The 57,283-nt window shown below is 73.3% G+C and carries 47 protein-coding genes and 2 tRNA genes (2 of these 49 cut by a window edge); 32 read left to right on the top strand and 17 right to left on the bottom strand.

What is annotated here, in order from left to right; all coding sequences use genetic code 11:
- The 3 genes from BS80_RS16620 to BS80_RS16610 form a co-directional block, all read left to right on the top strand.
- Positions 1-376, top strand: the 3' portion of a protein-coding gene (locus BS80_RS16620; RefSeq protein ID WP_035798223.1) for a hypothetical protein. 161 nt of this gene lie to the left of the window's left edge; 376 of the gene's 537 nt are visible here — the last part of the coding sequence; the start codon falls outside the window, past its left edge; it ends in the stop codon at positions 374-376.
- 124 nt (positions 377-500) lie between these two features.
- Positions 501-1,442: a DMT family transporter gene (locus BS80_RS16615; RefSeq protein ID WP_408607383.1), complete on the top strand. Its 942-nt coding sequence runs from the start codon at positions 501-503 to the stop codon at positions 1,440-1,442.
- Between the two features lie 63 nt (positions 1,443-1,505).
- Entirely contained in the window at positions 1,506-2,150 is a 645-nt protein-coding gene (locus BS80_RS16610; RefSeq protein WP_083974796.1) for a suppressor of fused domain protein, read from the top strand.
- A 37-nt stretch (positions 2,151-2,187) separates the two neighbouring features.
- Here BS80_RS16610 and BS80_RS16605 read toward each other — a convergent pair whose 3' ends face one another.
- The 6 genes from BS80_RS16605 to BS80_RS16585 all read right to left on the bottom strand — a co-directional run bounded on the left by BS80_RS16605 (position 2,188) and on the right by BS80_RS16585 (position 8,530).
- Positions 2,188-2,802: a MarC family protein gene (locus BS80_RS16605; protein ID WP_035798221.1), complete on the bottom strand. Its 615-nt coding sequence runs from the start codon at positions 2,800-2,802 to the stop codon at positions 2,188-2,190.
- 16 nt (positions 2,803-2,818) lie between these two features.
- On the bottom strand, positions 2,819-3,703 hold the full coding sequence (locus BS80_RS16600; RefSeq protein WP_035798218.1) for a PHP domain-containing protein: 885 nt from the start codon (positions 3,701-3,703) through the stop codon (positions 2,819-2,821).
- Positions 3,704-3,754: 51 nt separating this feature from the next.
- The gene (locus BS80_RS16595) at positions 3,755-4,393 is read right to left on the bottom strand and encodes a DUF6758 family protein (RefSeq protein WP_035798216.1); all 639 of its coding nucleotides are present in this window, start codon (positions 4,391-4,393) and stop codon (positions 3,755-3,757) included.
- Between the two features lie 249 nt (positions 4,394-4,642).
- Complete coding sequence (locus tag BS80_RS41880; RefSeq protein ID WP_198045545.1) at positions 4,643-4,789, bottom strand: hypothetical protein; 147 nt, start codon at positions 4,787-4,789, stop codon at positions 4,643-4,645.
- Positions 4,790-5,134: 345 nt separating this feature from the next.
- Positions 5,135-6,013, bottom strand: a complete 879-nt coding sequence (locus tag BS80_RS16590; protein ID WP_035798214.1) for an alpha/beta fold hydrolase — start codon at positions 6,011-6,013, stop codon at positions 5,135-5,137.
- Positions 6,014-6,163: 150 nt separating this feature from the next.
- The gene (locus BS80_RS16585; RefSeq protein ID WP_035798213.1) at positions 6,164-8,530 is read right to left on the bottom strand and encodes a DEAD/DEAH box helicase; all 2,367 of its coding nucleotides are present in this window, start codon (positions 8,528-8,530) and stop codon (positions 6,164-6,166) included.
- Between the two features lie 634 nt (positions 8,531-9,164).
- On the opposite strand from BS80_RS16585, the gene BS80_RS16580 reads away from it, so the two are divergent.
- Positions 9,165-9,905, top strand: coding sequence for a ferritin-like fold-containing protein (locus tag BS80_RS16580; protein WP_035798211.1), 741 nt, complete (start codon positions 9,165-9,167; stop codon positions 9,903-9,905).
- 19 nt (positions 9,906-9,924) lie between these two features.
- Here the strand turns inward: BS80_RS16580 and BS80_RS16575 are convergent, their stop codons facing one another.
- The 3 genes from BS80_RS16575 to BS80_RS16565 form a co-directional block, all read right to left on the bottom strand.
- The gene (locus tag BS80_RS16575; RefSeq protein WP_035798209.1) at positions 9,925-10,215 is read right to left on the bottom strand and encodes a hypothetical protein; all 291 of its coding nucleotides are present in this window, start codon (positions 10,213-10,215) and stop codon (positions 9,925-9,927) included.
- Positions 10,216-10,358: 143 nt separating this feature from the next.
- Complete coding sequence (locus BS80_RS16570; RefSeq protein ID WP_035798207.1) at positions 10,359-10,586, bottom strand: DUF3107 domain-containing protein; 228 nt, start codon at positions 10,584-10,586, stop codon at positions 10,359-10,361.
- Between the two features lie 122 nt (positions 10,587-10,708).
- Positions 10,709-11,389 carry a TetR/AcrR family transcriptional regulator gene (locus BS80_RS16565; RefSeq protein ID WP_051966695.1) on the bottom strand — a complete coding sequence of 227 codons (681 nt, stop codon included), beginning with the start codon at positions 11,387-11,389 and terminating at the stop codon, positions 10,709-10,711.
- 224 nt (positions 11,390-11,613) lie between these two features.
- Here BS80_RS16565 and BS80_RS16560 point away from each other — a divergent pair, with 224 nt between their 5' ends.
- The 5 genes from BS80_RS16560 to moeZ all read left to right on the top strand — a co-directional run bounded on the left by BS80_RS16560 (position 11,614) and on the right by moeZ (position 17,986).
- A complete protein-coding gene (locus BS80_RS16560) occupies positions 11,614-12,594 on the top strand; it encodes an alpha/beta fold hydrolase (protein WP_051966694.1) in 981 nt (326 codons plus the stop codon).
- A gap of 445 nt (positions 12,595-13,039) precedes the next feature.
- Complete coding sequence (locus BS80_RS16555; protein WP_051966693.1) at positions 13,040-14,743, top strand: DUF3492 domain-containing protein; 1,704 nt, start codon at positions 13,040-13,042, stop codon at positions 14,741-14,743.
- Positions 14,743-15,636, top strand: coding sequence for a hypothetical protein (locus BS80_RS16550; RefSeq protein ID WP_035798205.1), 894 nt, complete (start codon positions 14,743-14,745; stop codon positions 15,634-15,636). The genes BS80_RS16555 and BS80_RS16550 overlap by 1 nt, the downstream gene beginning before the upstream one ends.
- A 67-nt stretch (positions 15,637-15,703) precedes the next feature.
- A complete protein-coding gene (locus BS80_RS16545) occupies positions 15,704-16,657 on the top strand; it encodes an NAD-dependent epimerase/dehydratase family protein (protein ID WP_035798203.1) in 954 nt (317 codons plus the stop codon).
- A gap of 150 nt (positions 16,658-16,807) precedes the next feature.
- Positions 16,808-17,986, top strand: a complete 1,179-nt coding sequence (moeZ, locus tag BS80_RS16540; protein ID WP_035798201.1) for an adenylyltransferase/sulfurtransferase MoeZ — start codon at positions 16,808-16,810, stop codon at positions 17,984-17,986.
- 75 nt (positions 17,987-18,061) lie between these two features.
- Here the strand turns inward: moeZ and BS80_RS16535 are convergent, their stop codons facing one another.
- Positions 18,062-20,695, bottom strand: a complete 2,634-nt coding sequence (locus BS80_RS16535) for a lysylphosphatidylglycerol synthase domain-containing protein (protein WP_083975267.1) — start codon at positions 20,693-20,695, stop codon at positions 18,062-18,064.
- Positions 20,696-20,839: 144 nt separating this feature from the next.
- On the opposite strand from BS80_RS16535, the gene BS80_RS16530 reads away from it, so the two are divergent.
- The 4 genes from BS80_RS16530 (at position 20,840) to BS80_RS16515 (ending at position 29,351) form a co-directional block, all read left to right on the top strand.
- Positions 20,840-21,223, top strand: a complete 384-nt coding sequence (locus BS80_RS16530) for an MGMT family protein (RefSeq protein ID WP_035798199.1) — start codon at positions 20,840-20,842, stop codon at positions 21,221-21,223.
- A gap of 154 nt (positions 21,224-21,377) precedes the next feature.
- Positions 21,378-24,722 (top strand): ATP-dependent helicase, encoded by a 3,345-nt coding sequence (locus tag BS80_RS16525; RefSeq protein ID WP_157536316.1) that lies wholly within the window; start codon positions 21,378-21,380, stop codon positions 24,720-24,722.
- Between the two features lie 34 nt (positions 24,723-24,756).
- Positions 24,757-27,966 carry an ATP-dependent DNA helicase gene (locus tag BS80_RS16520; protein ID WP_035798197.1) on the top strand — a complete coding sequence of 1,070 codons (3,210 nt, stop codon included), beginning with the start codon at positions 24,757-24,759 and terminating at the stop codon, positions 27,964-27,966.
- 191 nt (positions 27,967-28,157) lie between these two features.
- Entirely contained in the window at positions 28,158-29,351 is a 1,194-nt protein-coding gene (locus tag BS80_RS16515; protein ID WP_157536315.1) for a PP2C family protein-serine/threonine phosphatase, read from the top strand.
- 6 nt (positions 29,352-29,357) lie between these two features.
- On the opposite strand, the gene BS80_RS16510 is transcribed toward BS80_RS16515, so the two are convergent.
- Positions 29,358-30,359, bottom strand: a complete 1,002-nt coding sequence (locus BS80_RS16510) for an endonuclease/exonuclease/phosphatase family protein (RefSeq protein ID WP_051966690.1) — start codon at positions 30,357-30,359, stop codon at positions 29,358-29,360.
- Positions 30,360-30,440: 81 nt separating this feature from the next.
- Here BS80_RS16510 and BS80_RS16505 point away from each other — a divergent pair, with 81 nt between their 5' ends.
- From BS80_RS16505 to BS80_RS16480, 6 genes are all read left to right on the top strand, one after another.
- Complete coding sequence (locus BS80_RS16505) at positions 30,441-31,058, top strand: PadR family transcriptional regulator (RefSeq protein ID WP_035798195.1); 618 nt, start codon at positions 30,441-30,443, stop codon at positions 31,056-31,058.
- Positions 31,024-31,890: an ABC transporter ATP-binding protein gene (locus BS80_RS16500; protein ID WP_083974794.1), complete on the top strand. Its 867-nt coding sequence runs from the start codon at positions 31,024-31,026 to the stop codon at positions 31,888-31,890. Before BS80_RS16505 ends, BS80_RS16500 begins: the two co-directional genes overlap by 35 nt.
- Positions 31,887-34,703, top strand: coding sequence for an FtsX-like permease family protein (locus BS80_RS16495; RefSeq protein ID WP_035798193.1), 2,817 nt, complete (start codon positions 31,887-31,889; stop codon positions 34,701-34,703). Before BS80_RS16500 ends, BS80_RS16495 begins: the two co-directional genes overlap by 4 nt.
- A gap of 93 nt (positions 34,704-34,796) precedes the next feature.
- Positions 34,797-36,233 carry a dipeptidase gene (locus BS80_RS16490; RefSeq protein ID WP_051966688.1) on the top strand — a complete coding sequence of 479 codons (1,437 nt, stop codon included), beginning with the start codon at positions 34,797-34,799 and terminating at the stop codon, positions 36,231-36,233.
- Positions 36,234-36,292: 59 nt separating this feature from the next.
- Entirely contained in the window at positions 36,293-37,225 is a 933-nt protein-coding gene (gene nudC / locus BS80_RS16485; protein WP_035801489.1) for an NAD(+) diphosphatase, read from the top strand.
- A gap of 379 nt (positions 37,226-37,604) precedes the next feature.
- Complete coding sequence (locus BS80_RS16480; protein WP_035798186.1) at positions 37,605-38,411, top strand: GntR family transcriptional regulator; 807 nt, start codon at positions 37,605-37,607, stop codon at positions 38,409-38,411.
- Positions 38,412-38,463: 52 nt separating this feature from the next.
- Here the strand turns inward: BS80_RS16480 and BS80_RS16475 are convergent, their stop codons facing one another.
- Complete coding sequence (locus tag BS80_RS16475; protein WP_035798184.1) at positions 38,464-38,721, bottom strand: mycoredoxin; 258 nt, start codon at positions 38,719-38,721, stop codon at positions 38,464-38,466.
- 226 nt (positions 38,722-38,947) lie between these two features.
- Between BS80_RS16475 and BS80_RS16470 the strand changes: the two genes are divergently transcribed.
- The 4 genes from BS80_RS16470 to BS80_RS16455 all read left to right on the top strand — a co-directional run bounded on the left by BS80_RS16470 (position 38,948) and on the right by BS80_RS16455 (position 42,973).
- Positions 38,948-41,338: an ATP-dependent DNA helicase UvrD2 gene (locus BS80_RS16470; RefSeq protein WP_408607382.1), complete on the top strand. Its 2,391-nt coding sequence runs from the start codon at positions 38,948-38,950 to the stop codon at positions 41,336-41,338.
- Positions 41,339-41,579: 241 nt separating this feature from the next.
- Complete coding sequence (locus tag BS80_RS16465; protein WP_035798181.1) at positions 41,580-42,041, top strand: hypothetical protein; 462 nt, start codon at positions 41,580-41,582, stop codon at positions 42,039-42,041.
- Between the two features lie 171 nt (positions 42,042-42,212).
- The gene (locus BS80_RS16460; protein WP_269676107.1) at positions 42,213-42,584 is read left to right on the top strand and encodes a WhiB family transcriptional regulator; all 372 of its coding nucleotides are present in this window, start codon (positions 42,213-42,215) and stop codon (positions 42,582-42,584) included.
- Positions 42,585-42,730: 146 nt separating this feature from the next.
- Positions 42,731-42,973: a hypothetical protein gene (locus tag BS80_RS16455; protein ID WP_332262174.1), complete on the top strand. Its 243-nt coding sequence runs from the start codon at positions 42,731-42,733 to the stop codon at positions 42,971-42,973.
- Positions 42,974-43,112: 139 nt separating this feature from the next.
- Here the strand turns inward: BS80_RS16455 and BS80_RS16450 are convergent, their stop codons facing one another.
- On the bottom strand, positions 43,113-44,456 hold the full coding sequence (locus BS80_RS16450) for an ABC1 kinase family protein (RefSeq protein ID WP_035798177.1): 1,344 nt from the start codon (positions 44,454-44,456) through the stop codon (positions 43,113-43,115).
- 254 nt (positions 44,457-44,710) lie between these two features.
- On the bottom strand, positions 44,711-45,817 hold the full coding sequence (locus tag BS80_RS16445; protein WP_035798174.1) for a ThiF family adenylyltransferase: 1,107 nt from the start codon (positions 45,815-45,817) through the stop codon (positions 44,711-44,713).
- Positions 45,818-46,036: 219 nt separating this feature from the next.
- On the opposite strand from BS80_RS16445, the gene BS80_RS39410 reads away from it, so the two are divergent.
- Positions 46,037-46,750: a M48 metallopeptidase family protein gene (locus BS80_RS39410; protein WP_083974792.1), complete on the top strand. Its 714-nt coding sequence runs from the start codon at positions 46,037-46,039 to the stop codon at positions 46,748-46,750.
- 7 nt (positions 46,751-46,757) lie between these two features.
- On the opposite strand, the gene BS80_RS16435 is transcribed toward BS80_RS39410, so the two are convergent.
- Together BS80_RS16435 and BS80_RS16430 are read right to left on the bottom strand one after the other, a co-directional pair.
- Positions 46,758-47,318 carry an NUDIX hydrolase gene (locus BS80_RS16435; RefSeq protein WP_035798172.1) on the bottom strand — a complete coding sequence of 187 codons (561 nt, stop codon included), beginning with the start codon at positions 47,316-47,318 and terminating at the stop codon, positions 46,758-46,760.
- The gene (locus tag BS80_RS16430) at positions 47,315-48,802 is read right to left on the bottom strand and encodes a zinc-dependent metalloprotease (RefSeq protein ID WP_035801483.1); all 1,488 of its coding nucleotides are present in this window, start codon (positions 48,800-48,802) and stop codon (positions 47,315-47,317) included. Before BS80_RS16430 ends, BS80_RS16435 begins: the two co-directional genes overlap by 4 nt.
- Before the next feature lie 192 nt (positions 48,803-48,994).
- On the opposite strand from BS80_RS16430, the gene BS80_RS16425 reads away from it, so the two are divergent.
- From BS80_RS16425 to BS80_RS16415, 4 genes are all read left to right on the top strand, one after another.
- Positions 48,995-50,143, top strand: coding sequence for an NAD-dependent epimerase/dehydratase family protein (locus tag BS80_RS16425; RefSeq protein ID WP_035798170.1), 1,149 nt, complete (start codon positions 48,995-48,997; stop codon positions 50,141-50,143).
- 78 nt (positions 50,144-50,221) lie between these two features.
- Entirely contained in the window at positions 50,222-50,662 is a 441-nt protein-coding gene (locus tag BS80_RS16420; protein WP_232246503.1) for a molybdenum cofactor biosynthesis protein MoaE, read from the top strand.
- 202 nt (positions 50,663-50,864) lie between these two features.
- A complete protein-coding gene (locus tag BS80_RS41875) occupies positions 50,865-51,041 on the top strand; it encodes a hypothetical protein (RefSeq protein ID WP_198045543.1) in 177 nt (58 codons plus the stop codon).
- A 55-nt stretch (positions 51,042-51,096) separates the two neighbouring features.
- A complete protein-coding gene (locus tag BS80_RS16415) occupies positions 51,097-52,182 on the top strand; it encodes a YlbL family protein (protein ID WP_035798165.1) in 1,086 nt (361 codons plus the stop codon).
- A 55-nt stretch (positions 52,183-52,237) separates the two neighbouring features.
- On the opposite strand, the gene BS80_RS16410 is transcribed toward BS80_RS16415, so the two are convergent.
- A complete protein-coding gene (locus tag BS80_RS16410; RefSeq protein ID WP_051966686.1) occupies positions 52,238-52,801 on the bottom strand; it encodes a PPA1309 family protein in 564 nt (187 codons plus the stop codon).
- Positions 52,802-52,989: 188 nt separating this feature from the next.
- Between BS80_RS16410 and BS80_RS16405 the strand changes: the two genes are divergently transcribed.
- The 4 genes from BS80_RS16405 to BS80_RS16390 all read left to right on the top strand — a co-directional run.
- Positions 52,990-55,956 carry a UPF0182 family membrane protein gene (locus BS80_RS16405; RefSeq protein WP_083974790.1) on the top strand — a complete coding sequence of 989 codons (2,967 nt, stop codon included), beginning with the start codon at positions 52,990-52,992 and terminating at the stop codon, positions 55,954-55,956.
- 95 nt (positions 55,957-56,051) lie between these two features.
- A tRNA-Met gene (locus tag BS80_RS16400) sits at positions 56,052-56,125 on the top strand.
- 180 nt (positions 56,126-56,305) lie between these two features.
- Positions 56,306-56,379, top strand: a tRNA-Met gene (locus tag BS80_RS16395).
- 165 nt (positions 56,380-56,544) lie between these two features.
- Positions 56,545-57,283, top strand: the 5' end (the start) of a protein-coding gene (locus BS80_RS16390) for an AfsR/SARP family transcriptional regulator (protein WP_051966684.1). Its footprint extends 1,211 nt past the window's final position; only the first 739 of its 1,950 coding nucleotides appear in the window; the start codon lies at positions 56,545-56,547; the stop codon falls past the right edge of the window.

Raw genomic sequence — 57,283 nt, 5'->3', positions numbered from 1 at the left:
GCAGCCGCTGCACGGGCTGGCCGCGGGGGCGCTCGCGGCGGTGACCGTCCGCAGCAAGGACAAGTGGGGCCGGCTGGTGGGCTGGCAGGCCCGGGTGTCCGTGCTGGAGCCCCGCTCGGCCGCCTGGGAGGGCGCCGTCGAGGAGCTGAAGGGCAAGCGGCTGAACGCCCCCGACACCGACACCATCGCGGACCGCTGGGCCGCCGAGTGCCGGGTGCTGCGGCTGGAGCCCGTCGGGGCGCCGACCGAGCAGCCGGGGTCGATGTCGGACGCCTCGCACGCCGCCGAGCCGATGCCGAGCCCGGCCACCACACGTCAGCCGATCCCGGCGGGGTTGCCGAAGTTGGTCCTCGGCAGGCTCCGCCGCAAGAGCTGACGCGCCGGGGTTGCGTCAGACGGGCTGAGCGGGCGGCTGTCCCGCCATGCGGGCGACAGTGCCCATTGGGTGCCATGGGCCTTACCGTGGTACTCCCCTGTCCTGCCCAGCCCCGAGGAGCGCCGTGCCCGACACCGTCGTGCCCGCCGGCACCGGCGCCGCTTCCGCGGCCGCCACCGTCGCCTTCCCCGAGGCCGCCCCGCAGCTGCCGAAGGCGGATCTGCTGCTCCTCGCGGTCTCCATCGGCGGCATCTCGCTCTCCGCTCCGCTGATCACCGCCACGGCGGCGCCGGCGCTGGCCATCGCCCTGTGGCGCAACGTCATGTCGGTCGGCGTGCTGGGTCCCTACGCCCTGCTGCGGCATCGCGCCGAACTGCGCACGATCGGCCGCCGGGCGCTGCTGCTGGCGATCGGCGCGGGCACGCTGCTGGCCCTGCACTTCGCGCTCTGGATGCCGAGCCTGCGGATGACCTCGGTGGCCTCGGCGACCGCGCTGGTCACCACCACACCGCTGTGGACCATCCTGCTGATGCGCCTCTTCGGCCGGCGGGCGCCGCGGGCGGTCTGGATCGGCACCTGCGTGGCCTTCGCCGGCGTGCTGGTGCTCACCGGCGTCGACCTCACGCTCGCGCCGAGGGCGCTGGCCGGCGACGCGCTGGCACTGGGCGCCGGGCTGGCCGCCGCCGGCTACCTGCTGCTCGGTGCCGAGGTCCGCAGGACCGTCAGCACCACCGCGTACACGGTGGTCTGCTACACCACCACCTCCGTCGTGCTGCTGGTGATCTGCCTGGCCACCGGGACCTCGCTGTCCGGTTGGTCCGCCGGAGTATGGGGGCAGATCGCCCTGCTCATGGTGGCCGCCCAGCTGCTCGGCCACTCGTTGAGCAACCGGGTGGTGCGCACCCTGGGCCCGTCCGTCACCTCGACCGCGATCCTGCTGGAGACACCGGGCGCCGCGCTGATCGCCGCCGTCTGGCTGCGCCAGCTGCCGTCGGTCTGGGCGTACCCGGCGCTCGGGCTGATCCTGCTGGGCCTGGTCCTGGTGGCCCGCGGCGGCCGTCGCTGACCGCCCGCCCGGTGGGGCGTCCCGGCCGCTCGCGGCCGCCGGGCCGCCCGGTACGCTCGCGGCATGGCGCACGACTTCCCGCTGTTCGGTGACCCCTCGCAGCCGCACGGTCCCCAGGGCCCGACCTCCCTCGACGTGCTGAGCGCGGTCGAGGCCCGGCTGATCAGCACCTTCGGCGAGCCCAGCGGCCGGGCCGGGGTCACCTTCCTCGGCGCCGAGCGGATCGAGGTGCTGCGGTTCGGACCGGACGCCCAGGGGCTGGTCCGGTACGCGACGCTCGGCATGTCCGCCGCGCCGATGGCCGACCCGACGTCAGCCGTGGTCGACCCGGTGCGCGGCCCGCGCGTCGAGCTGCTGCTCACCGTCCGCGGCGGGCGAGACGACGTGCTCCGCACGCTGGCGACCTTCGCGGCGACCCCGCAGGTCGAGGGCCTGGTGGTGGCGCCGGGGACCTCGCTGGACCTGGGCGCCCCGCTGTGGGAGGGCGCGCCGTTCACCTCGGTGCTGGCCGCCGAGCCCGGCGGGCTGGTCGAGGATCTGGAACTGGAGGAACCGGCCGATCCGGTGCGTTTCCTGCCGCTGCTCCCGATGACCCCGAACGAGGCGGCGCACAAGCGCGTCCAGGGGGCGGGCGCGCTGGAGGAGCGCTGGCTGAAGCACGGAACGGACCTGCGCGACCCGCAGCGCCGCGGCGTCCCGCTGGACTGAACCCGCGCTGCCGGCGCCCGCGCTGCCCGTAGTCGCGCTACTTGTAGTCGTGCACGAAGCCGTACACCCCGCTGGCCACCAGCTGGACGGCGATCGCCGAGAGCAGCAGCCCGGAGAGCCGGGTGATCAGCACCACGCCGCCCTCCTTGATGATCCGGATGATCACCAGCGAGAACCGCATGGTCAGCCACATCACCACGTGCATCACCACGATCGCCGTCCAGACCGCGAACTCCTGCGCCCCGGTGTCGGCCTTCTGCACCGCCAGGATGACCGCGACGATCGCACCCGGCCCGGCCAGCAGCGGTGTGCCGAGCGGCACCAGGGCGACGTTGACGTCCTTGGTCTGGGTGGGTTCCTCGATCTTGCCGGTGAGCAGGTCGAGCGCGATCAGCAGCAGCAGGATGCCACCCGAGACCTGTAGGGCCGGGATGGAGACGTGCAGGTAGTCCAGGATCTGCTGGCCGAAGAGGCCGAAGGTGGTGATCACGCCGAGCGCCACCGCCGCGGCCTGCCAGGCCATCCGGCGCTGCACCTTGTGTGCCCGGCCGGAGGTCAGCGCGAGGAAGATCGGGATGGTGCCCGGCGGATCCATGATCACGAAGAGCGTGACGAAGAGCGACCCGAACGTCGTCGCGTCGAAGAAGCCCATGCGTCGAATTGTCCGGTTAGGACACCTTTGACGCACTCCGGAGCGCACTGATGGGCCGCATGCCGGTCGCCTGCGCCAGCAACTGCTCGTAGACGGCCGGGTCGGTGGTGTGGTCGCCCAGACCGACCGTCTTGCGGGAGCCGTGGTAGTCGCTGGCGCCGGTGGTGAACAGGCCCAACTCCGCTGCCAGGCCGCGCAGATGAGCCTTGGCCTGGTCGTCGTGGTCCATGTGGTCCACCTCCAGGCCGCCGAGGCCGGCCGCCGCCAGGTCGGCGATCACCTGGTCGGAGACGGTACGGCCGCGCTTGACCGCCCCCGGGTGCGCGAAGACCGGCACGCCGCCGGCCGCCCGGACCAGCCGGACCGCCTCGGCCGGGTCGGTCTCGTGCTTGGGCACGTCCGCCCGGCCGCCGTTGGCCAGCCAGTCGGCCGTGAACGCGTCCGAGACGGTGGCCACCACGCCGGCCTCGACCAGCGCGCTGGCGATGTGCGGACGACCCACCGAGCCGCCTCCCGCGATCCGTTCCACCTGCTCCCAGCTGATCGGCGCGCCGAGCTCCCGGCAGCGCTCCACCACGGCCCGGCCGCGCCGGAAGCGGTCGGTGCGCACCAGCTCGCGCTCGGCGGCGAAGGCCGGCTCGGCCGGATCGAAGAGGTAGGCCAGCAGGTGCATGCTGATGCCCTCGACCCGGCAGGACAGTTCGGCGCCGGGCAGCAGGGTGAGCGAGCTGCCCTCGGGCAGATCGCGGACGGCGGCCGCTGCTTCGGCGTGGCCCGCGACGGTGTCGTGGTCGGTCAGCGCGACGACGTCGAGCCCGGCCGCGACCGCCGCCGCCACCAGCTCGGCCGGGCTGTCGGTGCCGTCGGATGCGTTGCTGTGGGCGTGCAGGTCGATGCGCACGGTGCTGGACTCCTGGCTCCTGGACGGGCGTCGGGCAGGAGCCCAGGATAGTCAGCCCAGCAGACGCGGGGAGAGGGCCCCGCAGGGCAGCAGCTCCAGCTCGGCGCCGGCGTCCCGCAGGTCGGTGAGGACCAGCTCGTCGTACATCAGCAGCGCGGACTGCTCGGGCCAGGCGATCGCCCAGAGCCAGAGGCCCAGTGCCTCGCCGACGAAGACCGCACGGTCGTCCGGGGCGCTGGCGACGTGCCACATCGCGGTCGGGCGGCCGGCGGCCAGCAGCTTGGTGTCGGCGGGCTTGTGCAGTGAGATCGCATCGCCGGGGTCGGGGCCGGGAAGGCCCGCGTACCGCGCGCCCAGGCCCACGCCGAGCTCCTCGGCGACCAGGATCAGCTCCCCGAAGCCGCCCAGCGGCGCCGGGCCCGAGCAGGCCACCGCGGTGGCACGGGCACCCGAGACGTCGTCGCCCACGTGCGCGATCCCGGTGTAGAGCCAGCTGACCGGCAGCGGCCAGGGGAGCCAGACCGGCACCTGGGAGCGGGCGACCGCGACGGCCAGCGCCTCGACGCTCGGCGGCAGCACCGGCTGCATCGGATGGACGGCCCCGTGCCGATCGCACTGCCAGGTGTCGGAGAAGAGACCGGGGGCACGCACCCGACCGGCGCACCTCGGACAACTTGGCTCGCCCCTCATAGCCGACAACGCTCCTCCCTCCGGAGCGCCGCGTCAAGGACGATCACCCGTTCGGAGTGCGTCGGGTGCCGCCGGCAGGGCCGGGCGGCGGCGGTGGCCCCGGCTAGGGGATGTCCCGCCCGGGTCGACGGCAAACGTCGGCGGGGGCGCGCCGGACATGCCGACGCCCCGTCGCCGAAGGGTCGGCGACGGGGCGTCAGGTGCCGCCGCGGTGGTCGCGGCGGCCGCAGTGCGCGGCCCGGCGGGCCGTCAGGCGGTGGGACACGGGCGGATGTAGAGGCGCTCGCCGGTGCGGGCGGCGGCCTCCACGAGTGCGCGGACGGTCTCCGCGTCGGCGATCAGCCGGCCGTTCGCGGAGTCCTGGTGGTGGTCCAGTCGGTGGATCTCGAAACGCATGGGCGTCTCCCTTCCTGGCCTCAGACGCTGCTGAGGCTGTGGGGTGCTGCTCGTCTGTACCGGTCCCGGTACGGCTGTCTGTGTCACGGTTCCCCCCTGCGGCCGAGGCGCGGGGCCACGGGCCCTCGATCACCAGCGTGGCGCCGGGCTGATTCCCTGCGGTTGCCCGCCCGTGAAGTCCTGGTTTCCTTGGCGCTCTCGGGGTTGAACCGCGCTCGTGGGGTCGTTCATTCCCGGTCTGAATCAAATATTACCCGAGCTAACGATTTTTTGCCCGGATGTCGCCCGGGCGTCCTCGGGAGTTCTGCCGCGAGAGCGGAGCGGGGAGCGGGTGGGGGGAGCCGGTCAGCCGGCCGCGACCGACGACCAGAACGCGACCAGGGCGGCGGCCGTCGCGGCGGGCTCCTCGGCGTTGGGGGAGTGGCCGGCGCCGTCCACCCTGAGGTAGCGGGCGCCCAGCCGCTCGGCGGTGGCGGCCTGCTCCTCGACCGGCCAGGCGTAGTCCCGCACCCCGGAGACGGCGAGCATCGGCAGCGCCGTCGCGGCCAGCTGGTCGGTCCGGTCGGGCTCACCGAGCAGCCGCTCACCCATCGCGATCAGCGCCGCGGGGACATTGGCCAGCCAGCGCCGGTGCAGGAACTCGGCGACCTCCGGGGCGAGCGCCTCGGCCGGGGCGTCGTCCTCCTCGGCCATGGCCTGCATGACCTCCCAGATCGACTGCATGTCCATCGAGCCGAGGGCGTCCATCAGCAGCTTCGTCTTGGCGGCCTCGGCGGGATCGATCGGGCCGGGACCGGTGGAGAGCAGGGTGAGCGAGACCCACGGCAGCGCGGGTCGGGCGGCGAGAACCGCCTCGCGGGCCACGAAACCCCCGAAGGAGTGCCCCAGCAGATGCACCGGGGTGCCGTCGCCGCCCAGCGTCCGGGTGAGCTCCAGGACGTCCCGGCCGAGCTCCGGGAGCGCGTACGGGGCGGGGTCTGCCGGGCCGCCGCTCTCGTACTGGCCGCGCTGGTCAACGGCGACCACCCGGTAGCCGGCGGCGGCCAGCGGCTCCAGCAGGGCGATGAAGTCCTCCTTGCTGCCGGTGAAGCCGGGCACCAGCAGCGCGACGCCGAGCGCCGGACCGGCCGGCTCGGCGACCAGCGCGGCGAACTCGCCGCGCGCGGTGGTCAGCCGCTCGGCGCGGGCACAGCCGGGGAGGGTGAGAAAGCGGGGCGTGCTCATCGGGGGGAACTCCTCCGGGTGCTGGGACGGGACCGCCTCCGAGCCTAGAGGTCCGGTGGGCGGCGGACCGCTGTAGGTGGGGGCGACATGCCCGAGGGCCGGCCCGACGCTGCTGCGTCGGGCCGGCCCTCGGGGCGGTGCGTCGGGCTGTCAGCCGATCGCCGGGGCTTCCTCGACCGTGGTGGCCGGGCGACGGGCGCGGGTGCGGCGGCGCGGGGCCTCGACACCCTCGGCCTCGGTGGCGGGCGCCTCGGCGGGCGTCTCGACCGGGGCCTTGGCGGCGGTCTTCTTGGCGGCGGTCTTGCGGACCCGCGGTGCCTTGGCGGGAGCCGCCTCGGCGACCTCGGCGGCCGGTGCGTCGGCCGGTGCCTCGGTGGTGGTGACCGCGGCGGCGGCCTTCTTGGTGGTCCGCTTGGCGGCGGTCTTGCGGGGCTTGGTGGCGGCCGGGGCAGCCTCGACGGCCTCGACGACGGCCGGCGCGGCGACCTCGGCGGCCGGTGCGTCGGCCGGTGCCTCGGTGGTGGCGACTGCGGCGGCGGCCTTCTTGGTGGTCCGCTTGGCGGCGGTCTTGCGGGGCTTGGTGGCGGCCGGGGCAGCCTCGACGGCCTCGACGACGACCGGCGCGACCACGACCGGCTCAACCACGACCGGTGCGATGACCTCGACGGCCGGCGCCTCGACGGCCGGTGCCTTGGCGACCCGCGCCTTGGCCGCCGGAGCCTTGGTCACCGGAGCCTTGGCCACCGGGGTCTTGGCAGCGGGCGCCTTGGCGGCCGGGACGTAGGCGGCCGTGATGTCCGGGATCTTGCGGGGCTCACGCTGCACGGGCTTGCGCTGCGTGGTCACCGGGCCGTTCGAGGTCGGCTTGGTGGCCTGGGCGGGCACCACGACCACCGGCGGCAGCTCGGCGACGACCGGAGCGGCGGCAGCCGCCTCGACCACCGCCGGAGCGGTGTTCTCGACCGGGCTCGCCACGACTGCGGCGCCCTCGCCACCCGCACCGCCGCTGCGCGGCCGACGACGGCGACGGCGCGGTGCGCTCTCGCCCTCGCCACCCGCCGGAGCGTCGGTCACGGCGCTGACGGGCGCGCCCGTCTGGACCGCCACCGCAGCGTCCGCCCCGTTCGCGCCGCCGCGGGTACGGCGACGGGAGCGCGGCTCGCGCGGTGCGCGCTCCTCGACGACCGTCTCGACCGCCTCGGCGGCCGGAGCGCCGCGTCGGCCGGCGGGGCGCTCGGCCCCGGCCCGCCCGCCGCGCGCACGGTCACTGCCGCGCTCGCCGCCCCGCTCGGCGCCGCGTGCGCCGGAGCGCGAGCCACGTCCGCCGGTCTCGCCGAGGTCCTCGACCGCCTCCGCGCCGAGGCCGGCCCGGGTGCGCTCGGAGCGCGGCAGCACGCCGGTCGTCCCGGGCGCGATGTTCAGCAGCTCGTAGAGGTGCGGGGAGGTCGAGTAGGTCTCCTCCGGCTCGCCGAAACCGAGCTCCAGCGCCTTGTTGATCAGGGCCCAGCGCGGGATGTCGTCCCAGTCCACCAGCGTCACGGCGGTGCCGGACGCGCCGGCCCGGCCGGTGCGGCCGATCCGGTGGAGGTAGGTCTTCTCGTCCTCGGGGCACTGGTAGTTCATGACGTGCGTGACGCCCTCGACGTCGATGCCACGGGCTGCCACGTCGGTGCAGACCAGCACGTCGACCTTGCCGGCCCGGAAGGCCCGCAGGGCCTGCTCGCGGGCGCCCTGACCGAGGTCGCCGTGCACCGCGCCGGCCGCGAAGCCGCGCTGGGTGAGCTGGTCGGAGACGTCGGCGGCGGTGCGCTTGGTGCGGCAGAAGATCATCGCCAGGCCGCGGCCCTCGGACTGCAGGATCCGCGAGACCATCTCCACCTTGTCGAGCGAGTGCGCCCGGAAGATGTGCTGCTTGACCGAGGCCACGGTGTGGCCGGTGTCGTCCGGCGCGGCGGCCCGGATGTGGGTCGGCTGGCTCATGTAACGGCGGGCGAGGCTGATCACCTGGCCCGGCATGGTGGCCGAGAAGAGCAGGGTCTGCCGCTTGGCGGGCAGCATGGTGAGGATCTTCTCGACGTCGGGCAGGAAGCCCAGGTCGAGCATCTCGTCGGCCTCGTCGAGCACCAGGGCCTTGACCCGGGACAGGTCGAGCTTCTTCTGCCCGGCCAGGTCGAGCAGGCGGCCGGGGGTGCCGACGACGATGTCGACGCCCTTCTTCAGCGCCTCGACCTGCGGCTCGTAGGCACGGCCGCCGTAGATGGCCAGGACCCGCACGTTGCGGACCTTGCCCGCGGTCTGCAGGTCGTTGGTGACCTGGGTGCAGAGCTCGCGGGTGGGGACGACGATCAGGGCCTGCGGGCTCTCGGAGAGCTGCGCCTCGGTGGCCCGGCCGGCGTCGATGTCGGCGCGCACGACGACGCGCTCGATCAGCGGGAGGCCGAAGCCGAGGGTCTTGCCGGTGCCGGTCTTCGCCTGGCCGATGACGTCGTGCCCGGTCATCGCGACCGGGAGGGTCATCTCCTGGATCGGGAACGGGTGGATGATGCCGACCGCTTCCAGTGCCTCGGCGGTCTCCGGGAGGATGCCGAGTTCGCGGAAGGTGGTCTTCGTCGGTTCAGTCGTGGTGGACAGGGTGCTGCCTCTTCCATATGGGCGGGCCGAGAGCGAGAGGACGGCGGGCAGCCTCGCGGCCGCGCCCGGACCGGATCGGTCCTGTCGACAGCTGCGTGGTCGTGCACGACCGCGCCGGTCCCTGCGGCGTCCGGGAGGGCCGGCCCGGCTGGGCGGCGTCGTCCCGTGGCGTGGGGGAGATGTCCCGTGAGGGGTTCGGCGCGGGACCGGCGCCATGGGGCGCGGTCCGCGGCGGCCCTCGCTCGGCCACTGATGCGGTGCCTGGCTTGAGGTCCAAGCCAAGGTCGGAGCCGATCGGCTCTCCGACCGGGCATCCGCGTACTGAGCGCCCGTGTTTCGTGCCGGAATCGTCCGGACGAACCGAACCCGCGCGGTCTGCGAACCGTGCGGGCACTACGGGCCTCTGTACCACTGTACAGTCAGCCGACCACTCGAACACGTGACGCGTCTGACTCCGTCCCCGGCCCCCGCCGCGGCTCGGTCCGCTGGGCGGCGGCGACGCGGTCTAGAGTGACGCTTCATGGAGACTCATGGCGACGCCGGCGAGGTCGGCGAGGTCGATGCGATCGGCTCGATCGGCGACTGGACGACCTGCTCGGCCGACCCGGACTACCGGGCCGCGGTGCTGGACCTGCTCGGAGCCCTCGCGTACGGCGAGCTCAGCGCGTTCGAGCGGCTGGCCGACGACGCCAAGTTCGCCCCGGGCCTGGCCGACAAGGCCGCGCTGGCCCGGATGGCCTCCGCCGAGTTCCAGCACTACCAGCTGCTGCACGACCGGCTGGCCGAGATCGGCGCCGACCCGACCGAGTCGATGACCCCGTTCGTCGAGCCGCTGGAGTTCTTCCACCGGATGACCGCGCCGTCCGACTGGCTGGAGGGCCTGGTCAAGGCGTACGTCGGCGACTCGATCGCCACGGACTTCTACCGCGAGGTGGCGGTCCGGCTCGACGACGACACCCGGGACCTGGTGCTGCGGGTGATGAGCGACACCGGCCACGCGCAGTTCGCGGTGGACAAAGTCCGTCAGGCGATCGAGGAGAACCCCCGGGTGGGCGGCCGGCTCGCGCTCTGGGGACGACGGCTGATGGGCGAGGCGCTCAGCCAGGCCCAGCGGGTGGTCGCCGAGCGGGACGCGCTGTCCAACCTGCTGGTCGGCGGCGCCGAGGTGCGCGGCTTCGACCTGGTCGAGGTCGGCAAGATGTTCAACCGGATCACCGAGGCGCACACCCGCCGGATGGCCGCGCTCGGCCTGGCCTCCTGAGGCCTGTTCGCGCGCCGGGTCAGGCGGAGCGGTGGCGGCGGTGGCTGCCGTGCCGGGCCGCCTGGTCCGGCCGGGCCAGCACCGAGACCAGCAGGCCGGTGCACAGGACGGTCAGCACGACGCAGACCACCGGCGTCACGGTGTTCAGCGCGTACCGCGTGATCAGGCCGCTGAGCTGGGCCGACACCAGTGCTGTACCGACGGTGAGGCCGCGCGCCATCGGGTAGTACTCGGGCAGCACGGCGAGCACGCCGAAACCGACGAGCAGACCGATCAGGACGAAGACGATCGCTGCGACGGGCAAGGGCACGGCCGGCCTCCCTGGGTGGGTCCACGCGTGATCCGCTGTGGCAGCTCCATACCCGCAGGGTCCCGGCTCTACGCCTGGACAGGGCGATGCCCACCGCTCCCGGGGGAACGGTGGGCATCGCTCGGGCCTGCCGGCGCCATCCGTCAGATGGTGCCGAAGCCGACCTTGCGCTGGCTCGGCTCGCCGATCTCCACATACGCCAGGCGCTCGGCCGGGACGATGACGCGGCGGCCGTGCTCGTCGGTCAGCGCGAAGAGCTTCGAGGTGCCCTCCAGTGCCTTGGCGACCGCGCTCTCGACCTCATCGGCAGTCTGCGGGCTCTCGAGAACGATCTCTCGAGGCGCGTTCTGCACGCCGATCTTGACCTCCACGGCTTCCGTCCCTCCGGGTTGCAGCTCTCCGTGTGCGGTACCGGCCCCATCTGGGAACAGATGTTCGCGGCTACCGCACCGTACGGCTTCACCATAGAGCAACGACCCGTGTGCGCGGCGGATCAGTCGGTGGGCGAGGCCTGGTCCTGGTCGTTCTCCTGCCCCTGGGTCTCCTGACCCGGGTGCATCGGGAAGCCCTTGAGGCCGCGCCAGGCAAGGCTGGCGACCAGTCGGACGGCCTCGTCGCGCGGGATGTCGCTGGCCTGCGAGAGCCAGTACCGGGCGGTGATCTGGGCCAGTCCGCAGACGCCCGCCGCGAGCAGCTTGGCCTCCGCCTCCGGCAGATCGGTGTCCTCCGCGATCACCTTGCTGACCAGGGTGGCGCTCAGGTCGGCGGCCCGCTCCACACGTTCCCGCACGGCGGGCTCGTTGGTCAGGTCGGACTCGAACACCAGCCGGAACGCGCCGGACTCACCGGTGACGTACCGGAAGTACGCCTCCATGGTGGCGGCCACGCGCTGCTTGTTGTCCACCGTGGCGTCCAGCGCGGCCCGGGTGGCCTCGACCAGGGCGTCGCAGTGCTTGTCCAGCAGTGCGAGGTACAGCTCCAGCTTCCCGGGGAAGTGCTGGTACAGCACCGGCTTGCTGACGCCGGCGCGCTCGGCGATGTCGTCCATCGCCGCAGCGTGGTAACCCTGGGCGACGAATACCTCTTGCGCGGCGCCGAGCAGCTGCTCACGGCGGGCGCTTCGCGGCAGACGGGCGCCGCGTGGGCGGTCCTGCGCCTCCTGGATGGCCGTCACGGCGCTCCTCACTTCACGGTCGGCTGCACGGGGGCCCCGACCTGGTCAGGTCGGCGTCCCGCGGGCGGGACCGTGCATGGCTGGCAAGGGGTCTGATTCTACTTTCGGGTAACCCTGTCTGCGCCCGGCTGAGCCGAGAAAAACCGCAGCTCTCGGGTTGTCGGGTGCCCACAATACGGCGCGCGGCCCGTCCGGACGCCAGAGTCTCATTACCATCTTCTCCCATGAGCACTGAGCAGCAGGAGACGGCCGGGTCGGGGGAGTGGGCCGAGGCGGCCGGGGGTCCCGGTGCGCGGCCGGCCGGACGCTGGGACACCCGTACGGTCCAGGTCCCCGGGGCCGTCCTCGCGGTCACCGGACCGACCGCGGACCACTCCGCAGGGTTGTCCGAGGCGCTCTTCGTGCACGGGCTCGGCGGCTCCTCGGACAACTGGGCCGACCTGATGGAGGAGCTGGCCGGCGAGGTCCGCGGCGAGGCGCTCGACCTGCCCGGATTCGGCTGGTCCGCGCCGCCTGCGGACGGCAACCTGTCGGTGACCGGGCACGTCAGGGCCGTGATCGGCTACCTGGAGTCGAGCGGTCGCGGGCCGGTGCACCTGTTCGGCAACTCGCTCGGCGGCGCGGTCGCCGTCCGGCTCGCGGCGCTGCGCCCCGATCTGGTGCGCAGCCTGACGCTGATCTCCCCGGCGCTGCCCGAGCTGCCGCCGCAGCGCACCGCGCTGCCCACCGGCCTGCTGGCCGTGCCCGGCGCGACCCGGCTGATCCAGCGCATCCCGTCCGGCGGGCGCAGCGTCGAACAGGCCACCGACGGGCTGCTCGACCTGGTCTACGGCAACGCCCGGGAGATCCCGGACGATCGCCGCGAGCAGGCCGTCGCCGAGTACCGGCGGCGGATGGCGCTGCCGTACGCGCTGCAGGTGCTGGTCGGGTCGGCGCGCGGGATCGTCACGGCGTACACCGAGCGTGGCGACCAGGCGCTCTGGCGGCAGGCCGAGCGGGTGGAGGTGCCGGTGCTGCTGGTCTACGGGCTGCGCGACAAGCTGGTCTCGTACCGCTCGGCGGCGCGGGCCTGCGCGGCCTTCCGGGACGCCCGGCTGCTGGTGCTGCCGGAGTCCGGGCACGTGGCGATGATGGAGCACCCGCAGCTGGTGGCGCGTTCGGTGCGGGAGTTCCTGCGCGAGGTGGACGGGCCGGCCCGGGGCTGAGCGACGGGTCCGGGGGCGGACGCAACGGCGGGGGATTCCCGAGGTTACGGGGGTTCACTCGTTCAGGTGGCAGGCAGGCAAGTGAGCGATGGCGGCGCCGGATCGGCCCTACCTTCGTGGTGTCGGACCGAACAGGTGTAGGGCGTGACCGCCGCGTGCCGGGGTGGGCGCCCAGGGGTGTGTGAGATGTGCGCGTTGGGCGGGGTCGTCCCGTCGAGGCCGGGTGATCACCCGGTGGTGCGGCCGGAGCGTGGACCGACAGGTCCGGGGGGCCGGTCGCACGGCGGGGCGCGGGGGCGCTCCGTGATCTCCGTGCGGACCACTCCGCCGTCCTGACCGTGGCGCGTTCCGTGCCGGTCCTGGTCGGCGCGGTCCGGCTTTTGCGCTCTGCTCCGATCCGGGACCGGTATCGGATGTTCCGTTCACTCTGCTTCTGGAGGTCGTCGTGCGCATCGCTCTGCTCACCGAGGGCACTCAATCGTACGCGCAGCGTGCCGGCGGCTGGCCCGGCCGGCTGGCCGCGGGGCTGCCGGAGCACGAGTTCCAGCGCTACGCGCTGCTGTCGGGCCAGGGCCCGGCGCCGGCGCGGGAGGAGCCGGGGTCGCACACGCTCGCGCTGCGCGGCCCGCGGCCGGCCGGTCGCGGGCCCGGCGCGGTGCGCCGGCGGCAGTACGTCGTGGCGTACGAGCAGCTGGTCCGGGCGCTGGTCGTGCCGCGTGAGCGGGCCGACTTCGCGGTCGGGCTGTACCGGCTGGCCGAGCTCGCCCGGGAGGACGGCGCGTTGCCCGCCTTCCTGGCCTCCGGGGCCGCCCAGCGGGTGTTGGAGAAGGCCTGGCGCTCGCCCGGCGCGGACACCGCGGCCGGCCAACCCCTGGTCCGGGACGTCCTGGTGGCCGGCGACCTGCTGGAGCAGTGCCTGCGCCCGCTGTCGGCGCCGTGGTACGCCGGCGGGCTCGGCGAGGTCGATCTCTGCCATGTGCTGAGCGGCGGCCCGGCCGCGTTGCCCGCGCTGCTGGCCAAACGGCTGTACGGGGTGCCGTTCGTGCTCACCGAGCGCGGCCTGCACCTGCGCGAGCAGTACCTCGGCTACCGGCACGCGCCCTACCGCTGGCCGGTGCGCGCCCTGCTGCTCGCGTTCTTCCGGCTGCTGACCGAGGAGACCTACCGGCAGGCCGCCGTGCTCACCCCGGGCAGCGCCTACGACCAGGAGTGGCAGCGGCGCTGCGGCGCCGCCCCGGAGCGGATCCGGGTGGTCTACGAGGGCACCGAGGCGGTGGACAGACCGGCGGCCGGGCCCGAACCCGAACACCCCACCCTGGTCTGGGCCGGGACCTTGGAGCCCGGCAGCGATCCGGAGCTGATGCTGCACGCGTTCGCGCGCGTGCGGGCCGAGCTGCCGCAGGCGCGGCTGCGGATGTACGGGGTCGAGGGGCCGCCGCGCTACCTGGAGCACTGCCTGGCGGTCGCCGGGCGACTGGGGCTGAGCACGGCGGTGCGCTCCGGAGAGGGAGCTCCCGGCGAGGCGGAGCCCGCGGTGGTGTTCGCGGGCCGTCCGGCCGCACCGGCCGATGCCTGGGAGCGGGCGACGGTGGTGGTCTTCTCGGCCCGGGCGCACCGAGTGCCCCGGCTGCCGGTCGACGCGATGCTGAGCGGCCGCGCGCTGGTGGCCACCGACGTCGGGGTGCTGCGCGAGGTGGTCGGGCCGGCCGGACTGGTGCTCCCGCCAGGTGATCCGCAGGGCCTGGCCGTGGCCTGCCTGGCCCTGCTCGGGGACGAGGAGCGGCGCTCCCGGCTCGGCCTGGCCGGCCGGCTGCGGGTGCAGGAACGATTCGCGGTGGAGCCCGCGGTGACGGCGTTCCGGGAGATCTACCTGGAGGTGGTCTCGCGCTGGCCGGCCTTCCCCTGCGACGACCGCCGGGCCGGCGCCGTGCCGCAGCCGTTCGCCAGGCCCGCCGAGTTCTGGGTCGCGGGCCGGTCGGCCGCGACACCCTCGGACGGCCCGGCGGAGAGCGGCGCGGAGGCGGGCGAGGCCGTCGGGTCGTCCGCCGGGCCCGGCGGCACAGCGCCGCAGCCGCGCCCGGACGAGGAGCTCGCCGTGGCCGCGGACACCGATCGCGCGCCGGCCCAGGTCATGGCGCAGGCCCTCTGATGGCGGGGGATCCGGTGCGCGAGCTGATGGCGGCCCACCAGGCGCTCTGTGAACAGGCCGGCCACCCGCTGGAGATCGCGGCGGCACTGGAGGAGGCCGGGATCGGCGCCGCCACCGCCGGACAGTACCGGCACGGCGACGTCTTCTCGCTCGCCGAGGAGATGTTCGCCCGCGTCCCGCGCAGGGCGGGCGGCGGCCCCTCGCGCGCCGACTCGGCGCTCCCGGCGGACCCGGCAGCCCCGCCGAGGTCGTCGGTCGCGCGGCTGAAACCCGCGCTGGCGCTGCTCGGCGTGCTGTTGCTGCCGCTCGCCGACGCCGCGCCGGCGGCCGGGCCGGGCGGGGCCGCGGTGGCCCTGGTGCTGGCGGCGGGCGCCGCCACCGGGGCGGCCCGCTACTCGGCGCGCTGGGTGCGGCACACCGGCCGGGCCCAACTGCGGACGGCCGCCACGATCGCCGACTTCCGGGCCAGGATGCGGCCGGTCCTGCCGGTCGCGCTCGGCCTCTACGTCGTGGTGCTGGCGGTGGCCAGCTTCGCCGCCCTCGCCGTGCTCACCGCGGTGGCCCCGAGACCGGGGCCGGCGTTGGCGGGCGGTCTGCTGCACGCCGCCTTCCGGCAGGCCGGGGTCGCGCGGTGGTGCGCGCAGGCCGCGCTGGGGCTGCTGCTCGGTCCGGCCGCGGTGCTGCGCTGCTGCGGCCAGGGCGGTGCGGCGCTGGCCGGGCTGCTGTCGGCCGACGCGCTGTCGGCCGCCGCGCTGCTGCTGCGCACCTGCGGTCTGCTGCCCGGCTGGGCGTCGGCACCGGGCACGGCGACGGCCTGCGCGGCCGGGGCCGCGGCCGCTGTGTTGCTGCCGTGCGCCTGGATCGTGGTCGGCCGGCCCGGCGGCTACCGATGAGGCCCGCCGACCCGTCCCACCCCCGTGTTCCCCATCTCGTTCCCCGTCTCGTGGAAGGACACCCCCGATGAGGGTGCTGCTGCTGGGTGCCGACGGCTATATCGGCCGTCGGGTCGCCGACCGTCTGCTGCTGGACCAGGACCTCCAGGTCACGGTGCTGGGCCGACGCGACTCGGCCGACATCCGGTTCGACCTGTCGGCCGGCAGCCCCGGTGCGCTGGCCCGCTTCCTGGACGCGGTGGCGCCGCAGGTCGTGATCAACTGCGCCGGGGCCACCTACGGCACCTCACGGGCGCTGATCCGGGCCAACGCGCTGGCGGTGGCGACGGTCTGCGAGGCGATCCGGCGCAGCCGCCAGCCCGCCCGGCTGGTGCACGTCGGGTCGGCGGCGGAGTACGGACCGGTCCAGCCCGGCGCGCCGATCGCGGAGACCGCCGAGCCCCGGCCGGTCGGGCCGTACGGCGTCTCCAAGCTGACCGGGACGGAGCTGGTGACCTCCTCCGGGCTGGACGCCGCCGTGCTGCGGGTCTTCGACGTGGTCGGTCCCGGCGCGCCGGCGGCCTCGCTCTTCGGCCGGCTGGCCGAGGGGCTGCGCCGGGCCCTGGAGCAGCAGGAGAACCAGGTCCGGATGCCGGACCTCTCGGCCTTCCGCGACTTCGTGGACGTCCGGGACGTCGCGCTGGCCGTCCGGGCGGCGGCGGTCTCGGCGGCCACCGGCGTGATCAACATCGGCAGCGGCCACGCCGTCCGGTCCCGGGACGCGGCCTACCTGCTCGTCCGGGCCTCGGGCTTCGAGGGGACGTTGGCGGAGGAGTCCAGGGCGGTGCTGCTGCCGGCCCAGCCGGTCGGCGACTTCGGCGGCCTGGAGCGGCCCGCCGCCGAGCCCCGTCCGGTCGCCGAACCGGTGCCCTGGCGGCAGGCCGACGTCCGCACGGCCCGCGAGCGGCTCGGCTGGCGAGCCTGCACGCCGCTGGAGGAGTCGCTCGGCGACGTCTGGCTGGAGACCGCCTGCCGGGTGTGAGCGTCCGCCGGCGGCGCCGCACCGGCCGTCCAGGTCCCACGATCCGGCGCGACGCGTCTCGCCTGTCGGACTTGCTGTCTCGGAATAGCGGGAGCGCGTGACACTGTTGGCGTAGTAGTCACTACCGAACTGACGACCATCGGAGTCCCCGTGTCGCTGCCACCCCTGGTCGAGCCGGCTGCCGAGCTCACCGTCGACGAGGTCCGCCGGTACTCCCGCCACCTGATCATCCCGGATGTCGGGATGGCCGGGCAGAAGCGGCTGAAGAACGCCAAGGTGCTCTGTGTCGGCGCCGGTGGCCTCGGGTCCCCGGCGCTGATGTACCTGGCTGCGGCCGGTGTGGGCACGCTGGGCATCGTGGAGTTCGACACCGTCGACGAGTCCAACCTCCAGCGCCAGATCATCCACGGCCAGTCCGACATCGGCCGCTCCAAGGGCGAGTCCGCGCGCGACTCGGTCCAGGAGATCAACCCCTACGTCAACGTGATCCTCCACGACGAGCGTCTCGACAACGACAACGTCATGGAGATCTTCGCCGGCTACGACCTGATCGTGGACGGCACCGACAACTTCGCCACCCGGTACCTGGTGAACGACGCCGCGGTGCTGCTCGGCAAGCCCTACGTGTGGGGCTCGATCTACCGCTTCGACGGCCAGGCCAGCGTCTTCTGGGCCGAGCACGGTCCCTGCTACCGCTGCCTCTACCCGGAGGCCCCGCCGCCCGGCATGGTCCCCTCCTGCGCCGAGGGCGGCGTGCTCGGGGTGCTCTGCGCCTCGATCGGCTCGATCCAGGTCACCGAGGCGATCAAGCTGCTGGCCGGCATCGGCGAGCCGCTGGTGGGCCGTCTGATGATCTACGACGCCCTGGAGATGAACTACCGCCAGGTCAAGGTCCGCAAGGACCCCGACTGCGCGCTCTGCGGCGAGAACCCGACGGTCACCGGCCTGATCGACTACGAGGCGTTCTGCGGCGCGATCTCGGAGGAGGCCCAGGAGGCCGCCATGGGGTCGACCATCACGCCCCGGGCGCTCAAGGAGATGCTCGACAACGACGAGAAGATCTTCCTGATCGACGTCCGCGAGCCCGGCGAGTACGAGATCGTCAACATCCCCGGCGCCACGCTCATCCCGAAGAACGAGTTCCTGATGGGTGACGCGCTGGAGCGGATGCCGCAGGACCGCAAGATCGTCCTGCACTGCAAGACCGGCGTCCGCTCGGCCGAGGTGCTGGCCGTGCTGAAGGCCGCGGGCTTCTCCGACGCCGTCCACGTGGGCAGCGGCGTGGTCGGTTGGGTCAACCAGATCGAGCCGCACAAGCCGGTCTACTGACCGGTCCTGACACTGCGACGGCCGCGGGCCGGGCCCCCTTGGAGGGGCCCGGCCCGCGGCCGTCGGTGCGTCGGGCTACATCGCGCCCTTGCGCTGCAGGAAGGTGTAGGCGATCCAGCCGGGCAGTACCGGCAGCCAGAAGGTCAGCGCCCGGTAGAGGAAGACCGCCGACGTCGCGGTGGCCGCCGGCAGCCCGCCCGCGCCGAGGGCGACGATCAGGGCGATCTCGACCGGCCCGATCCCGCCCGGGGTCGGCACGGCCGAACCGGCCGCGTTCGCCGTCAGGAAGATCACCGCGACGGTCGCGTAGCTCATCGACCCGCCGAAGGCCCGGACCGAGGCGTCCAGGCAGGCGGTGAAGGCCAGCGTCAGCAGCAGGATGCCGCCGAAGCCGGTGACCAGCTTGCTGGGCGTCTGCATCAGGTCGAGCATCCGGGGCACGACGCCGAAGAAGAGCGAGCGGACCCGGGTGATCACGAACCGGCGCAGCGGGGCGACCGCGGCGATCACCAGCGCCAGCACGGCGGCCGTCAGGACGCCGATGATCACCGCACGCTGGCTGCCGAGGTCGCCGTTGGCCTGGCTGCCGGTGATCAGGCCGAAGCCGAAGAGCAGCAGCAGGTGTCCGCCCAGGCCGGCCAGCTGCGACGCGCCCACACTGGCCACCGCCTGGCCGGGCCGGATGCCGGACTTCTGCAGGTAGCGGGTGTTCAGCGCGATGCCGCCGATCGCGGCGGGCGCCACCAGCTTCACGAAGGAGCCGGCCAGCTGGGCGGCGACCGTCCGGCCGAACGGCAGCTTCTCGGGCACGAACCCGGTCAGGCTCATCGCCGCCGCGCCGTAGCTCGCCGCGGCGGCGGCCAGCGCGACCGAGGCCCAGGCCCAGTTCATCTGGGAGAGCTTGAGCTGGCCGGGCTGGATGGTGGTCACCGCGAGGTAGGCGGCGAAGGCCAGCGCGATCACCATGATCAGGCTCTTGGGCTTCAGCCGTTCCAGCTTGGCCGGCGCCAAAGGCGCCTCCGGCACGATCTCCAGGATCTGCGCGCGGATCCGGCTGAGCAGGTCCTCGCCGGCCGCGGCGATGTCCTCCTCGGCCTCCTCCTGGGTGCGCTCCCCGGCCGCCACCTGCTCCAGCGCCAGCGCCTGGGCGGCGGCCTTGCGCTCCTTGGTCAGCTTGGCCAGGTCCGCCCGGGTCTGCCGGCTCATGCCGACCGGCTGCAGCAGCGGCAGCGCCGCGGCCACCCGGTCCGGGCCCAGCACCCGGTTGGCGGTGGCCACCGCCCGTTCCGGGCCGATCCGCAGCGCGAAGGTGGTCAGCAGCTGGGCGGCGTCGATCCGCAGGGTCAGATCGCCGGCCGCGATGTCGCCGCCGGAGAGGTTCACCAGCGCGCCGGTCTTCTCGTCCACCGCCAGCAGCGACTCGCCGGTCAGCCGGCGGTGCGCGATCCGGCGCTGGTGCAGGACGGCCACCGACTGCCAGAAGGAGGCCATCACCTCGTCGGTGATCTCCTCGGTCGGCAGCTCGTCGAGGGTACGGCCCTCGACCTTCTCGTAGACCAGGACGGCCGCGTCCGGGCCCAGCTCGGAGGTGGCCACCAGCTGCGGGGCGTGCGCGCCGGCCGCCGCCGCCGCGTACGCGATCAGGGCCTCCTGCTCCAGCGCCTGGCGCAGCGACTGCGGGCTGCGCCGGACCGCCACCGAGCGCAGCAGCAGTCGGCGCCAGACCCGGTAGAAGAAGCCGGAGGCCTGCTGCTCGCGGTCGATGATGTGGACGTCGAGGGTCGGGCCGCCGTTCTGGTTGACGTAGTACCGCCGGGTGCCGCCGGGGGCGTCGGGGGCGCGGTGGGCGCCGCTGGGCGCGAAGCCGACCTTGCGCAGGCCGAGCATCAGGTGCTGGCCGGTCGGGCGGATGTTGGGCGAGCCGATCGCGTAGAGCGTCCCGTACGCCACCGACCAGCCGATCAGCACGGTGAGCAGGAGCGAGAGCGGGGTGGTGTAGCCGCTGATCAGCTCGGTGGCGCCGCTGAGCACGACCACTATCCACAGGGCCACCCGCCAGCGGGGTCTGCTGACCATGCCGACCGCCGTCATATAGGCGATCACCGGCGCGAGATAGCCGTGCACGGGGTCGGTCAGCGAGCCGTTGCCGCTGTCCGGGAGCCGGGTCAGCGCGCTTCTGATGGCGTTCGAGGCGCCCTCCGCCACCCACCAGTCGATGGCCAGCGAGACGCCGTAGGCCAGCACCGAGGCGAGGACGCCGTCGGCGACCCGCAGCCCGTCGCGCTTGATCAGCCGCTCGACCGCGAAGGCCACCGGCACGGCCAGCACGGCGATGCTGGAGACCAGGCTTCCGACGGTGCTGAGCCAGGACGGGATGTGCCGGATGTTGACGTCGATGTCGGAGGCGATGCCGCTGGTGGTCGATTTGGCGATCCCCGCGAGGACGAACAGCGCGATGATGCCGAGCAGGCCGGCCAGCAGGCGGATCAGGTCCGACGGGCGGTGCGCGCGCGCCGCGAGCAGCGGCTCGTCGACGGCGAGGTCGTCGCCCTCGGGTTCGGGCTCCCAGCGCGGGGGGCTCGGTTCGGGCACGGTCGGCCGGGGCGCGGCCGGCCGGGCCTCCTTCACCAGGGAGACCTTCGGTTCGCCGGCGACGGGTAGTGCGGCGGTGGGCTCCTCTGAGCCCTCGTCCACGTCCACGTCAGCCATCCCGGTCATCTGGTCTTGTCCTCGTATCACCACTCACCGCCTCGAAGATGGTGGCATGCCGTATCGCCCGCCGCTGGACAGGGGCCGTACTGGGCGCGGCGAATCCGTCCGCACGGGATCCGGCGCTCGTCCGGATGCGGAAGAATGCCGGGGGTGACATCGATCAGCGAGGACCGTGACCCGGGCGGTGACCTGCCCCCCTTCGCCGAGCTGGTGCTCGACCTGATCGAGCGGATCCCGCCGGGCCGGGTGATGACCTACGGCGACGTGGCCGAGTACCTGGAACAGGGCGGCCCCCGCCAGGTCGGGCGGGTGCTGGCACTGTACGGCGGCGCGGTGGCCTGGTGGCGCGTGGTGCGCGCGGACGGGGCGCTGCTGCCGGGTCACGAGCAGCGGGCGCTGGCCGCCTACCGGGCCGAGGGTACGCCGCTGCGGGAGGGCCGGGGACCGGCCCGGGGCTCGCGGGCGGCCGAGAGCCTGCCGCGGCTCGATATGAAGCAGGCCCGCTGGGACGGGCGCCAAAAGTAGTTGCTCGGACACAGTCCGAATCCTGCGCAGCTCGGGGCGCACTCATTCGTGTGACCGGTCGCATCTGTTCCGGCGCACGCCCTCGCGTCTCGTAGGCTCGGTGGTTCCTCCCCAGCCTTCGGCCGGGAGGTGCCCCTCCTCCCCCAGGACCACCGTGACCTCTCCCTACCGTTTGGTGCGCAGCCCGCTCACGCCGCCCGCCCCGCCCGTGCTGGACCCCTACCAGCAGGCGGTGGCCGAGCACGTGGGCGGGCCGCTGCTGGTGCTGGCCGGGCCCGGCACGGGCAAGACCACCACGCTGGTGGAGTCGGTCGCGCGGCGGATCGAGCGGGGCACCGACCCGGAGCGGATCCTGGTGCTGACCTTCAGCCGCAAGGCCGCGATGGAGCTGCGCGACCGGATGGCCGTGCGACTGGGCAGCGCTCCGCAGACCACGACCTTCCACTCCTTCTGCTACGCCCTGCTGCGCGCGCACCAGGATCCGGAGCAGTACGCGGAGCCGCTGCGGCTGCTCTCCGGTCCCGAACAGGACGTGATGGTCCGTGAGCTGCTGGCGGGTGACGCCGAGGACGCCGCGAGCGGGGGCAAGGGGGTCCCCCCGGCCGAAGGCCGGGGGAGGATCAGCTGGCCGCTGGACCTGCGGGCCTGCCTGACCACCCGCGGCTTCGCCGACGAGGTCCGCGCGGTGCTCGCGCGCAGCCGTGAGCTCGGACTGGGGGAGGCGGAGCTGGCCCGTTTCGCGGCCGGCGTGCAGCGGCCGGACTGGGCCGCCGCGGCACACTTCCTGGCCGACTACCTGGACGTGCTGGACCTGCGCGGCGTCCTCGACTACGCCGAGCTGGTGCACCGGGCGGTGCTGCTGGCAGAGCGTCCCGAAGTGGATCTGCGCGGCCGCTACGACGTGGTGTTCGTGGACGAGTACCAGGACACCGACCCGGCCCAGGTCCGGCTGCTGCACCAGCTGGCCGGGGGCGGCCGCGACCTGGTGGCGGTCGGTGACCCGGACCAGTCGATCTACGCCTTCCGCGGCGCCGACATCAACGGGATCCTGGACTTCCCCGACCAGTTCCGGCAGGCGGACGGCCGGCCGGCCGAGGTGAAGGTGCTGCGGGTGTCGCGCCGCTCGGCGCCGGTCCTGCTGGCCGCCTCCCGCGAGCTGGCCCGCCGGATGCCGATGAGCCGCCTGCCCTCGGACAAGCTGGCGCAGCACCGCGCGCTGCTGACGGCCCGCGAGGGCGGCGGCCGGGTCGAGGTCTACAGCTACCCCACGCCCGGCACCGAGCTGGAGAGCATCGCCGACCTGCTGCGCCGGGCGCACCTGGAGGACGGCGTCCCGTGGGGCGAGATGGCGGTGCTGGTCCGGGCGGGCGCCCGGGCGATACCCGGCGTGCGGCGCGCGCTGAGCGCGGCCGGCGTGCCGCTGGAGATCGACGGCGACGACCTGCCGCTGCGCGAGGAGCCGGCCGTGGTCCCGCTGCTGCTCGCGCTGCGGGTCTGCGCCCAGGGCGCCGCGTACGAGAAGTCGGCCTCCTCGACGTCCGAGACCGAGGAGGCCCCGGCAGGTGGCCGCCCGTACGCCGCCGACCCCCTGACCGCCGATGTCGCGCACACCCTGCTGACCGGCCCGCTCGGCGGGTTGGACGGCTCCGACCTGCGGCGGCTGGGTCGCGCGCTGCGCGAGGAGGAACGGGCCGCGGGGGCCGAGGTGGTCCGCTCGGCCGACGAGCTGGTGCGCGAGGCGCTCGCCGAACCCGGACGCCTGGTGGCGATGGACCCGGGCTACGCCCGCCGGGCCCGCGACCTGGGCTTCCTGCTCCGCAAGGTCCGCGAGCACCTGATCGGCGGCGGCACCGCCGAGGAGGCGCTCTGGCTGCTCTGGGACGGCAGTCCGCGCTGGCGCGAACGCCTGGAACGCTCCGCCCTGCGCTCCGGCACCGCCGGGCGCAACGCCGACCGCGACCTGGACGCGCTGTGCGCGCTCTTCGAGACCGCCGCCCGCGCCGAGGAGCAGATCACCGGCCACCGCGGCGCCCTCGACCTCCTCGCCGAGCTGGAGGCGCAGGACATCGCCGCCGACACGCTCACCGTCCGCACCGCCCGTCCCGAGGCCGTCCGGCTGATGACCGCCCACCGCTCCAAGGGCCTGGAATGGCGGCTGGTGGTGGTGGCCGGCGTCCAGGAGGGGCTCTGGCCGGACCTGCGCCGCCGCGGCTCGCTGCTGGAGGCCGACCGGATCGGACGCGACGGCCTGGCCGAACCGCTCAGCCCCGGCGCCCTGCTGGCCGAGGAGCGCCGGCTCTTCTACGTCGCCGTCACCCGGGCCAAGGAGCGCCTGATCGTCACCGCGGTCAAGGCCCCGGCCGAGGACGGTGACGAGCCCTCCCGGTTCCTGCGCGAGCTCTACCGGGAGGAACTGGACCCCCGCACCGGCAAGGTGCTGCGCCGCACCCCGCAGGTCGTCGTCGAGGACGTCACCCATCGCCCGCGCCGCCCGCTGGCGATCCCCGCGCTGATCGCCGAGCTGCGCGCGGTCACCGTCGACCCGGCCCGCTCGCCCGAGCTGCGCCGCACCGCCGCCGAGCGCCTCGCGCAGCTCGCCGCCGCCACCGACGAGGACGGCGTGCCGCTGGTCCCCGCCGCCCACCCGGCCCGCTGGTGGGGGATGGCCGACCCGACCGGCAACCCCGTCCCGCTGCGCGAGCCCGACCAGCCCGTCCAGCTCTCCGGCAGCGGCCTGGAGCAGCTCGACTCGTGCGCGCTGGAGTGGTTCCTGGCCAAGGAGGTCAAGGCCCAGACGGCGACCTCGGGCGCCCAGGGCTTCGGCAACGTCGTGCACGCGCTGGCCGACGAGGTCGGCTCCGGCCGCACCCCGGCCGACCTGGCGGTCCTGATGGAGCGGCTGGACACCGTCTGGGACGCGCTGGCCTTCGACGCGCCGTGGAAGGCGGACCAGGAGAAGGCGCAGGCCCGCGCCGCGCTGGAGCGCTTCCTGCACTGGCACGTGCTGGAGCGCGGCCGCGGCACGCTGGCGACCGAGCACCCGTTCGACCTGATCCTGCCGGTCGGCGAGGTCTCGGTGCGGATCCGCGGTGTGATGGACCGGGTCGAGCAGGACGCCGCGGGCCGGGCCTACGTGGTCGACTTCAAGACCGGCAAGCAGCCCCCCACCGACAAGTCGCTGCCCGAGCACCGGCAGCTGGCCGTCTACCAGCTCGCGGTCCGCGAGGGTGCGGTGGACGACCTGACGGGCCGCCGTCCGGAACTCGGCGGCGCCGAACTGGTGCAGCTGCGGATCGACGACAAGCGCGACCCGGCCGCCCCCAAGGTGCAGCAGCAGGGGCCGCCGGACGGTGAGCCGTGGATCGAGAACCTGCTAGCCGACGCGGCCGGCCGGGTCCTCGCCGAGCGCTTCGTGCCGACCACCGGGAGCGGGTGCGACCGCTGCTCGTTCCGCCGCAGCTGCTCCGCCCAGCGCGACGGGCGCCAGCTGGTCGATTAGGGGGTCTGACACACCCGCCGGTTACCTTTTCCTCATGCTCAGCCACCCCGACCAGCTCAAGGAGCTGCTCGGCATCCCCTTCAACCGGGAGCAGATGCAAGCCATCGGCGCCCCGCTGGAGCCTGCCGTGATCGTCGCCGGGGCCGGCTCGGGCAAGACCACGGTGATGGCGGCCCGGGTGGTCTGGCTGGTCGGATCGGGCGCCGTGCGGCCGTCGGAGGTGCTCGGCCTGACCTTCACCAACAAGGCCGCCGCCGAGCTCGCCGAGCGGGTCCGCACCGCGCTGGCCAGGGCCGGGGTGCGGGACGACGCCGAGGAGGCGGTCGGGGAGCCGGAGATCTCCACCTACCACGCCTTCGCGGGCCGGCTGCTCAAGGAGCACGGCCTGCGGATCGGCATCGAACCGGACGTCCGGCTGCTCGCCGACGCCACCCGGTTCCAGCTGGCCGCCCGGGTGCTGCGCACCGCCCGCGGGCCGTTCCCGCACCTCAGGGACACCTTCAGCACCCTGGTCGCGGAGATCACCGCACTGGACGCCGAGCTGGCCGAGCATCTGGTGGACCCGGAGAAGCTGCGTGACTTCGACACCGGGCTGCTGGACGAACTGGCGACCGCGAAGCTGAGCAACGCCGACCTGCGCGCCGTCCCGGAGGCCGCGGCCGGCCGCCAGGAGCTGCTGCGCCTGGTCGAGGACTACCGCCGCCGCAAGGCCGCCGCCGGGCTGATGGACTTCGCCGACCAGATCGCCGCCGGCGCCCGGCTGGCCGAGCAGCGCCCGGTGGTCGGCGAGCTGCTGCGCGACCAGTTCAAGGTGGTGCTGCTGGACGAGTACCAGGACACCTCGGTCGCCCAGCGGCTGATGCTGGCCGGCCTGTTCGGCCGCCACGGCCACGCCGTCACCGCGGTCGGCGACCCCTGCCAGGCGATCTACGGTTGGCGCGGCGCCTCGGTGGCCAATCTGGACGACTTCCCCCGGCACTTCCCGCAGGCCGACGGCGCCCCCGCGGCGCGTTACGCGCTCAGCGAGAACCGTCGCAGCGGCGGCCACCTGCTCACCTTCGCCAACGGCCTGGCGGCGCCGCTGCGCGCCATGCACGAGGGCGTCGAGGCGCTGCGCCCGGCGCCCGGCGCCGAGCTGGACGGCTTCGCGCGGGTCGCGCTGCTGCCCACCCACGCCGAGGAGGTCGGCTGGCTGGCCGACTCGATCGCCCACCTGGTGCGCACCGGCACCGCGCCGGGCCGGATCGCCGTGCTCTGCCGCGGCAGCGCGATCTTCCCGGACGTCCACGCGGCGCTGGTGGCGCGGCGGGTCCCGGTCGAGGTGGTGGGCCTGGGCGGCCTGCTGCAGCTGCCGGAGGTGGCCGACCTGGTCGCGGTCTGCGAGGTGCTGCAGGATCCGACGGCCAACGCGGCCCTGGTCCGGCTGCTGATCGGCCCGCGCTGGCGGATCGGCCCGCGCGACCTGGCGCTGCTCGGGCGGCGGGCCGCCGAGCTGGTGCGCACCGCCCGTCCGGCCGAGGGCGGCGACCCGCTGCAGGCCGCCGTCGCCCACGTCGACCCGACTGAGGTGATCTCGCTCTCCGACGCGCTGGAGACCTTCCTGGACGCGGCCCAGCATGGGGGCACCTCCCAGCCGGAGGCTGGGGGAGAGCTGCCGTTCTCGCCGGAGTCCCGGGTGCGCTTCGCCCACCTGGCACGGGAGATCCGCGAGCTGCGCCGGATGCTCTCCGAGCCGCTGATGGACGTCCTGCACCGGGTGCTCACGGTGACCAATCTGGAGGTCGAGCTCTCGGCTTCGCCGCTGGCGCTGGCCGCCCGCCGCCGGGAGACCCTGCACGCCTTCCTGGACGTCGCGGCGGGCTTCGCCGACCTGGACGGGGACCCGGGTCTGGTGGCCTTCCTGGCTTTCCTGAGGGCCGCCCAGGACTACGACCGCGGCCTGGACAGCAGCCTGCCCGGCGGCGAGGACACCGTGAAGGTGCTCACCGTGCACAAGTCCAAGGGCCTGGAGTGGGACGTGGTCGCCGTCCCCGGCCTGGTCTCCGGCGCCTTCCCGAGCAACCGCTCGCGCGAGCGGTGGACCAGCCGCCGGCACGTCCTGCCGCACGCGCTGCGCGGCGACGGCGCCACGCTGCCCGCTGTCCCGGCCTGGACGGCCAAGGGCATGACGGCCTTCCGGGACGGCCTGAAGGACCAGACGGCGACCGAGGAGCTGCGGCTCGGGTATGTGGCGTTCACCCGCCCGCGCTCCCTGCTGTTGGCCTCCGGCCACTGGTGGGGGCCGAGCCAGAAGACCCCGCGCGGGCCCTCCGACTTCCTGGACGGGCTGCGCGTGCATGCCGGGCGGCCGGGCTGCGGCGAGGTGGAGCACTGGGCCGAGCCGCCGTTGGAGGGCACCGAGAACCCGGCGCTGGACCAGTCGGTGGAGACCGCCTGGCCGCTGCCGTTGGATCCGGCCGCCCAGCTGGCCCGGCGCCGGGTGGCCGAGGTGGTCGGGCGTCGGCTGGCCGGCCGGCCCGCGCCGGAGCCCGAGCGCCTGGCGCCTGAGGAGCAGCGCCAGGTGGCCTCCTGGGACCGCGACCTGAGCGCGCTGCTCGGCGAGTTGGAGCGCTCCCGGCGGACCGTGCGCGATGTGCCGCTGCCGGCCTCGCTCTCCGCCTCCCAGCTGATGCGGCTGGCCGCCGACCCGGACGGCTTCGCGCACGAGCTGGCCCGTCCGCTGCCCCGCCCGCCGCAGCCCGCGGCCCGCCGCGGCACCCGCTTCCACGCCTGGATCCAGGCGCAGTTCGCGCCACTGCCGCTGCTGGAGGCGGACGCGCTGCCCGGCGTGGACGAGGACGGCATCGAGGACGAGCACGACCTGGAACAGCTCAAGGAGGCATTCCTGCGCGGGCCGTATGCGACCCGGACGCCCTACCGGGTCGAGGCACCGGTGCAGCTGCTGCTGGCGGGACGCGTGGTGCGCGGCCGGATCGATGCGGTGTATCGCGAGCGTGACGACGACGGTGGGTCACCGGGGTTGCCCCGTTACGAGCTGGTGGACTGGAAGACCGGCCACGAGGAGAGCGCCGACCCGCTGCAACTCGCCATCTACCGGGTCGGCTGGGCCGAGCAGCAGCGGCTCCCGCTGGAGCAGGTCACCGCCGCCTTCTGTTACATCCGCAGCGGACGGATCGAAAGACCGGTGCGACTTCCTGACCGGAAAGAGTTGGAAACGCTTCTGATCGGGAACAGTGACTATTAGGTCACAGAGAGCATCCAACTCGTCACGGAGTCGCGCGAAACCAGTGCGGTGTGCGCGTTTCGCGCCTATTGTGGGGTCGTTAACCGGTCACTCGTGTCTTCCGGCCGACGGACAGGCCCCCGATCATCACCCTCAGTCATCGTCGCTGGTGTCCCCACGGCACCGGGCGCCTTCTGCTGGAGAAACCGAAGTTGAGCGCGACCGGATGGTTCAGAGAGCGGTTCGCGGGCCCCACCCCCGGCCCGGCGACCGTGCGCGCGACGGGGACCTGGCCCAGGACCGCGTTGGCCCTGCCGTTCATCGGCATGGCGCTGGTGATCTTCCTGGACTACTTCAGCAACACCGAGGTCACGGTCGAACCCGCGCTCACCGCCGTGCCGGCGCTGGCCGCGATCGTCAGCCGCCGGGTCTGGTACCCGTTGCTGACCGGGGTGCTGGCCGAGGCCGCCGCCTTCGTGATGGCCACCTACAACAACGTGCTCGGCGAGTCCGTGCACAGCGCGACGGTCTTCGCGATCGCCCTGGTCACCGCGATCAGCTGGGTCAGCGTGATGCTCCGGGTCCGCCAGGAGCAGGCGCTGGCCGACGCCCAGTTGGTGGCCGAGATCGCCCGCCGGGTGCTGCTGCGCTCGGTCCCCGACCGGGTGGGCAGCGTGCGGGCGGCGGTGCACTACGCGGCGGCCGCGGCGCACGCCCGGATCGGAGGTGACCTGTACGAGGTGGTCAACACCCGGCACGGGGTGCGCGCGGTGGTCGGCGACGTCCGCGGCAAGGGGCTCAGCGCGGTGGAGACCGCCGCCGCCGTGCTGGGCGCGTTCCGCGAGGCGGCGCACCAGGAACCGGCGCTGGACAAGGTGGCCGGCTGGCTGGCCGTCAGCCTGGACCGCGCGCTGCACGAGAACGAGCACCCGGGCGTGGAGGAGGAGTTCGTCACCCTGGTGCTGATCGGGGTCTGCCCGGACGGCACCGCGGAGATCGTCAACTGCGGCCACCCGGCGCCGTTGCTGCTGCGCGGTGACGGGCCGGCGGTGGCCCTGGAGCTGGACGAGACGGTGCCGCCGTTGGGCGTGCTGGACCCCAGGGACGTCCACCCGCCGGTCCAGCGCGTGCCGTTCGAGCCGGGCGACCGGGTGCTGCTCTTCACCGACGGCGTGATCGAGGCCCGGGACCGGGCCGGTCTCTTCTACCCGCTCGCCGAGCGGCTGCCCGGCTGCGCGACGGGCGCCCCCACGGACGTGCTGCGCCAACTGCACGCGGACGTGGTGCGGCACGTCGGCAAGCAGCTCGGCGACGACGCGGCGATGCTGCTGCTGCAGTACCAGCCGCTTCCCGGCAGCTCCCACCTGCCGCACCAGAACGCCCAGTTGGTGGCCCGCCCGAACTAGGGCGGGTTAGAGCGCGACCTCCACGACCAGCGGGCGGTGGTCCGAGACGCCCACCCGCGGCGCGGAAACCGAGCCGACGGCGGTGCGCGGGACGCCGACCGCGAGCACGTGGTCGAACTGCACGGCCGGGCGGTGCGAGGGGTAGGTGGGCGTGCGGGCGAGGTCGTGCCAGCCCTGCAGGCGCGGGCGCGGCTCGCGGGCCCGGCGGCGGCGCGGTTCGCCCGCCGCCCCCAGCGTGCGGCGGGCGGCGCGCAGTTCGCGCAGCTGCTGGCGCGAACGGGCGCCGCGGTCCAGCGCGGTGGCCCCGCCCAGGACCGTCCGCGGCACGGCCCCGACCAGGTTGAAGTCGCCGAGCACCAGGTAGGGGCGCGGCAGATCGGCGATCCACCGCCGGATACCGGCCAGTTGGGCCATGTTCCAGCCCGGCACGAAGGACAGGTGGGTGGCGACCACCGTGAACGGGCCGCTCGGGCCCTCCAGAACGGCGGCGAGAGCCGCCCTCGGCTCGTCCGGGACCGGCGTCAGGCCGCGTCGGCCGGCCACCCGCAGCGGCAGCCCGAACGGCGCGGGCGCGAACCGCCGGGCTTGCCAGTGCCGGACGGGCAGCCGGGTGAGCAGGGCCGTCCCGTAGGAGGGCAGGTCGACGGCGGTGCCGACCTCGTCCGGACCGTAGACCCGCAGGCCCGGCACCTCCGGGTCGCGCAGCCAGCCGGCCACCGGCGCCGGGCGGCCGTGCAGTGCGGCGGCGAACCGCCAGTCGGCGGCGCCCATCGCCTTGGCGGCCACCGCCGTCTGGTCGGTCAGTCCGGAGCGCTCCTGGTGGCGGTCGACCTCCTGGATGGCCAGCACGTCGGCGTCCAGCGAGGCGATCGCCTCGTGGAGGGGGTCCCCCCACCCGGAGGCCGGGGGCTGATCGCCGGGCCCGGCGGGGTAGGGCAGCGGACTGCCGTCGGCGGCCAGCGGCTGGCCGTGCAGCAGGTTGAAGGTGGCGATGCGCAGATTGCTCACACCGCACGACGGTACGCCCTGGCGATGACGCCGAAGGCCGTGGCTTGAGCCTTGACCGCATACCGGGTATACATACGTAGTATGTCCATCCGTCATGGCCTGCTCGCCCTGCTCGACCAGGGCCCGCGCTACGGCTACCAGCTCCGCGTCGAGTTCGAGGCCCGCACCGGTGCCACCTGGCCGCTCAATGTCGGCCAGGTCTACACCACGCTGGGCCGCCTGGAACGTGATGGCCTCGTCGTCCCGGACAGCGAGGACGAGGAGGGCCACCTCTTCTACGCCGTCACTGACAAAGGACGCGCGGAACTGCGTTCCTGGTTCGACACCCCGGTGCCGCGCACCAGTCCGCCCCGCGACGAGCTGGCGATCAAGCTCGCGATGGCGGTCACCGTCCCCGGGGTCGACGTGCACGCCGTCGTCCAGGCCCAGCGCCGGCACAGCATCAAGGCACTGCAGGACTACACCCGGCTGAAGGCCCGCGCGCTGGCGGGGGAGTCCACCTCCAGCGAGGGTGACGACCGCTCCGACCTGGCCTGGCTGCTCGTCCTCGACCAGCTGATCTTCCAGACCGAGGCCGAGGTCCGCTGGCTCGACCACTGCGAGACCCGGCTCGCCCAGTACAGCGAGCGGCAGGCCGATCTGCCCGCCCCGAGCGCCGCTTCCGATGCCCCGAAGGCACGGCGCCGGACCCGGGCCTGACGGCCCGCCCACCACTTCGAACCACGGAACAGCTGGGGGAACCTTGACCGACACCTTTCCTTCCACGACCCTCGCCGCCTCGCGCACCGAACCCGTCCTGCACCTCGCCGAGGTGAGCCGGGTGCACGGCCAGGGCGCCGCCCAGGTGCACGCGCTGCGTACGGTCGACCTGCGGGTCTACCCGGGGGAGTTCGTCGCGGTGATGGGACCCTCCGGCTCCGGCAAGTCCACCCTGCTCACCCTGGCCGGCGGCCTGGACAGCCCCACCGACGGCAAGGTGCTGGTGGAGGGGCAGTCGCTCGGCGACCTCTCGCGCAAGCGGCTGGCCCAGGTCCGTCGCCGCTCCATCGGGTACGTCTTCCAGGACTACAACCTGATCCCGGCGTTGACCGCCGCCGAGAACATCATGCTGCCGCGCGAGCTGGACGGGATCTCCAGCCGGGCCGCCCGCCAGGAGGCGTTGGCGGCGCTGGAGGAGGTCAACATCGGGGAGCTGGCCGACCGCTTCCCCGACGACATGTCCGGCGGTCAGCAGCAGCGGGTGGCGATCGCCCGCGCGCTGATCGGCGACCGCCGGCTGGTCCTCGCCGACGAGCCCACCGGCGCGCTGGACTCCACCACCGGCGAAGCCGTCCTGGCCGTGCTGCGGACCCGCTGCGACGCGGGCGCCGCCGCGGTCATGGTCACCCACGAGGCCCGGCACGCCGCCTGGGCGGACCGGGTGGTCTTCCTGCGCGACGGCCGACTGGTCGACGAGACGGGCCGCCAGGACGCCAGCACGCTGCTGCTCACCGCGGCCACCAACAGCCTGAACGGGCCGGTGACCGAGTGAAGCTCTCAGCCTGGCGGGTCGCCCTGCGGATCGCCCGCCGCGACGCCCTGCGCGCCAAGGGCCGCAGCGCCCTGGTGCTGGCCATGATCGCGCTGCCCGTGCTGGGGGTGACCGGCGCCGACGTGGTCTACCACAGCAGCACCCTGACCCCCGCCGAGACGGCCACCCGCACGCTCGGCCGGGCCGACGCGCTGATCGCGGCGCTCTCGCCCGGGCTGACCGTGCTCCAGGCGCCCAACCCCAACGACGGCACGAGCGCCGACCCCTCGCAGCAGACCGGTCCCAAGAACGCCGAACAGCAGCGCAGTGCCACGACCGATCCGCTCACGCTGGCCAAGGAACTGCTCCCGGCCGGTTCGGTGCTGACCCCGGTGCCGTACACGCCGAGCGTGCTGGCCAGTTCGGTGGACGGGTTGCTCCCGGCCGACAGCGACGAGGCGGACCTCACCGATCCGGTCTGGAAGGGCCGGATCGACCTGGTGAAGGGCCGGCCGCCCGCCGCGGCCGGCGAGATCGCCGTCACCCAGGCCTTCCTGGACTCCTCGGGTCTCAAGGTGGGCTCCACCACCACCCTGCGCGGCGTCAGTGACACGCCCTTCACCATCACCGGCGTCGCCGAGTACCCGAACGACCTGAAGCGGGTCAGGGTGGTCGGCCGGCCCGGCGCGCTCTCCGCGCCGACCCAGACCGGCACCGGACGGGCCGTCCGGGCCAGCCAGTGGCTGGTCAGGCTGCCGGGCGGGGCCGCGCTGGACTGGGCCAAGGTCCAGGACCTCAACAAGTACTCCTTCACGGTCGCCTCGCGGGCCGTCCTGCTGGACCCGCCGCCGCGCTCCGCGGTGCCGTACTACGTCCAGGAGGACCGGCGCGGCTTCGGCGGCGGTCCGATCGACCAGAGCACGATGGTGATCCTCGGCACCGTGATCGGCATGGCGCTGCTGGAGATCGTGCTGCTCGCGGGTCCGGCGTTCGCCGTCGGGGCCAGGCGCTCACGTCGTCAGCTGGGGCTGATCGGCGCGGGCGGCGGCGACCGCGCGCACATCCGCTCGGTGGTGCTGAGCGGCGGTGTGGTGCTGGGAGTGGCCGGGGCCGCGATCGGTGCGTTGGTGGGGGTGCTGCTCGTCGTGCTCACCAGGCCGTGGACCGAGGAGTTGGCGGGCCAGCGCTTCGGACACCTCGCGGTCGAGCCGCTCGACCTGCTGGGCATCGTCGCGATCGGCCTGGTCACCGGGCTGCTGGCGGCGGTGGTGCCGGCGCTGCAGGCCTCTCGGCAGGACGTCGTCGCGGCGCTGACCGGGCGCGGCGGGATCAAGCCGCCGTCCCGGAAGCTGGCGGTGCTCGGGGTGCTGATGGTCTGCGGCGGTGCGGCGCTGGCGCTGCTCGGCGCGGCCAGTGGCTCCGGCGACCGGACGGTCGCGGTGCTGGGCGGGTCGATGGTCGCCGAACTCGGCATGGTCGCCTGCACGCCGATGATCGTCGGCCTGTTCGGCAGGCTCGGCCGTTGGCTGCCGCTCGGACCGCGCCTGGCACTGCGCGACTCGATCCGCCACCGGGGGCGCACGGCGCCGGCGGTCGCGGCCGTGATGGCGGCGGTGGCCGGGTCGGTCGCGGTCGGCATCTACGGAGCCAGCAGCGACGAGCAGAGCCGTCAGGAGTACGTCGCCTCGGCGCCGCGCGGCGCCGTCACGCTGTCGGCCGGGTACGGCGCCAGTGCCGGCGGCGACCTGCTGGCGGCCCAGCGCGGCGCGGTGGAGCGGTCGATCGCCGACCTCGGTCCGCGGGCCGACGTGAGCAGCGTCGACTACGGCGGTACCTGTCACACCAGCGGATCCAACTGCGGCCAGCTGGAGTTGGAGGTGCCGCCCGAGAAGCGCTGCCCGGACGCCGGCGACAGCCCGTACATCCCCTACAGCGCACGCAACAGCACCGACCCGCGCTGCGACGCGCGGCAGGCCGACTTCGGCACCACCTTCGGCTCGGTCATCTCGGGTGACAGCACGGTGCTGCACAACCTGTTCACCCTGCACGACCCGGCCGTCGAGCAGGCGGTGGCGCAGGGCAAGGTGGTGGTCTTCAGCGACCGGTACGTCAAGGACGGCAAGGTCACCTTCAAGCTGACCGACCCCTACCCGCGGCAGGCCGACGGGGTGCGGAGCTCCGGGCCGTCGGTCGAGCCGCCCAGCCACGAGGTCACCGCCGACGCCGTCGTGGCGTCGGTGACCGACCCCGCGGCGCAGGCGTACGTCCCGCAGGCCACCGCGGTCCGGCTCGGCCTGACCGTCTCCGACGGCGGCTCGGTCTGGCTGCCGGCCGCGACGCCCTCCTCGGGCGAGGAGCAGAAGGCCACCGCCGCGGTCGCCAAGAACGGCGCCGACAACTGGAACTTCCACATCGAGCGGGGGTTCCGCTCCACGCACACGCTGATCGTGCTCGGGCTGACCTTGTTCGCGGGGCTGGTGGCCCTCGGGGCGGCGGGCATCGCCACCGGCCTGGCCTCGGCCGACTCGCAGCAGGATCTGACCACCCTGGCGGCGATCGGCGCGGCGCCGCGGATCCGCCGCACGCTCTCCGGACTGCAGTGCGGGGTGATCGCGGCGATGGGCGCGGTGCTCGGCACGGTCTGCGGGGTCGTCCCGGCGGTTGCCCTGCGCAAGGTCGTGGCGGACACCGGGTTCCACCAGTCGGCGCACGCCGTGATCGCGTTCCCCTGGCTGACCATGGGGCTCACGCTGGTGGCGCTGCCGCTGCTGGCCGCCGGGCTGGCCATGCTGCTGACCCGTTCGCGGATCACGCTGCTGCGCCGGGCCGGCTGACGGTACGCGAGTGACGCAGGTTACAGCGCCTCCGTGGCCCGGGAACGGGACCACGGAGGCGCGCGGGTATCGGGGAGAACTAAAGTCGTCCGTATGACGAAAACCCCGGACAGCGTCGTCCGCTCCTTCATCGACCAGCACCAGGCCGACTTCCTGCGGGACCTGTCGGACTGGCTGAGCATCCCGTCGGTCTCGGCCGACCCAGGGCGTTCGGGGGACGTCCGGCGCTCCGCCGAGTGGTTGGTGGCGAAGCTGGGCGAGACCGGGTTCCCGGTGGCGGAGGTCTGGGAGACGGACGGCCTGCCGGCGGTCTTCGCCGAGTGGCCCTCGGGTGACGCGGGTGCGCCGACCGTCCTCGTCTACGGTCACCACGACGTCCAGCCGGCCGCCAAGGAGGACGGCTGGGACACCGAGCCGTTCACCCCCGTGACCATCGGCAACCGGCTCTACGCCCGGGGTGCGGCTGATGACAAGGGCCAGGTCTTCTTCCACACGCTGGGGCTGCGCGCGCACCTGGCGGCCGGCGGGCGCACCGCCCCGGCCGTCAACCTCAAGCTGCTGATCGAGGGCGAGGAGGAGTCCGGCTCGCCGAACTTCGGTGCGCTGATCCGCCGCGAGAGCGAGCGGCTGGCCGCCGACGTGGTGGTCGTCTCGGACACCGGCATGTGGGGCGCGGACACGCCGACCGTCTGCACCGGCATGCGTGGCATCGTCGACTGCCAGGTCGACCTGTTCGGCCCGGACAGCGACATCCACTCCGGCTCGTTCGGCGGCGCCGTGCCGAACCCGGCCACCGCCGCGGCCGAGCTGGCCGCGGAGCTGCACGACGCCGACCGCAGGGTCGCCGTCCCGGGCTTCTACGACGGCGTCGTCGAGCTGACCGACCGTGAGCGCGAGCTCTTCGCCCGGCTGCCCTTCGACGAGGCGCAGTGGCTGCGGGTGGCCAAGTCGCACGGCGTCCAGGGCGAGGCCGGCTACACCGTCCTGGAGCGGGTGTGGGCCAGGCCCACCGCCGAGGTCAACGGCGTCTGGGGCGGATACACCGGCCCCGGCCGCAAGACCATCGTGCCGGCCGAGGCGCACCTCAAGCTCTCCTTCCGGCTGGTCACCGGACAGGACGTGCACAAGATCGAGCAGCTGGTCCGCAACTGGGTCGCCGACCGGCTCCCCGCGGGCATCCGGCACGAGATCGTCTTCAACGCCCACACCCGGCCCTGCCTGACCCCGCTGGACCACCCGGCGCTGCAGTCCACCGTCCGGGCGATGGGGCGGGCCTTCGAGAAGGAGATCCTCTTCACCCGTGAGGGGGGCTCGGGACCGGCCGCCGACCTGCGGGACGTGCTCGGCGCGCCGGTGCTCTTCCTCGGCATTTCGGTGCCCTCGGACGGCTGGCACTCGGTCAACGAGAAGGTCGAGCTCGACCTGCTGCGCAAGGGCGTGGAAGCCACCGCCTACCTCTGGGGCGACCTCGCCGAGAACTTCCGGCCGGCCGAGGCGGCGGGCCTGGCCGCCGCGGCCGACGACCACTGACGGCACCGGCCGTCGGCCGCTGATGAATCTTCGATCGGGGACGAACCATCGTGAGCACCATGCCTGACACCGAACGGACCCTCCAACTCGTCCTCGCCAGAGCGGGAGTGGACCGGGCGGCCCATCACCGGCAGGACGAGCCGTGGCTCGCGGCCGCCTGGAGCCACCCCACCACCAAGGTGCTGCCGATCGCCGGCGGCGAGGTCTTCGTGGTGGACACCGAGGCCGGCGCCGAGCTGGTGCTGCTGCCCTCGTTCGAGGCCCCGCAGGTCGGTGACCGGTACTTCCTGGGCACCGACGAGGAGGGCGTCTCGTACTTCGCGCTGGCCGGCGAGACGCTGCCGGGGCGGCTGGACGGCGACGCCCGCCCGGCCGGGCTGCGCGAGGTCGGCGCGAGCCTGTCCGACCGCGACGCCGGGCTGCTGGTGCACGCCGTCGCGCTGGAGCACTGGCACCGCCTGCACAGCTTCTGCTCGCGCTGCGGGCACTCGACCGACAAGGCCGGCGCCGGGCACCTGCGGCGCTGCACCTCGTGCGCGGCCGAGCACTACCCGCGGACCGACCCGGCCGTGATCATGGTGGTCACCGACGAGGAGGACCGCTGTCTGCTGGGCCGCCAGGCGCTCTGGCCGGAGGGCCGCTGGTCCACGCTGGCCGGGTTCGTCGAGCCGGGCGAGTCGATCGAGCAGGCGGTGGCCCGTGAGGTCTTCGAGGAGGCCGGGGTCAAGGTGGCCGAGGTCAGCTACGTGGCCAGCCAGCCGTGGCCGTTCCCGGCCAGCCTGATGCTGGGCTTCGTCGCCAAGGCGGACCCGGACGGCACGGCGATCACGGTGGACGGCGAGGAGCTCTCCGAGGCGCGCTGGATCTCCCGCGAGGAGCTGCGGGCCGGGATGGAGTCGGGCGAGATCCTGCCGCCGTCGGGCATCTCGATCGCCCGGCACCTGGTCGAGCTCTGGTACGGCGAACCGCTGCCGCCGGCCGCTCGCTGGTAGCGCGCCGGAAACCAGCGCGGGAATGCTGACGGGGGTGTGCGGGAATCAGCGCACGCCCCCGTTCCCATGCGATCATCCGTGATCGATTCAGAGGCAATTCCAGAAAAGTTCCAGCCAACAAGTGGCGGCCTTTTCGGACGGGCGCGGGGCGCTCACGGGCTCTGCCCCGCGGGCCGTCGGCCGCCTGCCGCCACCGGGGTCGGTCGCCAGGCCCCGGCGGCCGGGGCCCCGGTGCCGACCGGCCTGGACGGGCCAGGTTGGAATCAATTCGACGGCCATTGACCCGGCATCCGGACCGGCCAGTCGGGCAATCCCCAATCCTGGCCAATAATGGCTGGTTTAGCTGAAATGGTGTGGCGCGAATCGCTACATTCCCCCTGTGACCATCTCCAGAGGAAGCGTTCCGTCCCCCAAGTACCAGCGGCTGGCCGCCGATCTGCGCCGGCGGATCGCGGCCGGCGAGTGGCGCGCCGACGTGGCGCTGCCGGTGGAGTCCGAGCTGGAGCAGCAGTACGGCGTCGCCCGCAACACCGTGCGGCTCGCGGTGGACGTCCTGGTCAACGAGGGCCGGCTGGTCAGGCTGCAGGGCAAGGGCACCTACCTGAAGGACCATCCGGTCCTGGACCACCGCGCCTTCGGGCCGCCGCCGGCCGGCCGGCTGATCCCCGCCCAGCGGGACAGTCTCGCGGCGCCCAGCGAGGTCTACACGAACGAGGCGACCGAGGCGGGCCGCTCCTTGACGGTGGACTTCGAGATGCTGATCGTCCGGGCCCGGGTGGACATCGCCGAGCGGCTCGGCCTGCGGCCGGGGGAGGCGGTGGTGGTCCGCCGCCAGCTGCGGCTGATGGACCGCGAGCCGTATTCGATCGAGGAGAGCCACTACCGCGCGGGACTGGCGGCCGGCACCGCCCTGATGGAGCCCGACCCGGTGCCGGGCGGGGACGAACAGGTGCTGATCGAGCTGGGCCGCACCGAGGTCGGCGCGGTCGACCAGCTGGTCTCGCGGATGCCGGGGCCGGAGGAGTCGCAGTGGTTCCAGGGCGGGCCGGGCGTGCCGCTGCTGGTGCAGACCCGGGTCACCTACGACGGGCGCGGGCCGGTCCGGGTGATCGAGACGCGCTACTCGGCCGACCGCTGCCGGCTGGTGTACGGGCTGGGCGAGTTGTCGGCCCGGCCCGGTCCGTGACCGCTCGGCGGCCCCGGGGCGGGAGGCCTCGGGACCGCCGGGTGCGCGCCGCTCAGCCGGCCAGGGCGGCCTGGACCTGACGCAGGCTCGGGTTGGTCATGGCGACCTGCTCGCCGCCGGCGGTCGGGGTCACCAGCACGGTCGGCACCACCTGGTTGCCGCCGTTGACCGACTCCACGTAGGCCGCGGACTTCGGGTCCTGCTCGATGTTGATCTCGGTGTAGCCGATGCCGGCGCGGTCCAGCTGGCTCTTCAGCCGCTGGCAGTAGCCGCACCAGGTCGTGCTGTACATCGTGACGCTGCCGGACATCGAAAGGACTCCTTCGCCCAGGGGAATGGTGCTGTCGCGCTGCACAACGCACCGGACGCGGCGCTGATTCCTGGGCCCGTGGTCCGCTGCCAGGGTGTACCAGGCGACGTGGGCCGATCGTCGTACCGGACCTGTGGACAACTCGCGGCGGATTGTCGTCGGGGCCTGCCAGGATGGTCGTATCGGGTGCCGCGGCCCACAGGAGTCCGCCCGCGGGGCTGAGAGGATGGACCGCATGCAGGAAGAGCTCATCACCGGTGACCCCCACGGCGCGAACCACCTCCCCGGGCTGTCCGGGGGCGGGCCGGCCCCCTTCGGCGGCGGCTACGCCGGCCGGCCGGGGGACGCCGACGCGGTGCTGGCCGGGCTCGACCCCGAGCAGCGTGCCGTCGCCACCGCGCTGAGCGGGCCCGTCTGCGTCCTCGCGGGCGCCGGGACGGGCAAGACCAGGGCGATCACCCACCGGATCGCCTACGGCGTGCGCAGCGGCGTGTTCCAGCCCCAGCAGGTGCTGGCCGTCACCTTCACCGCGCGGGCCGCGGGCGAGATGCGCGGCCGGCTGCGCGAGCTCGGGGCGGAGGGCGTGCAGGCCCGGACCTTCCACTCCGCCGCGCTGCGCCAGCTGCAGTACTTCTGGCCGCGCGCGGTCGGCGGCGAGGTGCCGCGACTGCTCGAACGCAAGGTCCAGCTGGTCGCCGAGGCCGCCGGGCGGACCGGGCTGCGGGTCCAGCGCACCGAGCTGCGCGACCTCACCAGCGAGATCGAGTGGGCCAAGGTCACCCAGATCGTCCCCGACGACTACCCGGTGGCGGTCCTCAAGTCCGGCCGCGACGCCCCGCGCGACCCGGCCGAGATCGCCCGCGTCTACGCTACCTACGAGCAGACCAAGCGCGACCGCAACGTCATCGACTTCGAGGACGTACTGCTGCTGACCGCCGCGATCCTGGAGGACCGCCCGGAGATCGCCGACCGGGTGCGCGCCCAGTACCGGCACTTCACCGTCGACGAGTACCAGGACGTCTCGCCGCTCCAGCAGCGTCTGCTCGACCAGTGGACGGGCGCGGGCGCGAGCCTGTGCGTGGTCGGCGACGCCAGCCAGACGATCTACTCCTTCACCGGCGCGACGCCGGACTACCTGCTGAACTTCCGCACCAAGCACCCCGACGCCACTGTGGTGAAGCTGGTCCGCGACTACCGCTCCACCCCGCAGGTGGTGCACCTGGCCAACGGACTGCTCGCGCAGGCCCGCGGCGCGGCCGCCCGGCACCGCCTCGAACTGGTCTCGCAGCGCGAGGCCGGCCCCGAGCCGGTCTACACCGAGTACGTCGACGAGCCGACCGAGGCCGAGACCACCGCGCACCGGATCAAGGAGCTGCTGGCCAGGACGCCCGAGCAGGGCGGCTGCCGGGCCAGCGAGATCGCCGTGCTGTTCCGCACCAACGGCCAGTCCGAGGTCTACGAGCAGGCGCTGGCCGACCTCGGGATCTCCTACCAGCTGAAGGGCGCCGAGCGGTTCTTCGAGCGTCCCGAGGTGCGTGAGGCCGGCCTGCTGCTGCGCGGTGCGGCGCGGGCGGGGAACGACCCGGTGACGCTGGACGCGCCGGACCTCGCCTCCGAGGTGCGCGCGGTGCTGGCCACCCGGGGCTTCACCGCGACGCCGCCGGCCGGCTCCGGCGCCGTCCGCGAGCGCTGGGAGTCGCTGGCCGCGCTGGTCCGCCTCGCCGAGGAGTTCGAGGCCGGGCGCCGCACGGCGGGCGAGCCGGCGGACCTGGCGGCCTACGTGGCCGAGCTGGACGCCAGGGCCGCCGCCCAGCACGCACCGGCCGTCGAGGGCGTCACGCTGGCCTCCCTGCACGCCGCCAAGGGGCTGGAGTGGGACGCCGTCTTCCTGGTGGGCCTGACCGAGGGCACCCTGCCGATCATCTACGCCAAGACCGACGAGCAGCTGGAGGAGGAGCGCCGGCTGCTCTACGTGGGCGTCACCCGGGCCCGGGTGCATCTCTCGCTCTCCTGGGCGCTGTCGCGCTCGCCCGGGGGGCGCGCGAGCCGCAAGCCCTCGCGCTTCCTGGACGGTCTGCGCCCGGGCTCGGGCTCGGGCGCGGGGCGCTCCGCCGGCGGCGGGCGCGGGAGCGTAGAGGGCGGCGGCGCGGAGCGTGCGGCGGGCCGCAGGGCGCGCGGCCCGGTCAAGTGCCGGGTCTGCGGGCGCACGCTGACCGAGGCGGTGGAGCGCAAGCTGCGCCGCTGCGAGGACTGCCCCTCCTCGATGGACGAGGGCCTGTACGAGCGGCTGCGCGAGTGGCGGGCCCGGCAGGCCAAGAAGCAGGGCGCGCCGGCCTACGTGGTCTTCACCGACGCGACCCTGATGGCGATCGCCGAGGACGTCCCCGCCGACGCCCGGGCGCTGGCGCTCATCTCGGGTGTGGGTGCCATGAAGCTGGACAAGTACGGGGCCGCCGTGCTGTCGTTGTGTGCGGGGGAAGAACCCGAGGAGGAACCGGCCGCGGTCGCGGAGGCCCCCTCGGACGAGCCCTCCGTCGACGCCTCCACGGGCCCCGCAGAGGGTGCTCCGGAGGGGCTGCCGGAGGAGTGGCCCGAGGAGCCCTCGGAAGACTCCTGAAACTCGCCCGTTAAATAGTTTGCGCGCTGTGCATGGTGCGCAATAGCCTGCCGGAGCGGTCAAGGGAACGAGATCGTCGGCCGACCGGGATCACTCCCGAAACGGCTTACCCGTGCGCGCATCGCGTGCAGCAGGACTTGCACGACAGCAGGACAGTTCCACAGCAGGACCGAGACAGACATCCGAACAGCCGGAGCCCGGGGAACCAGGCACCGCGAGACGCCGAGAGGAGGCGACGACAGTGGAAACCATCACGATGATCACCAAACTGACTGGCCAGGCCGTTGTTGCCGCTTCACTGCGTCGTTCCCCCGCGGGTCTTCTCGCGGGCGGAGTCTCGCTGTCCGGTGTCTGCGGCGGTCTGGGTCTCGACGCCACCCGCGTCAGTGTCGCCGGTGCCCTGGGCACGGTGGACGCCGTCGCCAGCCCTGCGGGGACGGGTGTCGAGACGGGTCTGTCCCTCGGCTGGGTCAGCGTCGATGTCGACTCCATGCGTGCGATGCGCAATGAGCGACCGACCAAGGCACCGAAGGCAGTGGACGCGGCGGCCAAGCATGGCGCCTATCTGCAGGTCATCGGTGCCGGAGCAGCCCAGAAGCAGAGCGAGCAGCTGATCGACCAGGCCAAGGCCGCCTTTATCGGGGCCGAAGCCATCCGGATCCGGGCCTTCCGCGGGCCTGAACCCTGGAGAGAGCGAACCTGAGGAAGTCTCAGGTCGGCACCTTTCCAGGGCCGCGGAACCCGTACACCGGGATCCGCGGCCCTTCTGTTTTGCCCGGTACGACAGACCACAAGGCCCCTCGGGGCCTCCGGCCCAGCCCCACCAGTCAGCTGGGGACCGGAACCAGAACTCCAGACGAGGAAGACGCCCACAGTGTCCACGGTCATCACACCGCCCCTCCCGTCCGTACCGAGCACAGCGCCGACCAAGGCCGACCCCGCTCCACTCCCTCCCCCGGAAGGTTCCCTCATGCAGATCACCGCTCTCGACGACACCGAGGCTCTCGGTTCCCCCATCCCGTGTCGCGCCTTCGACCCGGAGGTCTTCTTCGCCGAGACGCCGGCGGACGTCGAGTATGCGAAGTCCCTCTGCGGCACCTGCCCGGTGAAGGAGGCCTGCCTGGCCGGTGCGCTCGACCGGCGTGAGCCGTGGGGCGTCTGGGGCGGCGAGCTCTTCGTGCAGGGCGTCGTGGTGGCCCGGAAGCGGCCGCGTGGCCGTCCGCGCAAGACCGAGGTCGCAGCATGAGCCCGGCGCTTCGAGCAGCAATGGTCCACCGGGATTGCCCCCCGGCGGCCGACGCATTGCGCCACTCCGTTCGCATCGCCGCCGCACAGGCCGATGCCGCAGCACAGCTTCCCTACCCGCCTACGCACCACGAGCAGGACCACACCATGACCGTCACCACCGAACCCAGCACCCGCGCCGAGCGGACCACCGAACTCTCTGTCCAGAACAGGAACCTCGAGATGAATCTCATGCAAGAAAACCTGGCCCGTGCCCATATGCAAGAACGCCTCCAGGAGGCCGAGCACCAACGTCTCGTCCTGCGGGCCGTTCGCGCGGGCCGGCTCAAGCGGCGTGCCGAGCGCGCCTCGATGCGGGCCCGCAAGGTCCTCGTCACCGCCCTGATGTGACAGAGCTGATGTGACAGGGCTGATGTGACGCGCCCGATGGGACGCACCTGATCTGACGCACCGTGTGACAGAACGCCCCCGTGGCCCGCAGTTCGCGGGCCACGGGGGCGTTCTGCTTCTTCCTGCTCTGCTCCTGTGCCTACTCGGCCTCTGCCGCGTAGGCGAAGCCGGGGAGCCAGTCGCGCATCTCGGCCCGGAACGGTGCTTTGGCGCCGAGTTGGCAGAGCACGCCGATGGTGCTCAGCGTGACCCGGTGGATCAGCAGGTAGTCCGGCGGCAGGTTGAGCTGCTTGCCCAGGTTGTAGGCGGGCGAGCGCGGGTCGGCGATCCGGGCGGCCTGCGAACGCATCCAGCTCCGGGTGAAGTGGAAGGTCTCCACCGCCGCCGGCTCGATGATCGGGAGCAGGTAGTCGAGCACCGCGTCCGGATCGAGCTCGATCGAGGGCTTCACGAAGCCCTCGTCCCGCAGCATCTCCAGGACCCCGACGGCGTCGCCGGCCAGGGCCATCCGCAGCGAGTCGCCGATCGGTGTGGGCAACCCGCCCGGCAGCCGGTCGACGGTGCCGAAGTCCAGTACGCCCAGACGCCAGCCGTCGGCCGGGCCGTCGTCCTTGAGCAGCCGGAAGTTGCCGGGGTGCGGGTCGGCGTGCAGCAGGCCCGTCCGGGCCGGGCCGGCGAACAGGAAGCGGGCCAGCAGGTGCCCGGCCCGGTCCCGCTCCTCCTGGCTGCCCTTGGTGATCACCTCGGCCAGCGGGGTGCCACCCAGCCACTCGGTGATCAGCACCTGGTCGGCCTGCGCCACCACGCCCGGCACCACGATGTCGGGGTCGTCGGCGAACTCGTCGGCGTGCGTCTGCTGGGCGGCCGCCTCCAGGGCGTAGTCGAGCTCCTCGGCGACCCGGCTGCGCAGCTCGGTGATCAGCGGCTTGATGTCGAGCCCGGGGATCAGCGGGCCGACCAGCCAGGCCACTCTGCTGAGCTGGCCGAGGTCGGAGAGCAGCGCCTCGCCGGCGCCCGGGTACTGGACCTTGACCGCGACCTCGCGCCCGTCCTGCCAGACCGCGCGGTGCACCTGGCCGATCGAGGCGGCGGCGGCCGGCCGGTCGTCGAAGCTGCGGAACTGGGAGCGCCAGTCCTTGCCCAGCCGCTCGGTGAGCGCCGCGTGCACGCTGGCGGCGGGCATCGGCGGCGCGGCGTCCTGAAGCTTCGTCAGGGCGGCACGGTAGGGGCCGGCGACCTCCTCCGGCAGGGCCGCCTCGAAGACCGAGAGGACCTGCCCGAACTTCATCGCGCCCCCCTTGAGCTCACCGAGGACCTTGAACAGCTGGTCGGCGGTGGCCTGCTGGAGTTCGGCGGTGACGGACTCGGCCGATCGCCCGCCGATCCGCTTGCCGAGCCCGAGGGTGGCCCGACCCGCTATCCCCAACGGCAGGGCGGCGAGCCTTGCGGTGCGGGTCACAGCCTTGCGCGGAAGATCGCTCACCCGGGGCCTCCCAATCAAACGTGTGCCGGCAGTCCCCGCGGCTGCGGTGGCTGGGATACGGCGGTCACTAGGCCATTGTGCCCGGTCGCCCGCAAGCCCCGGTCGTGGCCCGGACGCTGGGGCCCAGCGTGGCGTCGCGGGCCGTTCCGGGCCGTCGCGGGCCGTCGCGCCGCGCTGTGATCCGCAGCGCTGCGATGCGTGGGGCGGCGCCCGTCGGCCGCGGTGCGGTCGTCAGGCCGGAAGCGGTGCGGTCGTCAGGGCCAGAAGCAGCCGCAGTCGGCGTGCGGGGACAGCCGGAGTCTTCGGACCATCCCGTCCGCCGCGGAGACCTCGCACCAGCCGTCGACGCTCGGCGGCCGCTCGCCGGTGAGATGCAGCAGCGTGTGCAGCCCGGCGAGGCCGGCCACGGCCGCCGCGACCGCGCTGTCGCAGGCCGGTGCGCGCGGCCGACCCGGGCCGTCGGCGGCGAGTTGGGCGAGCAGCCGGGGCCAGCAGGCGTCCCGGTCGGTGCGGGTCAGGGCCACGCAGCCGCCGCACGCCGAGGCGCCCGGCAGGACCAGCGGCCCGACCACCCCGAGGTGCTCGACCACCCCGACATAGAGGTGCGGGATCCCGGCGCGCATCAGCTGCCGGGCCTGGACGGCGTCCCCCGCGAAGGCGCCGGTGCCGTCCCGAGGGGTGAGCACCACGAAATGCGGCGCGGGCGGCGCGGAGGGCTCAGAGCACCCGGAGGGCTCGGAGGTCTTGGCCGTGGTGGCCGGGTCGGTTTCCGCCCCACCGGCCGCCCGCCGGACCGCCTCCCGGGCCGCGGTGGTCCGCAATCGCCCGACGTCCTGGAGGGGGATCCCACCGGGTGCGCAGTCGCCGGGCAGCACCCGGCCCTGGTCCGTCACCTCGACCGTGCCCACCCCGGCGGCCGCCAGGGTGGCCGCCACCGCGGCCCCGATCCGGCCTGCCCCGCGCACCTCCACCCGCGCCCGGGTCCGTCGGCGCAGCGCCCGGGCCCCGGCCCCGGGCGCGGGATGGAGCAGCGAGAGCGAGGCGAGGTCGGGCCCGAGGAACTCCCGCCGGGCGGGCGAGTGCCCGGCGAGGGCGGCCTCGACCGCCAGCGCGTCGTCCAGCAGGCCGGCCCCCTCCAGCGAGCGCAGCGCCTGCGCCACATACGCGGGTGTCAGCCCGAGCTGCTCGCTCGCGGCGGTCAGCGCGGTGGCATCGCGGCTGCCGTCCAGCAGATCGAGAAAGGCACAGAAATCGTCGTCCGCACGATCCACCAGCTGGGCCCGCTCGGGGGCCGTTCCGAATTGCAGCGTGTGGTGATCCCGCCAGGCTCGGGACAGCGCTGTTTTGAGCGTCGGGTGCATGACGGGCCCCTTTCCCCTGTCACTCTGGGGAATCGTCCGTTGACGATCCGTGAGGACAGCATGCCCGACCAGGCGGAATTCGGGAAGCCGGTTATCCACAGCCCTGGGGATATGTTCCGGCGATCATTTAACGTACGCGTTCTCGGCTCGATCATCGGTGAAAAGAATTCGGCGTCGGCAGCGGACTTCTGTCACCGCCACCCGGTAACGTCCTGTGCCATGGCAGCCGAACGGGACTCCCAGCCCTCGGCGTCGCCTCGGCGTGCCCGTGCAGCTGCCGGGTCGGGAGTCGCGACGCCCGGTACCCGCGCGCGACCGGGATCGACGCACTCAGCCCCCGCGCCGGCCGGCACCGGCGAACACCCCGCGGCGCCCGCCGGACACGGACCGGTCGAGGTCCGCCGCAGCGCCCGGCGCAGCCGTACGGTCTCGGCCTACCGCGAGGGCGACCGGACGATCGTGTTGATCCCGGCCCGGATGTCCTCGGCCGAGGAGCACCGCTGGGTGGCCCAGATGATCGACCGGCTGGCGGCCCAGGAGAGCCGCCGGACGCTCGGCGACGAGGCGCTGGCCGAGCGGGCCCACCTGCTCTCCCGCGCCTACCTCGGCGGCCGGGCCAGGCCCGAGCAGGTCCGCTGGGTCACCAACCAGAACACCCGCTGGGGCTCCTGCACGCCCAGTGAGCGCACCATCAGGCTCTCGCACCGGCTTCAGGGCATGCCCGAATACGTGCTGGAGTACGTCCTGCTGCACGAGCTGGCGCATCTGCTGGTCCCCGACCACGGCCCGCGCTTCTGGGCGTTGCTGGAGGCCTACCCGCGCACCGAGCGGGCCCGCGGCTACCTGGAGGGGGTGGCCGCGGCCGCCCGGCTGCCGCACGTGCCGGGAGCCCGCGGGGGCGGGGCGGGCGAGGAGCCCGCCCCCTGCGAGTAACGCCGGGCTAGTCGGTGAGCTTGCGGGCGGCCGCGACCAGCGCCCGGAGCGACTCGTCGGTCAGCTCGGGGAGGCGGTCGTAGTCGAACCAGCGCAGGTCCAGCGACTCCTCGCTGATCAGCTCCTGCGCGCCGGGCGGGGCCACCGCGACGTACTGGACGTCCAGGTGGGTGTTCTCCGGCCGGTCCTTGCCGGTGCAGCGCACCTGGTGCCGGTCGAGCTTCACCGGGAGGGGGACGCCGTCGGACTCCAGCAGGGCCAGGCCCGCGATCCCGGACTCCTCGGTGGCCTCGCGCAGTGCGGCTGCCGCCAGCGTCGGGTCGCCGGGCTCGCAGTGGCCGCCCGTCTGCAGCCAGATGCCGACCTTGGGGTGCAGCGTGAGCAGCACCCGGCCGGCCTGCGGGTCGACGACCACCGCGCTGGCCGTGATGTGCGCGGGCAGGCAGGAGCGCCAGAGGCCGTCCGGGTGATCCGCAAGGTGGTCCAGGTAGTCGTGGCGCAGCCGGTCCTGGCCGGCGTCCGCGGTGCTCCAGTCACGCAGCGCGCGGACGGCGTCGGAGTGGATCATGCGTTCGGGTCGTCCTTTTCGTCGTTCTTGGCCGCAGCCTCGCCGAGCAGCTTGTCGATGGCGTCGAAGTCCAGCCCGCCCTCGGCCGGCTCCTCGCCGCCGCGGTGCACGAAGCCGTCCGGGTCGTCCAGGTCGGTCGCGGTGGGCAGCATGTCGGGGTGCTGCCAGAGCGCGTCGCGGCCGTCGATGCCGCGGGCGTCGGCCAGCGAGGCCCAGAGCCGGGAGGCGTCCCGCAGCCGGCGCGGGCGCAGCTCCAGGCCGACCAGGGTGGCGAAGGTCTGCTCGGCGGGCCCGCCGGTGGCGCGGCGGCGGCGCAGCGTCTCGCGCAGCGCGCCGGCCTGCGGCAGGTGCGGCTCGGCGGCGGCATGCACCACCGCGTCGACCCAGCCCTCGACCAGCGCCAGCGCGGTCTCCAGCCGGGCCAGTGCGGCCTTCTGGGCCGGGGTGTCCTCGGGCTGGAGCAGCCCGTTGGAGAGCGCCTCCTGGAGGGCCTCGGGGTTCTCCGGGTCGATCCGGCCCATCAACTCCTCCATCCGGGAGGTGTCGACCTTGATGCCGCGCGCATAGGCCTCGACGGCGCCGAACAGGTGCGCCCGCAGCCACGGCACGTGGGCGAAGAGCCGCTGGTGGGCGGCCTCGCGCAGGGCCAGGTAGAGCCGCACCTCCTCGACCGGCACGCTCAGGCCCTCGCCGAACTCGGCGACGTTCTGCGGCAGCAGTGCGGCCTTGCCGGCCGGGGCGAGCGGCAGGCCGACGTCCGTCGAGCCGACCACCTCGGCGGCCAGCGCGCCCAGGGCCTGCCCGATCTGGGTGCCGAACATCGCGCCGCCCATCGAGCGCATGACGCCCATCAGCGGGCCGGCCATCGACTGCATCTCCTCGGGCAGCACGCCGCCCATGGCGTTGCCGACCCGCTCGGCGACCGGGTCGACGAGCTCCTTCCAGACCGGCAGGGTGGCCTCGATCCACTCCGCGCGGCTCCAGGCCACGGCGGTGCCCGCACCGGAGGGGAACTCGGTGGCGGAGTCCAGCCACAGGTCGGCCAGCCGGACCGCCTCGGCGACCGCCGAGCGCTCGGCACCGCTCACCGAGCGGTCCTTGGCCTTGCCCTCGGCGGGCTCGGCCACCACGGTCTGGCGGGCGATGTCCTTGGCCAGCTCCCAGTTCACCGGGCCGCCGTCGAAGGACAGCATCTGGCCCAGCTGCTGGAAGGCCGCGCCCAGGTCGCCGGGGTTCAGGCCGCCCATCATGGCGGCGAACGGGTTGTCGCCGGCAGCTCCGCCGGGCCCGCCCGCGCCGCCCATCCCGAACAGCGCGCCGAACGGGTTGGCGCCGAAGCCGAACGGCTGCGGCTGGGCCGGGTCGCCCCCGGGCCCGCCGGCCTGCTCGCCCTTGCCACCCTGGCCGGACTTGCCGGTCTGGTCGTCCTTGCCGTCCTCGGGCTCCTCGGGCGGAACACCGAATCCGAAGGGGAGGTCGCTCACGGGTTCCTCGATCTGGTCGGCCGTCACGCGCGGGTGGTGTGGCGGGAAAAGCAAGTCAGGGGACTGCAGGTGGGGGGCGGTTCGGAGCGGGCGAGCCCGCGCCGGGTGCACCGCCGGGCCCTCTCCTCGGGCAGGATGGACGGTACGTGACACTCGTACGTACGCACATAAGCTAACCGTGGAGGATGGTCGGTGAGTTCCCCGCCCTCGGACGTTCGCTCTGGGCTGACCGGAGGCGAGGAGGCCCAGCCGGCCTCCGGACCACCGCCACCAGCCTACGGCGGCCGACCGCTGACCGTCGCCGTCACCGGCGCCGCCGGCGTGCTGGGCGAACGCCTTGCGGCGCGCCTGGTCGACTCGCCCGGTGTCCGCAAGGTGCTGGCGATCGACGACCGGCGCGGCGAGGTGCCCGGCGTGCAGTGGCGGGTGCTGGACGTGCGCGATCCGGCGGTCGCCGAGCGACTGCGCGGGGTCGACGTGGTCGTCCACCTCGCGATGGACCTCGGCATGGAGGCCGACGCGCGCGCCCGGAGCGCGTACAACGTGCGGGGCGCACAGACGGTGCTGACCGCCGCCGCGGCCGCCGGTGTGCACCGGGTGGTGCTCTGCACCTCGGCGATGGTCTACGGCGCGCTGGCGGACAACGAGGTGCCACTCGCCGAGGACTCCGAGCTGCGGGCCACCGAGGAGGCCACGCTGGTCGGCGACCTGCTGGAGATCGAGCGACTGGCCCGCCGCGCCCCGCGCGCCCACCCCGGCCTGCAGGTCACCGTGCTGCGTCCGGCCGTGCTGGTGGGTCCCGGCGTGGACACCGTGCTGACCAGGCATTTCGAGGCCCCCCGGCTGCTGGTGGTGGCCGGCTCGCGGCCGTGCTGGCAGTTCTGCCACCTGGATGACCTGGCCTCGGCCCTGGAGTACGCGGCGCTCGGCCTGGTCGAGGGCGAGGTCACGGTCGGCTGCGACGGCTGGCTGGAGCAGGAGGAGGTCGAGGAGCTCTCCGGGATCCGCCGGATGGAGCTGCCCGCCGCGCTCGCGCTCGGCACGGCGGCCCGGCTGCACCGGCTCGGGCTCACCCCGGCACCGGCCGGCGACCTGGCGTACACCATGTACCCCTGGGTGGTGTCCGGCAGCCGGCTGCACGAGGCGGGCTGGCGGCCCGCGTACAGCAACGAGCAGGTACTCGCCGAGCTGCTCACACAGGTCTCGGGCAAGCACGCGGTGGCCGGGCGCCGGCTCGGCGGCAAGGAGGCCGCCACCAGTCTGGGCGCCGCGGGTGCGACGGTGGCCCTGGTGGGGACCGCGGCACTGGTCCGGCGGGCCCGCAAGCGGCGCCGCATCTGACGTTTGGGTACGACAGGTTCGACGTTTGGATAATCCGTCAATCGCCGCAGGTCGGCCGGATCGGCAATCATGGTGAGCATGTCCGAGAATCGCGACCCCATCCGCCTGCTCGCCGTCCGCGAGACCCCGCTCTCCCTCGACGAGGTGTACGCGGCGGTCGGCGACGACACGGCCGGCGGCACCACCGTCTTCGTCGGGACGGTCCGGGACCACGACGGCGGGAAGTCGGTGTCCGCGCTGGAGTACAGCGCCCATCCGAGTGCCGTGCAGGAGATGCGGCGGATCGCGGAGAAGGTGGCCGCCGACTACCCGGTCCGCGCGCTCGCCGCGGTCCACCGGATCGGACGGCTGGAGATCACCGACGTGGCCGTGATCGTCGCGGTCTCCTGCCCGCACCGCGGCGAGGCCTTCGCCGCCTGCCGCAAGCTGATCGACGATCTCAAGCACGAGGTGCCGATCTGGAAGCACCAGATCTTCGCCGACGGCGAGGAGGAATGGGTCGGCGCGGGCGCCTGCTGACCGGCTTCGACTCCTCGGTGCGGGCTGAGACCGACCTGCTTCGGCCCGTCGGTGCGGGCTTACTCGTTCGGGTGAGCTGCGGTCATACGATTGCGGCCGCAGGGTGGCGTACGGCGGTCCGCCGTAACGCGGTCGGGGTGACAGCCGTTCTCTTACCAGGCGGTTAATGTGCTGATAGGCACGATGAGCTGGGAGTAAGAAGATGGCTGCGCTCGCCTGGTTGGGAATCCCCGTCGTCGCGGGACTGGTGGCCGTGCTGTGGGCGGCCTGGGCAGCCCGGCCGCCGCGGGCCACCGGTGACGGCGCCTCGCTCGCCGAGCACCAGCGGTTCAAGGCCGCCATGGAGCGCACCACCGGTACGGAGCGCACGGCGGAGTGACCCGGTCGGTAGCCCTGGGGGGCGCCGCCTGGGTCCGGTCCCGTACTGTCGTGCCATGCCACGCCGCTCTGCGACGATGCTCGCCGCCACCCTGCTGCTGATAGCGCTGCTCTGCGCCTCGGTACTGATGAACGTGCCCTACACGCAGCTCAGCCCCGGGCCGACGTACAACACGCTCGGCGCGCAGGACAAGTCGGGCACACCGGTCATCTCCATCACCGGCCACCAGACCTATCCGACCTCCGGTCATCTCAACATGACCACGGTGCAGGTCACCGGTGCGAGCTACCAGCCGAGCCTGGTGTCGGTGGTGGTCGGCTGGCTGCGCAACGACGTGCTGGTGGTGCCGCACGACACCGTCTACCCGGCGAACCAGACCGAGCAGCAGGCCCAGCAGGAGAACGCCGAGGAGTTCGCCTCCTCGCAGGACAGCGCCAAGAGCGCCGCGCTCACCGAACTCGGCTACCCGGTCGGCACCGAGGTGATCATCGCTTCGGTGGTGGTCGGCAGCCCGGCGGACGGCAAGCTGCACGCGGGCGACCAGATCGTCGCGGTGGACGGCACGAAGGTCACCGACCCGGCCCAGGTGGCGCCGTTGGTGACCAAGCACAAGCCCGGCGAGACCGTGGTCTTCACCACCGTCCCGCACGCCAAGGAAGCCGTGAACCCCGATCCGGCCGACGAGACCCAGGTCCCGATCGTCACCGAGAAGGCCCCCGACGACCCCAACCGGGCGATGGTGGGGATCACCCCCGGCACCACCCACACGTTCCCGTTCACCGTGGACATCGGGCTGCAGGACGTCGGTGGCCCGAGCGCGGGCCTGATGTTCTCGCTGGGCATCGTGGACAAGCTGACGCCCACCGACCTGACCGGGGGCAAGTTCGTGGCCGGCACCGGGACGATCACCGACGACGGCAAGGTCGGCCCGATCGGCGGCATCTCGATGAAGGTGATCGCGGCCCGCGACGCCGGGGCCCAGTACTTCTTCACCCCCAGCGACAACTGCGCGGAGGCGAGCAAGAACACCCCGCACGGGCTGCGGCTGATCAAGGTGGACACGCTGGACGGCGCGCTCAAGGCGCTCGGACAGATCCGGGCCGGACAGGACGCGGCACTGCCGTCCTGCCCGGCCTCGTAAAGCCCGGCGGCCGGGCTCAGGCTCGGGCTCGAGCTCAGGCTCGGGCTTCTCGGCCTCAGGCGAAGGTCGCGAGCAGCGCCTTGGTCAGGCCCGGCACCAGGTCGGGGCCGGTCAGCACCTCGCGCGGGATGTCCTTCTCGCGCAGCCGCAGGGCCGTCTCACGCTTGCCGTCACGCAGCACGGCGGCGGTGATCCGAACCTCCTGGCGGTCCTGGTGGTTGGCCACCCAGTCGGCCAGCTGTGCCTCGGAGGCCTTGCTGGGACGGCTCTTCTCGGCGCCCGGCGGGAGCATCAGCCGCTCGACCACGAGGGCGCAGCCGGCCACCATCTCGGGCCACGCGATGGTGCCCAGGAACTCGTCCAGCGCCATCCCGGCGGGCAGTTCGTCCTGTTCGACGGGGGTCAGCGCGCCGTCCTGCTCCGCGGTGAGCCCGAGCTGCTTCGCCAGCTTCGGGTCGGTCCGGCGCAGCTCGGCGCTGTCGACCAGGGCGAACAGGCGGGCGGGCAGGTCCCAGCCGAGCTTGCCGACGTACTCGTCGATCTCCAGGGCGGCGCGGGTCAGCGGGGTCGCGGCCGGGGGCAGACCGGACTCGGCGGGGGTGTCAATGGCATCGGACATGGCTCAATCCTCACACGAGCCCGGACAGCCTTCTAATCCGCACCGAACGCGTCAACGGCCTGGGAACTCGGCTCAAGGCTGATTAAGTTGCACTGGTGGGCCTCCGGCAAACCCGGCGTCACCCACTCAGCTCTCTTCCACCCGGCCGATCCGACCACAACAGCAGAGGTGCACCCTTGGTATTCCAGATGCCCGACCGAGGAGGGCAGGGGTTCCGTCCGAGAGTCGGCCCGCCCTCTCGACGCGCACGGGTCCTCCTGCTCACAGCCGGTGCCCTCGTCCTGCTGTTCCTCGCGTTCGTGATGTTCGCGGGGTTCTGGACGGACTGGCTGTGGTTCAAGTCGGTGAGCTACTCCTCGGTCTTCACCACCCAACTGTGGACGAAGGCCGGGCTCTTCGCGGTCTTCGGCCTGGTGATGGCCCTGGTGGTCGGCGTGAACCTGTGGCTGGCGTACCGGCTGCGACCGCCGCTGTCGGCGATGTCGCCCGAGCAACAGAGCCTGGACCGCTACCGGATGGGACTCGCGCCGTACCGCAAGTGGGCGCTGATCGGCGTCTCCCTGCTGACCGGTGTGATCGCCGGCGCCGCGGCCTCCGGGCAGTGGCGGCTCTGGCTGATGTGGACCAACAAGACCGCGTTCGGGGTGAAGGACAGCCAGTTCCACCTGGACGTCTCGTTCTACGCGTTCGACCTGCCCTGGTACGAGTTCGTGCTCGGCTTCGCGTTCAGCGCGGTGATCGTCTCGCTGCTCGCGGCGCTGGTGGTGCACTACCTCTACGGCGGGGTGCGGTTGCAGGGGCCGGGCCGTCGGGCCAGTGCGGGTGCGCAGGGCCACCTTGCGGTGCTGCTGGGCGTGTTCGTGCTGCTGAAGGCCGTCGCGTACTGGCTGGACCGGTACGGGCTCGCGGTGAAGACCGGCGCCTACAAGGGCGTCAGCGGCTGGACCGGACTGCGCTACGTGGACGCCAACGCGTTCCTGCCGGCCAAGACGATCCTGTTCTTCGTCGCGCTGATCTGCGCGGTGCTCTTCTTCCTCACCCCCGTCCGGCGGACCTGGGCCCCCGCGCTGATCGGCTTCGGCCTGATGGCGCTCTCGGCGGTGCTGATCGGCGGGCTCTACCCGGCGATCGTGCAGCAGTTCCAGGTCAAGCCGAACGAGCAGGCCAAGGAGACGCCGTACATCAAGCAGAACATCGACGCGACGCGCCAGGCGTACGGGATCGCGGACAGCCAGACGGCGCAGTACACGCCGGTCGCCTCCACCGACCCCAAGACGGTCGCCCCGGACGCCCAGACCATCGCGGACATCCGGCTGCTCGACCCCAACATCGTCTCGCCGACGTTCCAGCAGATCGAGCAGCAGCGCTCGTACTACGGGTTCCCGTCGACCCTGGACGTCGACCGCTACGGTGCCCAGCCGAACGCCCAGGACACCGTGATCGGTCTGCGCGAGCTCAACCTCAGCGGTGTGCAGCAGCAGAACTGGATCAACGACCACTTCAAGTACACGCACGGCTTCGGTGCCGTCTCGGCCAAGGGCAACCAGGTCAACGACAAGGGCCAGCCGGTCTTCACCGAGTCCGGTCTGCCCACCACCGGTTCGCTGGGCGACTACCAGCAGCGGATCTACTACGGCGAGAAGACCGACACCTACTCGATCGTCGGCGGCACCAACCAGGAGATCGACTACACCTCGGACTCCGGTGACCAGACCTACCAGTACCAGGGCGGCAGCGGCGTCTCGCTGAACAACCCGGTCACCCGGGCCGCGTACGCGCTCAAGTTCGCCGAGCCGCAGATCCTCTACTCCAGCGCGATCACCAACGGCGCCAAGGTGCTCTACGACCGCACGCCCAAGGAGCGCGTCGAGAAGGTCGCGCCCTGGCTGGCGATCGACGGCGACCCGTACCCGGTGGTGGAGAACGGCCACCTGACCTGGGTGCTGGACGGCTACACCACCTCGGACGGTTACCCGTTCTCCTCCAAGACCACGCTGGGCGACGCCACCAAGGACTCGCTGACCGACGAGCGCGGCCAGGTCCTCTCGGCCTCCAACGAGGTCAACTACATCCGCAACTCGGTCAAGGCCACCGTGGACGCGTACACCGGCCAGGTGACGCTCTACCAGTGGGACGACAGCGACCCGGTGCTGAAGACCTGGATGAAGGCCTTCCCCGGCACGGTCGAGGCCAAGAGCGCCATCCCGGCCTCGCTGCTGCCGCACCTGCGCTACCCGCAGGACCTGTTCAAGGTGCAGCGCGACCTGCTCGGGATGTACCACATGACCGACCCGAACTCCTTCTTCAACGGGACGGACATCTGGCAGGTCCCGGTGGACCCGACCAACGACAGCGGCCAGGCCCAGCCGCCGTACTACCTGACGGTCCGGATGCCCGACCAGACGGCCGGCGCCGGGAACTTCTCGCTGACCACCACCTTCGTCCCCAGCGGCCGGGACAACCTGGCGGCCTTCATGGCGGTGGACTCCGACCCCGGCGCGGACTACGGGAAGATCAGAATCCTGAAGGTGCCGAGCGACAGCAAGACGCTCGGGCCGAAACTGGTCCAGTCGCAGTTCAACTCCAATCCGGTGGTGGCCAACCAGCTCACCCTGCTGAAGAACGGCAGCGACTCCGACCTGGAGTACGGCAACCTGCTGACGCTGCCGGTCGGCGGTGGCTTCCTCAACGTCGAACCGGTGTACGTCAAGGGCCGGGGCGCCAACTACCCGGTGCTGCAGAAGGTGCTCGCGGTCTACGGGAACGACAACGTGGCCTTCGAGAACACCCTCTCCGACGCGCTGGCGAAGGTGCTCGGCGGTACCGCCGGGGCCACCGGGACGGCGCCGAGTACGCCGTCGGGAGGCGGCAGCACCCCGACCACGCCGCCGGCCGGCGGTGGCAGCAGCACCGATCCGGCGCTCCAGCAGGACTTGGCCGCCGCGCAGAAGGCCTTCACCGACGGCCAGAACGCGCTCAAGAGCGGTGACTGGACGGCCTACGGCACGGCCCAGCAGGCCCTGCAGAACGCGCTGAACGCGGCGGCGGCCGAAGAGCAGCGGGTGGGCGGCGCGACCGCTCCGGCCTCGCCCTCGGCCTCGCCCTCGGCGTCGGCCAGTGCGTCGGCCTCGCCCTCGGCCAGCCCGTCCCCGTAGCGCCGGTCGGTCTGAGCCGTGCACCGCGCCCGCCCGCACCGGTGGGCGCGGTGCACGGTTCACGTCCCCGACGTGCTATGTTTACAACACAACGACGCGGGGTGGAGCAGCTCGGTAGCTCGCTGGGCTCATAACCCAGAGGTCGCAGGTTCAAATCCTGTCCCCGCTACTCTCGTTGAAGGTCCGGAGGTTATCCTCCGGGCCTTCTTCGTTTTCCGACCCGGGTGGTGGCCGCCTTGGGTGCTGATAGCGGGCGTCGGGTCCGGCCTTGAAAAGGCAAGCGGGACGGCGTCTCGGCCTCATGATGAGTCCTTCGGGCCCGATCCGTGCTATGTTTACAACACAACGACGCGGGGTGGAGCAGCTCGGTAGCTCGCTGGGCTCATAACCCAGAGGTCGCAGGTTCAAATCCTGTCCCCGCTACTCTCGTTGAAGGCTCGGAGGTTATCCTCCGGGCCTTCTTCGTTTTCCGGTTCCGAGTGGTGGCCCGCGGAATTCTCACCGCCGGATGTGTTGACGCCGCCCGCGACCTGGTCCACCTTGGGTCAGTCCTGCGGTCGCTGTCCGGGGGCGGAGAGGAGCGGAGCGATGTCCTCCGGGGGCGCGGACGGCGTGCCGCTCCACTACGAACTGCTGGGTCCGTTGCGGATCCACCGGGCGCAGGCCGTCCGTGAGGCGGGCCCGGCGATGCAACAGGCGGTGCTGGCGGTGCTGCTGCTGAACGCGAACGAGCCGGTCGCGCGTGAGCAGCTGGTCCAGGCGGTCTGGGGTACGCGGGCCACCGCCAACGCGTCCGGCCTGCTCGCGACGTATGTGGCCCGGCTGCGGCGGGTGCTGGAGCCGGAGCGGACCCGCCGGTCGGTGGGCGGGGTGCTCTCCTCGTGGAGCGGCGGGTATCGGCTCTCGGTCGGCGCCGGGCAGCTCGATCTCCAGGTCTTCGAGCAGGCCCGGCTGCGGGCTCGCGAGCAGCGGGCGGCCGGTGACCTGGCCGGCGCCGGTGCCACGCTGGACCGTGCGCTCGGCCTCTGGCGCGGCGCCGGGCTGGACGGACTGCCCGGCCCCTATGCGGCGTTGCACCGCGGGAGGCTGACCGAACTGCGGCTGGCCACCGAGGAGGAGCGCTTCGAGGTGGCGTTGCTGGCCGGCCGCCAGCACGAGGTGGTACCGGAGCTGGCCGTGCTGGCCGCCGAGCATCCGCACCGGGAGCGGCCGCGGATGCTGCTCATGCTGGCGCTCTACCGGGCCGGCCGACGCAGCGAGGCGCTGACCGTGTACGCGGAGACCCGGCGACTGCTGATCGCCGGCCTGGGGCTCGAACCAGGCCGGG

Source organism: Kitasatospora mediocidica KCTC 9733 (assembly GCF_000744225.1).
Classification (GTDB): domain Bacteria; phylum Actinomycetota; class Actinomycetes; order Streptomycetales; family Streptomycetaceae; genus Kitasatospora; species Kitasatospora mediocidica.
The sequence above is the reverse complement of the archived record's forward strand: the minus strand, read 5'-3'. Positions and strand labels throughout refer to the sequence as shown.

What these genes read in the sequence shown, in the direction of transcription:
- BS80_RS16610 (WP_083974796.1), top strand. Translation starts at nt 1,506, where the DNA reads ATGGCGCACGACTTCCCGCTGTTCGGTGACCCCTCGCAGCCGCACGGT.
- BS80_RS16605 (WP_035798221.1), bottom strand. Translation starts at nt 2,802, where the DNA reads ATGGGCTTCTTCGACGCGACGACGTTCGGGTCGCTCTTCGTCACGCTC.
- BS80_RS16595 (WP_035798216.1), bottom strand. Translation starts at nt 4,393, where the DNA reads ATGAGGGGCGAGCCAAGTTGTCCGAGGTGCGCCGGTCGGGTGCGTGCC.
- BS80_RS41880 (WP_198045545.1), bottom strand. Translation starts at nt 4,789, where the DNA reads ATGCGTTTCGAGATCCACCGACTGGACCACCACCAGGACTCCGCGAAC.
- BS80_RS16590 (WP_035798214.1), bottom strand. Translation starts at nt 6,013, where the DNA reads ATGAGCACGCCCCGCTTTCTCACCCTCCCCGGCTGTGCCCGCGCCGAG.
- BS80_RS16585 (WP_035798213.1), bottom strand. Translation starts at nt 8,530, where the DNA reads ATGACCCTCCCGGTCGCGATGACCGGGCACGACGTCATCGGCCAGGCG.
- BS80_RS16580 (WP_035798211.1), top strand. Translation starts at nt 9,165, where the DNA reads ATGGAGACTCATGGCGACGCCGGCGAGGTCGGCGAGGTCGATGCGATC.
- BS80_RS16560 (WP_051966694.1), top strand. Translation starts at nt 11,614, where the DNA reads ATGAGCACTGAGCAGCAGGAGACGGCCGGGTCGGGGGAGTGGGCCGAG.
- BS80_RS16550 (WP_035798205.1), top strand. Translation starts at nt 14,743, where the DNA reads ATGGCGGGGGATCCGGTGCGCGAGCTGATGGCGGCCCACCAGGCGCTC.
- BS80_RS16545 (WP_035798203.1), top strand. Translation starts at nt 15,704, where the DNA reads ATGAGGGTGCTGCTGCTGGGTGCCGACGGCTATATCGGCCGTCGGGTC.
- BS80_RS16535 (WP_083975267.1), bottom strand. Translation starts at nt 20,695, where the DNA reads ATGGCTGACGTGGACGTGGACGAGGGCTCAGAGGAGCCCACCGCCGCA.
- BS80_RS16530 (WP_035798199.1), top strand. Translation starts at nt 20,840, where the DNA reads ATGCCGGGGGTGACATCGATCAGCGAGGACCGTGACCCGGGCGGTGAC.
- BS80_RS16520 (WP_035798197.1), top strand. Translation starts at nt 24,757, where the DNA reads ATGCTCAGCCACCCCGACCAGCTCAAGGAGCTGCTCGGCATCCCCTTC.
- BS80_RS16505 (WP_035798195.1), top strand. Translation starts at nt 30,441, where the DNA reads ATGTCCATCCGTCATGGCCTGCTCGCCCTGCTCGACCAGGGCCCGCGC.
- BS80_RS16500 (WP_083974794.1), top strand. Translation starts at nt 31,024, where the DNA reads ATGCCCCGAAGGCACGGCGCCGGACCCGGGCCTGACGGCCCGCCCACC.
- BS80_RS16490 (WP_051966688.1), top strand. Translation starts at nt 34,797, where the DNA reads ATGACGAAAACCCCGGACAGCGTCGTCCGCTCCTTCATCGACCAGCAC.
- nudC (WP_035801489.1), top strand. Translation starts at nt 36,293, where the DNA reads ATGCCTGACACCGAACGGACCCTCCAACTCGTCCTCGCCAGAGCGGGA.
- BS80_RS16475 (WP_035798184.1), bottom strand. Translation starts at nt 38,721, where the DNA reads ATGTCCGGCAGCGTCACGATGTACAGCACGACCTGGTGCGGCTACTGC.
- BS80_RS16470 (WP_408607382.1), top strand. Translation starts at nt 38,948, where the DNA reads ATGGACCGCATGCAGGAAGAGCTCATCACCGGTGACCCCCACGGCGCG.
- BS80_RS16455 (WP_332262174.1), top strand. Translation starts at nt 42,731, where the DNA reads ATGACCGTCACCACCGAACCCAGCACCCGCGCCGAGCGGACCACCGAA.
- BS80_RS16445 (WP_035798174.1), bottom strand. Translation starts at nt 45,817, where the DNA reads ATGCACCCGACGCTCAAAACAGCGCTGTCCCGAGCCTGGCGGGATCAC.
- BS80_RS39410 (WP_083974792.1), top strand. Translation starts at nt 46,037, where the DNA reads ATGGCAGCCGAACGGGACTCCCAGCCCTCGGCGTCGCCTCGGCGTGCC.
- BS80_RS16435 (WP_035798172.1), bottom strand. Translation starts at nt 47,318, where the DNA reads ATGATCCACTCCGACGCCGTCCGCGCGCTGCGTGACTGGAGCACCGCG.
- BS80_RS16420 (WP_232246503.1), top strand. Translation starts at nt 50,222, where the DNA reads ATGTCCGAGAATCGCGACCCCATCCGCCTGCTCGCCGTCCGCGAGACC.
- BS80_RS41875 (WP_198045543.1), top strand. Translation starts at nt 50,865, where the DNA reads ATGGCTGCGCTCGCCTGGTTGGGAATCCCCGTCGTCGCGGGACTGGTG.
- BS80_RS16415 (WP_035798165.1), top strand. Translation starts at nt 51,097, where the DNA reads ATGCCACGCCGCTCTGCGACGATGCTCGCCGCCACCCTGCTGCTGATA.
- BS80_RS16410 (WP_051966686.1), bottom strand. Translation starts at nt 52,801, where the DNA reads ATGTCCGATGCCATTGACACCCCCGCCGAGTCCGGTCTGCCCCCGGCC.
- BS80_RS16405 (WP_083974790.1), top strand. Translation starts at nt 52,990, where the DNA reads ATGCCCGACCGAGGAGGGCAGGGGTTCCGTCCGAGAGTCGGCCCGCCC.